This window comes from Mycobacterium neglectum, assembly GCF_002591975.1.
Classification (GTDB): domain Bacteria; phylum Actinomycetota; class Actinomycetes; order Mycobacteriales; family Mycobacteriaceae; genus Mycobacterium; species Mycobacterium neglectum.
Map to the genome: position 1 here is coordinate 1 of NZ_NVQE01000030.1, position 55199 is coordinate 55199.

Here is a 55199-nt window from a genome sequence, read left to right on the forward strand (position 1 = left end):
CCCTCCCGGGCCGCCCCGGCGATGCTGGTCATCGCCAGCCGGATCTCCTCCGGCAGCTCAGGCAACCCGGCGGCGTCGGTCGTGTCAGCGAGGCGAACAGTAGGTACGGTCTTCATGGCGGTCCCTTACTCCTTCTTCGAGGTGTACTTGGTCGTTCACCCGAAGACCTACCATCTGGCGGGCATCAGGTGAGGGACCGCCACCTCAAATTCCACGAAGACCGGGACAACCTCTCTCTTGGTGTCACAGGTGCGAGTTCCCCGTCGCCAACGCGCTACACCACCTTGTTGTGAGGATGAGCTCTGATGCGCGCGATAGCCCAAGCCGACGTTTCATTCGTGGCCACGGACGTCGGTCTGTGGATGTCGCTGCCGGCTTTCGGGCCTGCCCTCTTAGTGGCCGGTGTCGTCATCTACGTAGCGCGCCGGGATCGGCGTAAGAATTCTGATCCAATTGACGGCGTCGAGCTTGCAGCCCAGGAAAGGAACGATCCGGAGTGCCCGCCAAGATGCGCTGTGTGGGTGTCATGGCGTAGATGCACGTTAGCTTGGGTATGGACCCCCGCTGCCAGCGACACAAACTTGGGAGAACTGTGGTGTTGAAGACCCGCGTCGGCCGGACAGTACTAACGTTCGCCGCAGCCGCTGTGCTGATCGCTGTTGCAGTTTTTGTTCTGGTCAACCGAACCGCGTCCGAAAAGCCGGTCGAGGTGCCCGCAGACGCGGGTACTGCCCAGGTGGTTCGCGACAACAGCCACAGGATGAACGACAATCCGGACGCAGAGGTCACGTTCGTCGAATTCCTGGACTTCGAATGTGAGGGTTGTCTAGCCGCATATCCCATCGTCGAGCAATTGCGGGCAGACTACGGCGACCGGGTCGAATTCGTGTTGCGTTATTTCCCTCTCCCGGGGCATTTCAATGCTGAACGGGCAGCGCGCGCGGTTGAGGCGGCCGCGCAGCAAGGACAGCTCGAACCGATGTATCACAAGATGTATGAGACGCAGACCCAATGGGGCGAACAAAGAACACCGGCCGACGACGTATTCCGTGGCTTCGCCTCCGAATTGGGTCTCGACATGGCCGCGTTCGACGCGGCGTACAACGATCCCGCGACATCGGAACGTATCCGACTCGATGTCAACGACGGCCAACAGCTCGGTGTTCAAGGCACACCAACGTTCTTCATCAATGGTGAGCAAGTACGGCTCCGAAATTCCGATGACCTGCGCAACGCAATCGAGAAGGCGTTGCGGTAACTGTCGTCGGCTCAGTGCGAGGCAGTCCCAACTGTGGTGTGCGGCACCGATGAGCCTTGAGGGGTATCGAGGGCCAATGTCTTGGTTCGACCGGCACGCACCCCGTTCGCGATGACGACGATCTCGGCTACTTCGTGGACTAACACGACAGCAGCCAGACCGAGCACGCCGACCAACGCCAGGGGCACTAACGCGGCGATTATCGCCAGCGATAGCCCGACGTTTTGCAGCATGATCCGGCGAGCTCGGCGGGCATGGCGGAACGTCTCCGGGAGGTGCCGGAGGTCTTCACCCATCAACGCTACGTCGGCGGTCTCGATGGCCACGTCGGTGCCCATCGCGCCCATCGCGATACCGAGATCGGCGGTGGCCAGGGCGGGGGCGTCATTGACGCCGTCACCCACCATGGCGGTGGGGCGCTGGGCGCGAAGCTGTTCGATCAGCCGGGCTTTGTCTTCCGGGCGCAGCTCGGCGTGCACAGCGTCGATGCCGACGCCTTTGGCCAACGCTTGCGCTGTGGCTCTGTTGTCCCCGGTAAGCATCGAGATGTGGTAGCCGTCACGACGCAGCTGGGCGACGACCTCGGCAGCCTCGGGCCGCAGTTCGTCGCGGACGGCGATCGCGCCGATCACCTTGCTGTCGACTTCTACGAGGACCGCAGTGGCGCCGGCCTGCTGCATTCGCATCACGTCATCGTTCAACGGCCCAGCGTCGAGCCAGCCGGGGCGGCCCAGGCGAATGGCGTGTCCGTCGCGACGGCCGGTGAGTCCGGCGCCGGTGACCGCCTCAACGTCGGTGGCCGGGGTGATTGTGTCGGCGGCGGCCAGGATGGCCGCAGCTAGAGGATGCTCGCTGCGCGCCTCCACGGCGGCCGCTAGGTCCAGGACCTGTTCTCGGGTGGCGCCGTTGGTGGTGGCGACGTCGATGACGACGGGCCGATTGGCGGTCAGGGTTCCGGTCTTGTCGAGCGCGACTCCGCGCACCGCGCCCAGAGCCTCCAGCGCGGCACCGCCCTTCACCAGAGCGCCGAGTCGGCTGGCGGCACCGATCGCGGCGACGACCGTGACCGGTACCGCGATCGCCAAAGCGCATGGCGACGCGGCCACCAGCACGACAAGGGCACGCTCAATCCATGTGGTGGGATCGCCGAAGACGCTGCCTACCACCGCGATCAGTGTCGCAGCGATCATGATCCCTGGAACCAGTGGGCGCGCGATGTGGTCGGCCAGCCGCTGGGAGGCGCCCTTCCGAGATTGTTCAGCCTCGACGATCCTCACAATGCGGGCTAACGAGTTGTCCTCGGCGGTGCTGGTGACCTCGATCTCCAACACACCGGCACCATTGATCGACCCGGCGAACACCTCGTCGCCGGGTCCTGCTTCGACCGGAACTGACTCACCGGTGATCGTCGACGTGTCCAACGCCGTGCGTCCTTCGCGGATGACCCCATCAGTGGCGATCCGCTCACCGGATTTGACCAGCATGCGGTCACCAACCTGCAATTCGCTTGGGGCGACAATCATTTCGGTTCCATCGCGCAGCACAGTGGCCTCATCGGGTACCAGTGAGAGAAGTGCCCGCAGTCCGCGGCGGGTGCGGGCAATCGAGTATTCCTCCAGGCCCTCACTGATGGAGAATAAGAATGCCAGCATCGCGGCTTCGCCGACTTCGCCGAGGATCACCGCGCCGACGGCGGCGATGGTCATTAGCGTTCCGACGCCGATCTTGCCCGCGGTGAGCCGTTTGAGCGCGGAGGGGACGAAGGTGTACGCCCCCACAGCCAGCGCTACGGCCTCCAGTGTGAGCACCACCGGCCGCGCCGCGTCGGTCCAGCCGGCGATGAGTGCAGCCAACAAGAAGGCTCCAGAAACCGCTGCCAGACGCAGTTCGCTTATCTCCCAGAGCCGTTCGGGCTCACGGTCATCGCCGTGCTCGGTGTCGTTTGGTTTATCGTGGCCGCAGCATACGTCACTCATCGGGCTGATGCCTTTGCGCTGTCAGTCGCTGCGCGGGGGCGGGTTCCATAATTGGGGCACAGCGCCACCTTGTTGCCGGTTGCGCTCAGCAGCGTCTCAGCCGATGACAGTAAATCCATAAGCTCTGGGCGAGCCAATGAGTAGAACATCTGTCGCCCCTCTGGACGACCTGCAACTAGGCCGCAGTCGCGCAGGCATGCCAGGTGCGCTGACACAGTGGACTGCGCAGCGCCCACCAGGCTAGTCAGATCGACCACTCGGGCTTCGCCTTCCGTGAGTCGATGAAGAATCGCCAGTCGCGTCGGATCGGACAGGCTGTGAAACAACGCCACCGCCGGTGCGAGATCTGAGCTAGGTCGTGTTGAGGGTCCACGGGTTGTCATCGCCATACAACGATGATAGCGTACCCAGTACATTAATCGTCAAATGGCGATCATATCGTTCAGGGGCGTTGATTTGTGGAGGTGTCGGAATGATGGAGTTCCAGCTGGACGCCTCGTTGGACCACGACCACACGATCACGAACGACTATGCAGCGGTCGCCTTTGTCGACTTGTCCGGATTCACCGCACTAACTGAGGTCCACGGCGATCGTCACGCGGCCCAACTGGCCGAAGCGTTCGCCGATCTCACTAGGGTCGCCCTCGGCGAAAGCGACCGGCTTATCAAGACGATTGGCGACGCCGTACTGGTTACCTCGCCGACTCCGCGCTCCGTCCTCGAACTCATCGGCCGCATCACCGATGCCACCCGCCGCGCAGACGGATTCCCGGTGCTGCGCGCCGGAATTCACTACGGACCAATCGTTGCGTTGCGCGACGACGTCTACGGCAACACAGTGAACATCGCATCACGGCTGGCCGCTTCGGCTGGCCCTGCACAAGTCTTGGCTGCCCGGCCGGTCGCCGACTCGCCAGCAGCGCAGGCCTTGTCGTCACCAGCCTCGGCTTGGTGAGCCTGCGCAATCTCGGCGAACCACTGGCCGTGTTCAGCATTGACCTCGGGCTTGGTTGCCCATGCAGCCATGTCGATCCGGTCTGCCGAATGCACCTGAGCGACGACAGCATCACATCCACGGTCAGCCATGAAGGCTTCCGGTATCGGTTCTGCTCCTCCGCGTGTGCACAACGCTTCAAGGTCCAGCCTGACCGATTCCTCCACACCGCAGCATGTTCTGGCGATGTACCCTCCTTCGGCCCGCTCAGCGGAATCCATGCGGGACGCAGTCAGTGATGGCCATCGCGGTGTTCGCGCTATTCGCGGCCAATATCCTGGTGGTCGGTGCGGGACGTAGACGCATCCAGTTGCGCCGTACCGGTGACAGCGGCAATCGGCGCACCTGGCGACCGGACGGCTCATTGGAGTGGTGGGCACTCGCCGGTACAGATCTCGGCTACATCACCGTTGGTCTGGCCGCACCACTGGCTGCGCTCGTAGGCTTGGCCGTCCTCCCACCTCTGGACAACGTCATCCTGCGCGGAACTGGTGTCGTGCTCGCGGTGCTCGGCCTGGTTCTCACCCTTACCGCTCAGCTGTCGCTGGGCGCATCGTGGCGCATCGGTATTGATGCGGCAGAACGCTCCGACCTTGTCACCGCTGGTGTCTACCGGGTGGCGCGCAACCCGATCTTTGCCGCGGTGATCATCACGTTCGCGGGTATGGCGATCATGCTGCCCAACCTCGTGGCGGTCGCCGGCGTGCTGATCATCGTGATCGGCATCAAAGTGCAGGTGCGTCTCGCGGAAGAGCCCTATCTACGTCGTGTTCACGGTGCGGCCTACCTCGCCTTTGCGTCTCGCGTCGGCCGCTTCATACCGGGGGTAGGTCGACTCCAATCTCAGCGTGATTATCGATATGGCCACGCGGAGCAACGCTGTCCGAGGAAGGAGCCCTCATGAGCCGCCTGCAACCACATGCGCGATCCATTGACCTTCGCGAGATGGGCGCGGCGAAAGCCGCTGGTTTGTCCGAAGAACGCTGGCGCCATCTGGAGCGTGCACACATTGTATCTCAGTCAGACCCCTGGTTGCACACTCGCAACCACGCCGCGATGCTGGCTCTCGCACTACGCCAGCATGACCGTCGCGAAGCCCTCGGCCAAGTCCTCCGCCTTATCGTCGCCGCACCCGGGTCGTTGAGCGGCCGCTACCCACACGGAAATACGGGTCGCGTAGCTACCGGGCTGATGACCCCGATGCCGATGCCGCCCGACCTGGCCTCGGAACTATCGAAGTAACAGGCTCGCACGGCGCAGGTATACCAGCGGGACATGCGAAAGTTTCCGCGCGTGCCGTGGTATTTGCCATGGGCTTGAGCGCGCTAACGTTCCTGTTGGGCTACACCGCGTTGGGCGCTCTGACGATTCACGGCGGGATTCGTTGGTGGATTGGTGTTGTGGCTGGTGCTGCCCGCCCGCGGAGAATGGCGCGACATCAGCGCCCCTTACTGAATCGCCTTGATCTTGTTCGCGCTGCACCGCGTGGAGGAGAAGCAGATGGGCTTCTTTGCCTACCTCTCCGATGTCACCGGTATCCGCACACCGGAAGTCACCGCTGTACCTATCATCGCGCTGGTAGGGCTCTCGGTTGATGCGTGGTTATTAATGCCGGTCTTGATGGCGCGATCCCAGCCGTTCGGTCGTTATTTGGCGTGGACGTTCTTCGCGTCGATGGGCATCACGGAGTTGGCGCATTTTCTTGTCTTCCCGTGGCTTAACGAATCAGTTGTCGCCTACGTACCGGGCATGTGGTCCGTACTGGCGCTCGCGCCCGTCGCGTGGTGGGGTATGGCCCGACTGGCCTCCGGCCGCGCGCCTTCGAAATCCGCGGCGCGACACGCATAACGATCCGCGCTCGAAAGGCATTACGGGTGGCGCCTTGTGCTACAAACGACCAACGTAGGCGGACCGTAGATGACTCGCGCGGATAACCCGACGAAAGTGGAGCAGAGCAATGTATGCACGTGCCCTGGCTGCCCTTTCGCTCATCGTCGCGCTACTCGTCGGGGTTGGGGAAGCTCTGCCTGCAGCGCGCGCTGCGTGCGGCGCTTCGGATTCGCAATGTGATTTGCGTCAGCGCATCTCGGCCGCGGACCAATACTTGCAAACCCAACCCGGGACCGTCGGTTTTGTGCTGCGGGATCGTGCAACGGGCGCAAAGTACCGAAACGCGAACGCCGCAACGCCGATCTGGACAGCGTCAACGATCAAACTCGCGATGGTCGCCGACCTGTTGACTCGCGAACGGGCTGGCGCGCTACGGCTCGGCGATGAAGATCGGCGCCTCATGGTTGCGATGTTGCGAAGCTCTGACAACGCAGCCGCGGACACGCTGTGGTCGCGCCATGGCGGAACAGCTCAGGCATTCAACGCGAACTTTCCGCGCTACGGCATGCCAAATGTGCGCCCGCAGCCGGGATTCGGCGATGTCTTTCCGTACTGGGGCTTCCAGAAAGCCAGCGCCGATGACTTCGACGGACTCATGAACTATGTGTTGACCGGTCTGCCGCGAAACGATGCGGCGGCGGTGGTTGCAGAAATGCAGCGCGTCGACAGCGAGCAGCAGTGGGGCGTCTGGGGTGCGGGTTCTGCGATGACACCGGGTAATAAGAACGGATGGTCGCAGGAACAGGGTGGCTGGGTCGTCAACAGTGTCGGCTTTGCAGGACCCCAGCAGCGCTACACGCTCGCGATCATGAACTCCCTCGACGGACAGGGTGGCTATGACGAGGGTGTGCAGACGACGACGCGGCTTGCTCAGATACTCCTCGGTTAGCACTTGAGCTGCCTCGGTATCAGCTCAGTCCCGTACAGTCCCGAAATCCGCTCACCTGTTCGGTTGACGAGCTTTTCCCATACCCGAGTGCTGGCGTCACTGCTCTGCGGCCGCAAGGTTGCCGGTGACACACCTTGCCTAGCTGATCGCCTTGCGAGCGACGAGGCGCTCAACGAGGCCGAGCTTGAACCGCTGTGCTTGCCCAACCTCGAATCCAGCCGAGGGGACTTCGTTGACTGGTCGGCGCAGGAAGTGTTCGCCTCCGAGGGGGACTGTGAAAACCTCAAGTACTCGCTGCACGCCGCGCGCGATCCGTGAAGTGCTCGCGACGTGGTCGACGATGATCAGCCGCCCGCCAGGTCGCAGCACCCGAGCCATTTCACCAATGGCCTGTATGTGATCGGGGATGGCACAGACGCCGAAGGTGCATACGACCGTGTCGAACGCGTCGTCGTCGAAAGGTAGGGTGGCGTCGCGGGGCAGGTCGAGGCGTTTGACGGATGCGCATCGGCTTGCTGCAGGGTGACAGTTTGTGGCGCCTGCACATCGATCCGGGGTGGAGGACGGTTTCTATGCCGCTCGATCAAGTCCTCGACGTCAGCGTGTGTCAGCCGCCACGTTCGAGCCACGCGATACCCGGATTAACTCGCCGCGGTTCAATCGGTGTGATAGCCAACGAGCGCCGTTCGTCATATCTGGCGGCAGTACCATCGCCGCCACCTCTTCGAGCGAGAACGTCTTGATATCGAGTTTGTCGTCGGTTATGACTAACGCTCTGGCTTGCAGCTGCACCTCGGGGGACGGCGAGGCGACTAAACGGACCAAACGGCGAACGAGGTCGACGCGCGCTAACCTACCGGTAACCCTGCATATTTGGATCCGTCGTATTAGGGCGTCAGCGCATGTCTACGAGCTCGCGGCGGAGTCATCGTTCAGGGGCCGGGTAGTGGCTCAGCGCAGGTCGATCGCGGATAACTCATTGAGAACCGTGTTCGGCAACCCCTAGTTGCTATGGGACGTAGCGCGACCATGGTTGGGCCGCGAGTTGTGCATGTCGCTGGGTGCAGTTGTGGCTGTAGCCCAAGAGGTGGGCTACTACGGGAGGGGGTATCTCGGCGACGAGGTTGCCCAGTGCGGAGTTGCGCGCTGCGAGCAGGTTAATACCCAGGGTGCGCAGCGCCATCATCATGGTGTGTGGATCGAGGTGCTTGCCAGCACGGTGGCCGGGGAATAGCCATGGGTTGGTGACCATGCCCCCGGCGGTTCGAAGGTTGGGCCTGTTGTGTAGGTGGTCTTTGAGCATGTCGGCGAAGGGTTCAGGTACCGGGACAGGTTCAGCCCCAAGCGATATGCGCGTCTCGTCTGGGGTGATTACGATCGCCGCTGTGGGCAGGGCGACGATTTTCATCAGGGGTTGGGCGTAGAGCAGCAGCAGTGTGCCCGCGACACGGTAGGGCAGTGATTCCATGTCGCCGGTGAGGAGTTCTTTAACCCATGCCAGCCGCTGGTCTTGGGTGAGCAAGCGGCTGCTCCTGGCCGGTGGGGCATCGAGGCGCAGCGCGGTGTTGATTTTGCTCTTGTTGGTCCACACGACGAACGTGCGGATCTTGGTACGGGTTGTCGGTCCGGTGGCTAACCATTCGTCGATGTCTTGCTGTCGGCAGATGGCCGCGGTGCGGTGATGGGTTTCATGCAGCCAGGTAAGGAACTTGATTGTCTCGTTGACTTCTTGTTTGGCCGAATGTGTTGGGCCATGGGAGGTCTGCCCAGGCTGTGAGTTTCGGCGTAGGCGGTGCAGATGATGCCAGGTAGCGAACTGTTCGACGGGCGCTCGAACGGCTGGCTCGCAGATCGTGTCGAGTTTGGACGCCAGCCAGAACTGGAAACGCGCGAGGCGTTCATCCCGTTTCGGGAGCAAACCGTTGTGCTCGAGCAGGCTGCGCAGATGTGAGACCTGTCTGCTTTGGCCGGCCGCGTCAAGACCGTCATGGCTGAGCGGGATGTCCCCACCGGCCAGGCCGGTCAGCAGCGCCCGAACGGTGGGTGAGCGTTTCCAGGAAAGGATGCTTTCGGGTCGGTCAACCCCGCACAGGATTGTGACGATGGTGGCCATGGTCACCGGGTCGGCGGCGCCGTCGACCATCAGAGCAGTGAGGTCATCGCGGAGCGCGCAGCGAGCGCACTGCCCGCCGCGGTAAAGCTGGCCTTCGGCATGGCAGGTTGCGCATCGGTAGTTGCCGGAGATACCGGCGCATGACAGGCATACCGGTCGAGGATCCATGTGGTTGACGCGGCCGGGTAGCACGCCATCGTGCCCACAGATGGGACAGATGCCGCGGGTGCGCATCGCCGCGTAAAAGCAGCTGCTGCACAGTCGATCAGCGGGCCAGTTCACGCGTAGCTGGTTGGCCATTCGTTGGCATCTGGTGCACTGCAGGGCTCCATCGCGGACCGGTGGTCGTCCGCGCGGCGCTGATCGCCGGTTGGGATCAATCGTCATCGCGGATCACACGGGCCCGACGGGGACGCACTGATTTGTTCAGTTCGACAACGTTCGGGCGCGCAGTCGTGGTTGATGCGGCGGCTTTCTTGCGGCGGACGTCGGTCGCGGTGACGGTGAGAAGGTCTTCGACTCCGCAGCCGAAGATGTCGCACAGAGCGGCCAGTAGATGCAGTGACATCCGTTCGGGCCGTTGGTATACCACTCGATACACCTGGGGCCGGGACAGCTGGACACCGCGTTCGGCGAGCCGGGGGATCAGGTCGGTGCTGTTGTGCATACCATGGGCGGCCATGATTTCTGCCAGCCGCCACGCATAGTCGACTTGTCGCTTCATGAGCTCTCCTCCTGGCTGAATGCGAGTGCATCATCGATCGTGGCGTCCAGCACCCGGCGCAACGTGCGGATGCGGAAATCGCTGGAGACGCAGGTGTAAAGCGCTGTGGTGCTGGCGTGTTCATGGCCCAACTGGTGCTGGACGAACATTGGGTCCCACCCGTCCTCGATGAGATGAGTCGCGTAGGAGCGGCGCAGCGAGTGCAGATCCAGCCCGGCCGACAGGCCGAGGTCGTTGCAGTAGCGGCGGAATCGGCGCAGGAGGGTGTCTTCGGCGACCAGCGCTCCGCGCTCGCTGGGGAACAGGTCGATGCCGTCGTCCATGCATTGCTGTCCGTGGGCCAGCCAATCGGCGATCACCTCCGGCGTCCAATCGAACACGGTCAGTACACTGCGGCGTTTGTGCGCGGACCCACGTTTTGCCTTGCCGTAGCGGACGTGCGCCACGCCGTAGCGTCCGAACTCGCGGGCGTGTGGATTACGGGCGAAATCAACAGTCTGCAGATGTCGGAGTTCGTTGAACCGCAGCCCATACGAGTAGGCGAGCTTGAACATCACTGCGTCGCGGTAGGCCGGCAACCACCCCTTGCGCGCGGAGGCGGCGATCAACACGACTCGGTCGTCGGCGTGGTCGAAGAATTCCTGCAGCTCGCGTTTGGTGAAGGCCCGCTTTGCCGGCGACTGTTCGTTGTCTTGAACGTGTGCGGCGGTGTTCCACTCGAAGAAGACCTGGGCAGGATGGGCACCGAATCGCTGCTCGCACACACGGTCCCAGCCGTAGTCGGGATGACTGACGTAGGAGCAGAACAGCCGCAACGCGTTCTGGTATCCGCGGATCGTCGACTGCTTACGGCGCGATATCGAGCGCAGGTCGCTGAAGAATTCCTCAACCATCACCGGTGTCCACGTCCACGGAAACTCATTGGTGTACGCCATGAACCGCTCAACGAGCCGGATCCGCTGTTCGATGGTGTCGTGTGCGAGGTTGCGGCATAGTTGCTGATTGCGCCAACCCTCGAGCATCTCCTGAACCGTCTGTGCCTCAGGATGGAGCAGCGGAACCGAGTCGACAACATAGAAACGGCCACTCTTGTCGACGGGCAAAACGGCCTCCCAGCTGGTCTCGTGTAATGAGTCATTGAATCATCCAATGAATCAATACCACATCGCTGCACGTCACCGCTATACATCTGCCGCTGTTAGTTGCGCGTGTCGCGGTAGAGCGACCAGCTAGACCTTGTTACGTACTGCCATGATGACCACAACACCGCAGCCCAGCACAGATTTCACAGGAGAAGAAGGGACCTGTCAGTCGCACCAAAGAATAGGAACGTTGATTCATCTGATGCAATATGCAGAGGTTCAACATGGATAATGACGAGTATCCATGAAACGCGAATCTCAATAGGGAACGTGGGGGAGTGGCTGAATGGCCCTAGTCTGCAATATAATTCAGAGCGAGCATCATTCGCCATAAGCGGCACGGCAGCCGTGGTGGACGCGGGGCTCTGCCGCGAGCGCCATCGCCGGACTAGCCAGGCTGCCCGCGCGTTTAGTTCACCGGTCTACGTTGGCTCGACCGGCCAAGCAGCGCATCGCCCGCCGCCGCTAGGGCGTCGTCGTAGATGTGTCACACACCCGCAGTGTGATCGCGGGTCGTGACCAACCACTTGGCGGTAGCGGAAGGCCGTGGTGCCGCGGTCGAGGAGCATGGTGGCAGCTGTGTGCCGGACGTCGTGCAGCCGAATCGCGAGCACGCCAGCGGCTTTCGCCAGCCGGGCGAAATGGGCACTTCGCGGACGTGGTCACCGATGTCGATTGGAAACCCGAGGACGGGCCGACCTACCCCACAGCCAAGCGGCTTGAGGAAATGCGGGCCGACGCGGCCGACCTGGACAGCTGGCATAAGCGGCTGCTGGCCGCAGGTTGGCCGCGCCCCGCGCCGTTTCGGGAGTGCTACATGTGCTCTGTGGTCCGGAAATTGGTCGCATATGCGCCCGTCGACTGGGTCGCACCCCGGCCCAAGCCGATCAAGCTATTGAACCCCAAGCCGCCGTCACGTAAGTCGCTGCACGCACGGCTGAAAAAGCTGGAAAGCGAAGCCAAGCAGCTGCGCGAACAACTCAAGAAACTCGACGAGTGACGCCGCCGAGAACGCTCGTGTGGCGCACTTGAGCGGCCGACGGGCGGTTCTCGGCCCGATGTTTGCGATCGACGGTGACGCCAAGTGACGTAACGACCGTCGCCCCCGGTCGTAGACCGAGGGCGGTGGACCATTCGATATCGTCCGAGGTCACCACGTTGCTTTCACGGCTGAGGTGGTGATGGTGAGATCGCCGTGACCGCTTGTGTGAATAATCCTGTCAGCCCGACAAAGCAATTAGCAGGTCATAGGCGGTTTCGGGGAAATCCGGGGTCGCCTTTTTCAAACTCAGCGGGAGTATGGGTGTCCCTTCTCCTCGTACAGCTGCCCGCTGACGTCCAGGTTGAGCTGTTCGGCGGCACGATATGCCGCGCGCCCAAGAATTGATGTATAGGTGGGAAGCGACAGCGGAACCCGGGCCAGGTCGTCCACCCGCATCCGCGCTGTCATGGCTATGGCCACGGCCTGAACAATCTCGACGGCTCGTTCGCCCACGACATGGCAGCCCAGAATGGTGCACGTGGCGCCGTCGACGATCAGCTTGCAGAACCCCGTCGTGCGACCGTCGATGATGGCGCGGGTGTTCCCGTCGAAGCGAATCGTCGTCACTGCCACATCGTGCGATTCTCGGGCTTTCGCCTCGGTCAGTCCGACCTGCGCGTACTCCGGGTCGGTGAAGCTGCCGATCGGACTTACTTGGTCCGCGGAGTCCGGCGAAGATGCGTACACCCGGACCTCGAGTGTCGCCCTGGTCGTTGACCACGACCGACACCACGTCACCCGCTGGCGTGGTACAGCGCCCTTCCTGAATCGTCGATCCCTCGCGGTGAACGGGGACGTCGAAGCTGCAGTCGAATGTCGCCTCGGTTTCTTCGACGGTGAACTGGGCCGCCCCGCCGGATTGAGCAATCGAGAGCGGACGCAGTCGGAATCGGCATATGACCGCGTCGGAGAATAGCGCGGTCGGGCCAGCAAGCGGAAAAACGTTGATCACGAGCACCAGTTGACCGGGCCGCTCTGGACTGGGAAATGCGTACAGGTCACAGATGTCGCATGATGGATCCGCTAGCGCCCGCGGTCCTGAGAAATGATCCGACATCAGTCCGAGGCTCCTTCGAGCAAGGACGTCAACGGCGGATGTTCACTACGGCGTGAGGGGCCGCGACCGCCGAGCACCTCCTGACACATTATTCACCCGCAGGTCCATCTGGTTCATCAAACGTCAGAACAGCAACCAACATTCGGGTGTTAGCACGCCTGGTGACGATCAGCAGGTTGTTGGGGAATCGGCTGCGGGGACTGTCGGGCTTACTGCTTCGCCTGCGCCGCCTCGGCGCGGGTGAACGCACGAATGGTGCTCTGGCCTACCCGGTACGAGCGCCGATTCCGGCATGGGCTTACCGATAAGCCGTCCGCTGTGAGTCCAACCCCCCGAGTGTGCCAAGAGTGTGCCAAGACGCGCAGGAACGACCGGTGAAACGGTGGACGCGGTGACACGCCTGAGACCCGCCACCAGGACATATCGACACCACTGGCACTCGGTGAGATGGTGGAGACGCTTTGGTGCAGCTTTACACACCAGCGGTCGGCGGTTCGATACCGTCCGCGCCCACCCTCGCCTCTTGACCCACGCGCTGGCCGTGCTGGGATCAATGCCATGACGCAGCCAGAATCTCTGACCATGCCGATCGAAGACGCGATGCGAACTCAGCGGGCGATCCGGCGGATCAAACCCGACCCGGTCGACGACGCGCTCATACTGCACCTCCTCGAACTCGCGATGAAGGCGCCGACGGGCTCGAATGCGCAGAACTGGGAGTTCATCGTCGTCAAGGATCGCGAGGTCGTCGCGAAACTCGGCCGGCTGAATAGCACGGCCATCAAGCTCGGCGGCGCTCTCTACAAGCGCGCGCTCGGCAGCCGCATGGACGACAAGATGCTCCGCAACGAGAAGGCCGTGCGGTGGCAGGCCGAACACTTCGACGAGATCCCCGTCGTCATCGTGGCGTGCCTGAGGGGTGTTGTCCCGCCGTGGCCGCCCATCGCCGTGACCGGTGCCTACGGTTCCATTTATCCCGCCGTGCAGAACCTTTTGTTGGCCGCACGTGCCGCCGGGTTGGGCGCGGCACTGATCACCATCCCGCTGTGGAGCAAGCTGCTGGCGAGGCGCGCCCTGGGATTGCCGTGGAACGTCACGCCGTGCGCGGTCATCCCGATGGGCTGGCCGATCGGCAAGTACGGGCCCACGACGCGTCGCCCGGTCGGAGAGCTGGTCTCGCTCGACCGGTATGGCAATCGCGCGTTTATGTAAGGCTGGGCGGGTGGACTTCGAGCTGAACCGCAAGGATCTACACGACAGCCGCATCGTCAATGGCGATCCGCCGCCGCTGGCCGACGGCGAGGCGCTGCTTCGCATCGAGTCGTTCGGGCTGACCGCGAACAACATCACCTACGCCGTGTTCGGTGACGCGATGAACTACTGGGACTTCTTCCCGGCGTCGGACGCGGCCTGGGGGAAGCTGAACGTCTGGGGTTACGCCCACGTCGAGGAATCCCGGCATTCCGGTGTGCCGCAGGGCATGCGGGTCTACGGCTACCTGCCGTGCGCCAGCCACCTGGTGGTCGTTCCCCGCGTCAACGAGAAGGGGTTCTTCGACGCCGCGCCGCACCGTGCCAATCTGCCGTCGGCCTACCAGGGTTACCGCGACATCGAGACCGACCCCGTCTATTCGGCCGACCGCGAGGCCGAGCACATCCTGTTCTTCCCGCTCTTCTTCACGTCGTTCCTCATCGATGATTTCCTGGCGGACGAGAACTTCTTCGGCGCCGACACGATCGTCATCTCGAGCGCGTCGGCCAAGACGGCGATCATCGCGGCGTACCTGCTCGCCAAGCGCGACGGCATCGATGTCGTGGGCCTGACGTCGGAGGGCAACCGCGAGTTCGTCGAGGGGCTGAACATCTACGACTCGGTGTGTCTGTACGACGCGGTGTCTGAGCTTCCCGGTGATCGGGCGGTGTACGTCGACATCTCAGGTGACGGCGCGGTGCGCGTCGACGTGCACGCCCACTACGGTGATCGGCTGGCCCACAGCTCTACGGTCGGCGCGACACACTGGACCGAAATTGCCCAGGGGGCAGGCGAACTCGCGGGCCCAACGCCGACGTTCTTCTTCGCGCCCGACCGGATCACCAAGCGCGGCAACGACTGGGGGACCGCGGAGCTCGACCGCAAGGTCGCTGAGTCGTGGGCGCCGTTCGCACGGTGGGCCGCCGGCTGGCTTCGTATCGAGCGGATTTCGACCGAGGACGAGATTCAGCGGGCCTACCTCGAGCTGCTGGATGGAAAGGTCGACCCGGCATCGGGCATCGTCGTCGACCTCAGCTAGGTGGCGCGAAGAACTCCAGCGCGATGCCATCGGGATCACGGAAACTCAGGCCCGACCCGTAGCTCTCGTCGACGATTCCGCCGTGGTCGATCCCGAGGGAGTCGAGTCGTTCCACGCAACGTTCGAGCGCGGCGCGATCGGCGCATCCGAAGCCGACATGGTCCAGCCCCGCGCGGAATTCGGTGAAGCGTTCGTCGGGGACGTCGCGCTCGTGTTGATGGATGCCGAAGAGGGTCCCGTTGTCGAAGACCCACACCACATGCCGGTACCCGGCGGCGGTGTCCTCGTCGATCGCGGGGTCTGCGTCGATCAACTGCCGGTACCACGGCGCGCTTACATTGAGGTCACGCACCGTGAGCGCGACATGATTCAGGGCTGGGAACGTCATCGTGGACTCCTCGTTGTTGTCTCTGCCGTGATCATGGACCCCTTGACTGCTGTCGGCGGCATAACCGGTGATCGCGAGCCCGCCACCTTGTGAGACGCTGCCGGGGTGATTTCGTCACGTCGTCGCGGTCGCGTCGCCGGATTGGCGGCGGGATTACTCACCGACCTGGTGTTCGGCGATCCCCGCCGTGGTCATCCGGTCGCGCTGTTCGGCCGCGGCTCAGCGGCTTTCGAGCGGCTGAGCTATGCCGACACCCGCCGAGCCGGTGTGGTGCACACCGTCGCTCTGCTCGGCGCCCTCGGCGTGACGGGTGTACTCATCGAGCGGGTGGCCGGGCGCAGGGGAGCGGCGAGCGCAGTGACCACTGCGACTTCCATGGCCGCGGCGACCTTTGTATCGTTGGGCGGAACGTCGCTCACCCGCACCGGCGATCAGATGGCGACTCACCTCGCGGCGGGCGACGTCGAGGCGGCCCGTCGCCTGCTGCCGTCGTTGTGTGGACGGGACCCGTCCGTCCTCGACGCCGAGGACCTGACCCGGGCAGCACTGGAATCGGTCGCGGAGAACACGTCCGATGCGCAGGTCGCCCCGCTGTTGTGGGGCGCCGTCGGCGGGGTTCCCGCGATCCTGGTCTACCGCGGCGCCAACACTTTGGATGCGATGATCGGTCACCGCTCGCCGCGGTATGCCCGATTCGGCTGGGCTGCAGCGCGTTTCGACGATGCCGCCAACTTCGCCGCCGCGCGCGCCACGGCGGTCCTTGTCATCGTGTGCGCACCGGTCGTCGGTGGCTCACCTTTCGGAGCGTGGCATGCATGGCGGCGTGACGCGGCACGTCATCCCAGCCCGAACGCCGGTGTCGTGGAGGCCGCCTTCGCCGGCGCGCTGGGAGTGCGGTTGGGGGGCCCGACCCAGTACGCCCATCAACTCGAGATCCGGCCGACGCTCGGTGACGGCAGGGCGCCGCAGGTTTCCGATCTTGCCCGGGCCGTGCGCCTGTCACGTGCCGTGCAAGTGGCGACCGCGATCGTGGCGTTGGTCCTCAGCGCCGCCGGCCGTAGCGGTCGGCCAGCTTCGCCTCGGTCGTGACGGGCGCATCCGGCTTCGCGTCCGCGGCATCCTTGGCGGCCTTCTCCCGCCGGCGCTGCAGGATCTCGGCGCGGATGAAATAACCAAGGCCGATCGGTGCGATGATGCCGAACGCGATCCACTGAATGCCGTACGACAGGAACGGACCGGCATCGAGGTTCGGAAGCCCGATGATGCCGAGTCCGCCGGGCTGATCCTCGACCAGTTGCAGGTACGAGCCGGCCAGTGGCACCCCGGTGATCGCGGAGATCTGCTCGAGGTTGATCGAGTACACCTGCTGCGCGCCGTCCTGGCGGAACGGCTCCCTGTCCTGGATCAGACCCTCGGAATCCCGCAACCGGGCGGTGATGGTCACCGATCCCGTCGGCGGCGCGGCAATCGCGGGCACCTTCGAGCCGCCCTCGGGGCGCACATAGCCGCGGTTGACGAGCACGGTCGGACCGCCCTCGACGGCGAAAGGCACCAACACCTCGAAGGCGGGTTCGCCCTCCACAGACCGCAACCGGGCCAGCACCTGGGCATCGGGCAGGTACCTTCCGGTGGCGGTGACCTGGCGCCACTGCTCATCCGACGCCGACGAATCCTGTTGGGGCAAGAGCGTTGTCACCGGAACCGGGTCAGCGGTCACGGAGTGCGAGATCTGGTTGTTCTCCCGCGACGTCTTGCTGTTCTTTCCGAGTTGCCACGGCGCCAACACGGTGAAACACAAATAGGCGAACGCGAGCACCAGAACAAACAGGACCAGCCAGGACGGCCTGAGTAAGAAGGCCCAGCGCTTCATCAGCTCGCGATTCCACGGCCGGTGAGCTGCTCGTCGACCCACTGGTGCAGGCCGGGCAGCGACGCGTCGATCACCGTGTAGACGTCCTCGAAGTCGTCGTGGTCGCCGTAGTAAGGATCCTCGACGTCGTGGGCGTGTGCCCCCTGCCGTGGGTCAAATGACCGCAACATCCGGAGCCGGCCTGCCTCGACGCCCATCTCCGACAGGATCCGGACGTGATTCCGGCCCAGTGCGATGACGAGGTCGGCGGACAGATGGTCGTCGTTTATCTGTGCCGCCGAGTGTGACGTGGGGTAGCCGTGTTCACGGAGTACGTGGCTGGCCCTGCGGTCGGCGGGTTCGCCCGCATGCCACCCGCCGGTCCCTGCGCTCGTCACCCGTACCGCGTCCGCCAGGCCGCGCTCGCGGATCTGGTGCGCGAACATCTTCTCCGCCATCGGCGAGCGACAGATGTTGCCGGAGCAGATGAAGGTGATGTGCAGCGGCGCCTCAGACACCCAACACCTCCCTTAGCTCGTCCACGGTCGCGACGTGGGCGTGGGCGACGACCGCGTCGGGGCCGACGAAATCTGCCTGGCCGTACCCCCACCCGACCACCACGGTGTCGATGCCGTGCTCTGCTGCGCCCTCGACGTCGTGTGACCGGTCGCCGACCATCAGCACCCGCTCCGGCAGAGGCTCCAGCTGGGCCAGCGCATGCTTGACCACATCGGATTTGGTGGCGCGCATGCCGTCGACGCTGGCACCCGCGATGATCTCGAAGTGCTCGTCGAGGCCGAAGTGGGCGAGGATGCGCTGCGCTGTCGGTTCGGCCTTCGAGGTGGCCACCGCGAGCCGAGCCCCCGCGGACCGCAGATCGGTGAGCAACGCGGGAATCCCGTCGAACGGACGGTTCATCGCCCAGCCGCGGGCCAGGTAGTCCTTCCGGTACGCGGCAATCGCGGCGTCGGCCTGCTCGCCAAGGCCCAGGTCTTGCAGCGTGTGATGCATCGGCGGACCCACGATCATGCCGACCAGGTCACCGTCGGGAACGGCGGCGCCGATCGAGCCCAATGCATGGCGGAAACTGGCCACGATGCCCTCTGCCGAGTCGGTCAGGGTGCCGTCGAGGTCGAAGATCACCAATTGTGGGCAGGCTGTCACAAACTCATTGTCCCCGACGGCCCACTAGTGTCGTGATGTGGCAAGCCAATCCCGTCCGGGAGCGCGCTATCACGGCGACCAGGCCGCAGGTCCGGGCATGCTGGACTTCGCCGTCAACGTCCGCGCGGACCAGCCGCCGTCCTGGCTGGTCGATCGGCTCACCGCGCGGATGGCCGACCTCGGCTCCTACCCCAGCGAGGCCGACGAGCAGCGGGCGCGGGCTGCCGTCGCCGCCAGACATTCGCGCAGCGTCGACGAGGTTGCCCTGCTCGCCGGTGGGGCCGAGGGGTTCGCACTGCTGGCCGGCCTGCGGCCGCGGTCCGCGGCACTGATCGCGCCGTCCTTCACCGAACCCGAGGCCGCGCTGGCCGCCGCCGGCGTGGCGTTCGGACACGTCGTGCTCCCGCCGCCCTACCACCTGAGCGATGGCGCCGTACCCGACGATGCCGACCTCGTCGTCGTCGGGAATCCGACCAACCCGACGTCGGTGCTGCACCCCCGCGAGCAGATCACTGCGCTGCGCAGGCCCGGCCGCATCGTCGTCGTCGACGAGGCGTTCGCGGATGCGATACCCGGCGAGGCGGAGTCACTGGCGGCCGAAGCGCTGCCCGACGTGGTGGTGCTACGCAGCCTCACGAAGACATGGGCGCTGGCCGGCCTGCGCGTCGGCTATGCGCTCGGGCCCGCCGAACTGCTCGACCGGATGACCGCGCGGCGCCCGCATTGGCCGCTGGGCACTTTGCAGCTCGAGGCGATCGCCGCCTGCAGCGCCGCCGAAGCCGTTGCCGAGGCCGAGCGCGGGGCACAACGTCTGCGCCTCCTGCGCGCCGAGATGGCCGATGGGCTGACTAGCATCGGCGTAGATGTTGTCGACGGATGCGCGCCCTTTGTCCTCTTCGCCGTCGAGGACGCGGAACTGATGCGAAAACACCTCGACGGCAAGGGCATAGCACTGAGACGTTGTGACACCTTCGTCGGGCTGGAAGGCCAGTTCCTGCGAGCGGCGGTGCGGCGCGAATGGCCGATGCTCGTCGAGGCGATGGCCGAGGTGACGCGGTGAGCGCCCGGAGCCGCTCGGCCGGCGACATCCGACCACGGCTGTCGGACGTCATCGACGTTCTCGAGACGGCCTATCCGCCCAGCCTGGCGCTGGACTGGGATTCGGTGGGACTGGTCTGTGGTGACCCTTCGGAGATCGTCGAGACGGTGACGGTCGCCGTCGACGCCACCGCTGCCGTCGTCGCCGAGGTGCCACCCGGCGGACTTCTGCTCGCCCATCATCCGCTGCTGCTGCGCGGGGTCGACACCGTCGCCGCCGATACCGCCAAGGGCGCGCTGCTGCATCAGATGATCCGCACCGGGAGGGCCCTGTTCACCGCGCACACCAACGCCGACGCGGCGTCGCCGGGAGTATCGGACGCCCTGGCCGACGCACTGGGTCTCACCGTCGAAGAGGTCCTCGCTCCGATCCCGACCGGAACGGGTCTGGACAAGTGGGTGGTCTTCGTCCCCACCGAAAATCCCGAAAACGTCGACGCGGTAAGGGAAGCGATGTTCGGCGCGGGCGCCGGGCAGATCGGTGATTACTCACACTGCAGTTGGAGCGCCACCGGAATCGGCCAGTTCCTGCCGCACGACGGTGCCACGCCTGCCATCGGCGCCGTCGGGACCGTCGAACAGGTGCCCGAGGAGCGGGTCGAGATGATCGCGCCATCGAAGGCGCGCGGTCATGTGCTGGCTTCGATGCGCACCGCCCATCCCTACGAGGAGCCCGCCTTCGACGTCTTCGAACTCGCGCCCCTGCCCGGCGACGTCGGACTGGGCCGCATCGGCGCCCTGACGAGACCGGAGACGTTGTCGGCCTTCGTATCACGGGTGCATGATGCGCTGCCCGGCACGTCGTGGGGTATCCGTGCGTCCGGCGATCCCGAGGCCATGGTGTCCCGGGTGGCGGTGTGCGGCGGAGCGGGTGATTCGCTGCTCGACGCCGTCGGGGGCGCCGGGGTGCAGGCCTACGTGACCGCCGACCTACGGCACCATCCCGCTGACGAGCACCGGCGTGCATCCGAGGTGGCCCTCGTCGACGTCGCACACTGGGCGAGCGAATACCCGTGGTGCACGCAGGCGGCCGATGTCTTACGAAGTCATTTCGGTGACGCTTTACCCGTGCGGGTGTCAGCGGTTCGTACTGACCCCTGGAATGTCGAGAGAACGAGGCATGAAAGCTGAAGTAATCCAACAACGTTCGTTGCTCGAACTGGCTGAACTCGATGCTGAGCGGGGCCGGATCGAGCACCGGGCGGGCCACCTCGTCGAGTTACAGCGGCTCGATGACATCCAGGCGACGCATCGCGAGGCGAACGATCGGCTGGCTGCACTTCAGATCGCGCTGGAAGACCTCGACGAGCAGGTGCGCAAGTTCGAATCCGAGATCGACGGCGTCCGTCAGCGCGAGGACCGCGATCGCGGGCTGCTGGACTCGGGAGCCACGGACGCCAAGCAGCTCACCGACTTACAGCACGAGTTGGAGACGCTGCAGCGCAGGCAGTCGTCGCTGGAGGACTCGCTGCTCGAAGTGATGGAGCATCGCGAGGAGCTGCAGAACCAGCAGGCCGCCGAGCTCACGAAGATCGATGAGTTGCAGAAGGAGCTGGGGGAGGCTCAGCGCGCGTGCGATGAGGCGCGCAGTGAACTCGACCACCTACGTCGACAATCGCTGTCGAGGCGCGACGAACTAGTGGCCGGCCTGGACGCCGATCTGGTTGCGCTGTATGAGCGTCAGCGGACCCGCGGTGGCGCGGGCGCCGGTCTGCTGCAGGGCGGCCGCTGCGGCGCCTGCCGGATCGAGATCGACCGTGGCGAACTGGCCAGGATCTCCGCCGCCGCCGAGGACGACGTGCTTCGGTGCCCTGAGTGTGGTGCAATCCTGTTGCGAGTCAAGGGAACCGGCGCGTGAAAGTTATCGTCGAGGCCGACGGGGGATCGCGCGGCAATCCGGGCCCGGCAGGCTACGGCGCCGTGGTGTGGACGGCGGACCACACCACCGTTCTCGCCGAGCGCAAGCAGGCCATCGGTCGCGCCACCAACAACGTCGCCGAGTACAGCGGGTTGATCGCCGGCTTGGAGGAGGCCGGGAAACTGGGCGCCTCCGAGGTCGACGTGAACATGGACTCCAAGCTGGTGGTGGAGCAGATGTCGGGGCGCTGGAAGGTCAAGCATCCGGACATGGTGCCGCTGCATCAGCAGGCCACCGCGTTGTCGACGCGATTCGATCGCGTCGCCTACACCTGGGTTCCGCGGGTGAAGAACGGCCACGCCGACCGGTTGGCCAACGAGGCGATGGATGCGGCCGCCGAACTGGAGACAGCGGCCGAAGTCAAGCCCGAACAGCGCCCGAACCCCGCCGGCTGGACCGGCGCGCGGGGTGCGCCAACCCAGTTCCAGCTGCTGCGGCATGGACAGACCGAATTGTCGGTGGAGCGTAGGTATTCGGGCCGCGGTAACCCAGCGCTGACCGAGCTCGGCCGTCGCCAGGCCGAAGCGGCCGCACAGTTCGTGGCAGGCAGGGGCGGCATCGCGGCCGTCATCGCGTCGCCGCTGCAGCGCGCGTACGACACCGCCGAGGCGGCAGCCAAAGCACTCGGCCTCGATGTCTCCGTCGACGCCGATCTGATCGAGACGGACTTCGGAGGCTGGGAGGGGCTGACGTTCGGCGAAGCGGCCGAACGGGATCCGGAACTGCACAAGCGCTGGCTGCGCGACACCAGCGTGGCGCCGCCGGACGGGGAGAGCTTCGACACCGCAGCAGAGCGTGTCGGCAGGGCCCGGGCGCGGATCATCTCCGAACACCCGGGTGAGACAGTGCTGCTGGTGTCGCATGTGACGCCCATCAAGACACTGCTGCGCATGGCGCTCGATGCGGGCCCGAGCATCCTCTACCGAATGCATTTGGACCTGGCGTCGCTGTCGATCGCCGAGTTCTATCCCGACGGTGCCGCCTCGGTTCGGCTGGTCAATCAAACGGCCTATCTGGGGTAGGTAGGGCTCGATGAGTTTCTGAGCCGCCGTCGGTCGGTACCAGCATGACCGACGAAACCATGAAATCGACCCGCACTATAGCTGCGCCGGTCGGAACCGTATTCGATGTGCTGGCCGACCCGACCACCCATCAGGCGATCGACGGCACCGGTTGGGTGCGGGAATCGCTCGACGGCAAGCGGCTGACCGACGTCGGCCAGGTCTTCCGGATGGCGATGTACCACGAGAACTTCGGGGGCATGCATTACGAGATTGCCAACCGGGTCGAGGTCTTCGCACCGCCGCACGCGATTGCGTGGCTGCCGGGCCAGGGCACTGACGATGCCAACCTCGACTTCGGCGGCTGGATCTGGCGCTACGACCTCGAGTCGGTTGACGACGACCGGACGGAGGTCACGCTGACGTATGACTGGTCGGCGGTGCCGCAGGCCATTCGCGAGAACATCGGGTTCCCCCCGTTCGACCGGCAGCATCTGGACAACTCACTCAAGCACCTCGCCGAGCTGGCACTAGCCGTGCAGATGTAGCCGTTCGCCGTGCACGCCGAATATCGTGATCGCCTCCGCCGGGCCATCGACCACGCCGAACCAGTGCGGTGTCCACGTCGAGAACTCAACGGCCTCACCGGGTTTGACGGTGAAGTCTCGGTCTCCGAGGATAAGTCGAACCTGCCCCGACAGGATGTACATCCACTCCTGGCCCTCGTGGACCGGTAGTTCGGCAGGCGGCGTACGGCGGCGGGCACTGATCCGGATTTTGTACGCGTGCAGGCCGCCTGCCGCCGCCTGGCGCGTCAGTGGCCAGTAGGTGATTCCATGGCTGGTGTGCGAGCTTGCCCGTACGCGTGGGTCTTCCGCCTCGGGCGCGCGAAGCAGTTCATCGGTGCTCACCGAGAGCGCGGAAGCGAGGCGGGGGAGATGGTCGAGTGCAAGCCGCCGCTTACCGGACTCGAGACGGCTCAGTGTCGACACGTCGATGCTCGATCGCCCCGCAACCTCTTCGAGGGTGAGGCCACGCTGCATCCGTAAGTCGCGGAGGCGACGCCGCACCCGGACGTCAACGCTGTCCTCCTCATTTGCCTGCATGGCAAGAAAGCTTGGCACTTTTGATTCGCGCCTGCAAGGTGGAGGCATGGACATCACGTGGGATTGCATCATCGTCGGAGGCGGTGCGGCCGGGCTGAGCGCAGGACTGGTGCTCGGGCGGGCGCGACGGCGAACTCTGCTGGTCGACGCCGGGGCGCAGAGCAATCTCGCTGCGCACGGCATCGGTGGCTTACTCGGGCACGACGGCCGCAACCCGGCCGAGCTCTACGACATGGGGCGCCGCGAGCTGTCGGTGTATCCGAGCGTGGAGGTACGTGCCGGCGAGGTCGTGTCCGGTCAACGGTCGGACGGCGGGTTCGTCCTGGAACTCGCCGACGGCAGGCGTGAGCGCACGCGACGGGTGCTGCTCGCCACCGGCATGGACTACCGCCCGCCGGCGCTGCCCGGACTTGACCGACTGTGGGGCGGATCGGCGTTCCATTGCCCGTTCTGTCACGGCTGGGAGATGCGGGACCAGCCGTTGGCCGTCCTGGCGCACGGTCAGCGTGCGGTGCATTCGGCGCTGCTGCTGCGCGGCTGGAGTGACGACATCGTCGTGCTGACGGACGGACCCGACGACATGGAGGACGACGACCGCACCCGGCTGGCCGCGGCGGGGATCGCCGTCGACCAGCGGAGCGTGGCCGAACTCGCCTCCGACAACGGCCAACTGACCGCCGTGGTGTTCACCGACGGAACCCGGCTGGCGCGCGCCGGTGTACTCGTGGCGACCACACTTCATCAGCGGTCGTCGTTAGCCGATCAGCTCGGAGCCGAGGCCGCCGAACCGACGCCGGTCGCCGAGAACCCGATCGCGGTGGACGGCTTCTATCGGACGACGGTAGCGGGAGTTTTTGCCGCAGGCGACCTGAGCGTGCAGATGCCACAGGTGGCCACGGCGATCGCGAGCGGTTCGCACGCGGCCGCCGCGGTGGTGCAGAGTCTGATGGCCGACGAGTATGGTCTGGCCGTTCCTGAAGGGAGACATCGTGTCGACGCCTGATGCCAAAGAACATTGGGAGCAGCACTACGGCGAACGTGACCGGGTGTGGAGCGGACGGGTCAATGTCCGCCTCGCCGAGGTGGTCCCCGGACTGCCGATCGGGCGGGCGCTCGACCTCGGCTGCGGCGAGGGAGCGGACTCGGTGTGGTTGGCAGACCGCGGCTGGCATGTCGTCGCAGTGGACATCTCGGATACCGCTCTACAGCGCGCCCGCTCGGCAGCCGAGGCGCGCGGCGTGCTGGACCGGATCGACTTCCAGCAACACGACCTGTCGGAGACCTTTCCGGACGGCGAATTCGACCTGGTGAGTGCCCACTTCTTCCATTCCACTCTGCCGCTGGACCGCACCCGCGTATTCGTCCGGGCAGCTGAGGCGCTGAAACCGGGCGGCACGCTGCTCATCGTGGACCACAGCGAGCCTCCGCCGGGGGACTCGAAGCTGGACCACCACCGCCACATGTTCCTGAGTCCGGAGGAGGTTGTCGCGGCGCTGAGTCTTCCGGAAGCGGAATGGGAGCCGCCACAGACGAAAGTGGTCGAGCGAGAGGTGACCTGGCCCGACAGGGAGCCCTTCATCTGGCATGACAACGTGATCGTGCTGCGGCGTCGCAGTTCCGCCTAGGGCCCGCCGGCTTTCCACTCGAGGTAGCGGTCCGGCAGGCACCGCGCGCAGGGCCGGTAGCCAGCCGCGACTGCGGTCGATTCGTCGGCGAAGAAGACGCGATGCCTGACGTAGCCGCCGTTGTCGATCGCCCGCTGCGCTGAGGGGCAGTCCAGGCGCCCGTAGATCCGGGCGACGCGGTGGCCGCCGAGAGTGCCCGGGCGTGACGATGCACACTGCGCGCCGTTTGGACCAATCAGCCTGAAGCGCTGCATCTCTCACGCCGCGTCATGAAACACCAGGCCGAGCGTGAACCGCCGGCCGGATCGGACCGTGGACACGCCGTGGCGGACCGGCGACGCCGACCACCCGCGCGTCGATCGCACTGGCCGCTCCCGGGTGGTGAATGCGAAGCCGTGCCCGCGTGGCAGCAGCGTGGATGTGCCACGCGACTGGGCCCGGGGCCGTTGTTCGACGAGCAGGAATTCACCGCCGGTATGGTCGACGCCCGGCTCGCTGAGGTTGATGACGACCTGCAGCGGAAACACCAACTCGCCGTAGAGATCTCGATGGAGCGCATTCCAATCACCTGCACCGTACTTGAGCAGTATCGCGGTCGACCTCTCTTGGCCGGCGGCGTGACACATGTCGAGCCACTCGTCGAGGGTGTCCGGCCATGGCGACTGCCTGCCGAGCTTGGCCCACCAGTCGCGTGCAATGGGTAGCAGCCGGGGATAGAGCGACTGCTTGAGCGCCTCGATCGGCTCGGGATAGGGCTGATGGAAGTATCGGTACTCGCCGTCGCCGAAGCGGTATCGACGCATATCGATGGTCGCGCGGAACATGCGGTCGTCGGGGTACAGACGCTGGATCGCATCGGCCTCGTCATCGGTGAGCAGCCTCGGCAGCATTGCACCTCCGAAGTCGTTGAGCTCAGCGGTGATTGCGTCCCAGTCGCCGGCGTCGACACGCGTCCGCCACGTGGTCTCAGGCATCAGAACAGCCTCGCCGCCTTCACCTCGGCGGGTTCTTCGAGTTCGAGCAGGAACTGCTTGCGTTTCAGTCCGCCCGCATAGCCGGTGAGTTGACCATTGCTTCCGACGACGCGGTGGCACGGAACGACGATGCACAGCGGGTTGCGGCCGACGGCCTGGCCGACCTGGAGCGCTGTCGTTCCGTCGGCCAGTGCGGCAGCGAGTTCTCTGTAGGTGACCGTGCCGCCGTAGGGGATGGCGGACAGCATTTTCCAGATCCGCAGTTGCCGCTGGTCGCCGTGGGGGCTGATCGGCAGGTCGAAGTCGTGGCGCTCGCGGGCGAGGTAGTCCGCCAGCTGGGCGCTCGCTTCGGTGAAGACGGTGTCCGAATGCGCGTCGACCCGAGGGCCGAACGTGGACTGCTCCGGCCGACGCCAGTGATGCCGGAAGTAGAGGCCGGTGAGCGCGTTGGCGTCGGCGACCAGGGTGAGTTCGCCCAGGCGGCTGTCGATGACGCAGTGTCGGGTGTTCATACCTTGTAGACGACGGCAGTTGGCGAGACGTGAGATGAGCGCGGGTTATCCACAATCGGGGATTCATCCACAGGTCGCGGTTGAACTGGTGCTTTACCCACAGCGTCGCGAGTACTGTCGAAAATATGTTCGAATCGGATGAAGGCTTGCTTAACGCGATGCGCGATGCGCAGCGCGACGAGCGGGCTTCAGCCGCGAGCAAAGTGATCGCGGCGGGCCGGTTCTTCCTGCGGCGACGAGCTGCTCTGGGTGGCACCCACGACAACTGGTGTGTCGATGATTGGGACGTCATTGCAGCCGAGGTCGCCGCGGAACTCGGGGTCAGCCGTGGGCGGGCGTCGTCGTGGATGGATTACGGACAAGTCCTCGTCGAGCGCCTGCCTCTGCTGGCTGAGGTGTTCGCGGCCGGGTGCATCGACTTCCGCGTTATCAGGATCGCCGCGTTTCGCACCGCGCTGCTCACCGACGAGCAGGCGATCGCCGCGATCGACGAGATGCTGGCCCACACGACGCCGGGCTGGAACACGTTCTCCGACAAGCGGGTGGCCCAGTTGGTCGACTGGATGGTGCTCGATCTGGATCCCGACGCGCTGCGGGTGGCCAAGCAGCGCGACGACGACCGCCATATCGAGGTGACCGCCGACCACTCCGGGACAGCCGAGATCTGGGGCAGGGTGCGCGTGACCGACGGCGCAGCGTTCGACATGAAGCTCGACGAGCTTGCGGCCACCGTGTGCCGCGATGATCCGCGCACCAAACGGCAACGCCGTGCCGATGCGTTGACGGCGCTGGTTGGCGGCGACGCCGCGATGCGGTGCGTGTGCGAATCCGAGCAATGCCCCGCCGCCGGGAACGGCTCCCACTCGTCGGCGGTGGTCGTTCATGTGCTCGCCGAGACTGCGACTGTCGAAGGCCGCGGTACGAGGGCCGGGTTTGTGCCGGGTTATGGTCCGCTGCCGCCGGAAACAGTGCGCGAAGTCGCCAAGGCCGCGCGTCAGAAGGCTGTTCACGTCCCGAAGGATGCGTCGGCTGAACCGCAGTACCGGCCGTCGGCTGCGCTTGCGCAGTTCGTCCGCAGTCGAGACCTGACGTGTCGCTGGATGGGCTGCGACAAGCCGGCGTGGCAGACCGATATCGACCACACCGCGCCCTATCCACTGGGGCCCACGCATCCGTCGAACAACAGCTGCTTCTGCCGGTTTCATCACCTGCTCAAGACGTTTCACTGCGGTCTGGGTGGATGGCAGGTCAGCCAACGGCCCGACGGCACGATGGTCTTCACCACACCGAGCGGTCGGGTGCACACCACAGAGCCGTTGGGAGCGATGCTCTTTCCGCAACTCGCCGTGCCCACCGGGAACCTCGAGCCGGCCGACGAGCCGCTGCCCGGTCCGGACCGCGGTGTGGCGATGCCGAAACGAAAACGCACCCGCGTTCAGGACCGCGCTGACCGAATCGCGTGGGAACGCGGCGTCAACCGGGCCCGCTATGCGGCTAACCCACCGCCCTTCTAGGTTGATGTATCCGCCGTCGACTGAGGTTTCCACGGCGTGAGGCGCGGAGTCCATCCAGGCACATTGCGGCGATACTCCTCGTACTGCTCGCCGTAGGTGCGCACCAGCGTGGGCTCTTCGTACCAGTGCACGAACGATGCGGTGGCGATCCACCCGATCACCGCATAGACCATGAGCGCCAGGCTGTCGAAGAGCAGCGCCTGCCCGAGAATCGCGGTCAACAGCCCGACATACATGGGGTTGCGAACAAATCGATTGAATCCCGTGACGACGAGCCGCTCGGTCGGCGCAACGGGCATCGGCGTTCCACCCGCCTTGGCGAACTGGATGAACGCGTGGATCGGTGGGATCAGGCCCGCGACGACGAACAGCGCTCCCAGCGCCAAACGTAGCGGCGGGCTGGACTCGGGGATCTCCCATCGGGTGATCAGCCACGGGCCCAGCCCGACGAACGTGCCGGGTGCCACGACGAAGAAGGCCGCAGAGCCGAGCGCCGCGGAGGTGGTTCGCACTTAGACAGTATTGGCGGGCGGCGGCGCCAATTGGGTGAGTCGCACACTATTTCCCGAAGGATCACGAAATCCGGAGTCGATGCCGTACGGCATCTGATGTGGTGGTTCGGTGAATTCGACGCCGCGCGCCGTCATGTCGTCGTAGTCGGACTGGATGTCTTCGGTCGTGAGGAAGACCGTGCCGGCGAAGCCCTTGGCGGTGAGTTCTTGTACCTGTTTGCGTGTCACCGCATCCATCACAGGTTCGCCGGGAATCGCCATCAACACGATCGACACGTCATCCTGACCCGGCGGACCGACCGTCAACCACCGGAACGTGTTGTCCAGATCGGGGAGCGAAACATCTTGCCGCACTTCCATTCCGACGTTCTCGGTCCAGAACTTCAGTGCGACGTCCTGGTCGTGTACCCATAGGTGGGCGCTTGCAACTTTGATCATGCGCACGACGCTACGGTCGGCTGCTGCCGCCCGTCTTCTCCCCACGTGCTGTCTTGCGGACGCGACTGTCGGCGGGCGGTCGGGTGTCGCGCGCCAGGATGCAACTCGGCACGCGTGCGTAGATCGCGGCCGGCGGCATGCTCGCCCGGTAGGTCGCGGGCGGCATGCCGTACACCCGCGAGAAGGTGGTGGTGAACGAACCCACGCTCTGCAGGCCGACCATCACGCAGATGTCGGCCACCGAGCGGTCGGTGTGACGGAGCAGCGATGCGGCGCGCTCCAAACGCCTCGTCTGCAGATACGCCCGTGGCGATTCGCCGAACGTCCGCGTGAACATCCGGCTGAAATGTGCCCGCGACAGCCCGGCCGCGGCGGCGAGGTCGTCGACGGTGATGGGCTCCGCGTAGCGCGCGTCGACCAGATCCTTGGCCCGCAGGAGATAACGGGCCGGCGGCACCTGGGACATGGGCTAAGTTTATTGCGCGGATGAGTTGGCCGGGCGGCCGCGGATCATCACCAGATGATTCGAGGAAAGTCCGGACTTCGCAGAGCAGGGTGATTGCTAACGGCAATCCGAGGTGACTCGCGGGAAAGTGCCACAGAAAACAGACCGCCACCATCGTGCCTTCGGGCACGGCGGTGGTAAGGGTGAAACGGTGCGGTAAGAGCGCACCAGCATTCCGGGTGACCGGAGTGGCTAGGCAAACCCCACCCGAAGCAAGGCCAAGAAGGCCGCACCTGGTGCGGCCGCGCAGGCGTTTGAGGGCTGCTCGCCCGAGCCAGCGGGTAGGCCGCTCGAGGCACCCGGCAACGGTGTGTCCAGATGGATGGTCGCCGCCTCACCGCCGCGATTACTCGCGGCGGTGCGGAACAGAATCCGGCTTACAGGCCAACTCATCCCATCTTTACGGTTCCTCACAGCCGACGCCTGTATACAAGAATTCAAGATCGTAGACAGGATGTAGTCCATGGCATTCGAAAGTTCGGCCGCACGCATTTCCTCCCAGTTGAGGACCGAGATCCTGCACGGCGACGTCGCGCCCGGCTCCAAGCTCGCCCAGGTCGGCCTCGCCGAGCGCTTCGGCGTCAGCCGGATCCCCGTGCGCGACGCGCTGGCGATCCTGGCCGGCGAAGGTCTGGTACAGCCGCTGTCCAACGCCACCGCGATCGTCACCCGCATGTCGGTCGAAGAACTGCAGGAGCTGTACGAGCTCCGGCTATCGATCGAGCCGAGGACCACCGGGATCGCCGTACCCAACGTCGGTCGCGCCGACGTCCTCTACATGCGAAAGCAGCTGGCGGTCATGTCCGAGCCCATCGACGCGCGGACGTGGTTGGCGGCGAACACCGAGTTCCACGCAGCGGTCTACCGCCGGGCCAACCGCCCGCGCACGATCGAATTGATCGAGCAGTTGCGCCGCCTGACCGACCGGTACGTGTTCTTGCATCTCGAGGTGATCGGCCAGACCGGGCACATCGGGTCCGAGCACGGCGACATTCTGGCCGCCGTCGAAGCCGGCGATGCGGCCACCACCGCGCGCCTCACCAGCGAGCATCTCGCCAAGGCGCATGACCACATCCTCGATTACCTCGTCGACCATCCGTCTGTGCTGGACCCACACGCGGTGTTCTCGCCATGACCGGCCGCACGCCAATTCGACAGGCCATGGCGCTGCTGTCGACTCCGCACCGCGCGGTCATCTACCGGGCGTATTACCTCGATCGCAGCACGGCGCAGATCGCCGCCGAATACCGAATCACCGAATGCGCAGTGCGCGCCGAACTGCACGACGCAATGAAAGCGTTGCAGCGCATCGTTGCTTCGACCGGTCCGGCCGGGCGATCAGAGTTCCTTGCGCACTGACTTGTCCAGCTTCTTGAGCGCGGACTCGAGCTGGTCGCGGGACCGCTGCGCCAGGTCGTCCTCGAGCTGATAGAGCAGTCCGTAGGTGAAGGTGTCCTCACCGAAGGCGTGCGCTTCCTCGGCCTGCCTGCTCAGGTGGGTTCGGCTCACCACGCTGTCCTGGTGATCGCCCAACAATGACTGGATCGTCTTGGCGCGAGATGACACATCGTCGGCACCTGTCGCGGCGGCAGTGTATCGAAGCCTCTTGGCGCCCTTGCGGATTCGGTGCAGCGCCTCATCCTTGCCCGCTTCCTCGGCTCCCGCCGCCGCCTTCGCGGCCTTGCGGATCTTCTTGTATGCCGACTCGATGGTCACCGGACCGCGTTCCTCCTCTCCGGGCAGGGCAGGCGGCGGTTCGATGGTGACGAGTCCATCCAGCGCGTCCAACAGCCGGAAGTAGCGCTCCGAACGCATGGCGATCAGCGAGCGTCTATGGCCCGACGCATAACGGCGCTTGGCCCCGTCGACCAGCCGTTCCCAGACGGGGCCGCGAACCAGTTCGACGGGCAGAGCCTCGAGCGCTTTCTCGTACCGTTCGGCGAGCACCTCCGCGTCGCGGGCGACCCCCAGCACGGCGGCCAGCTGCCGCAACTCATCGAGGACCCACGCGTCGTCGGAGATTCCGAACGCGTCTTCCGACGACTGCAGCAGACTGCGGATCTTGCGGGTCGTCACCCGCATCTGGTGCACCGAGTCATACGCGTCGACGCGAACGGCGCGGTCCCACACGAGCAGTTCCTCGACCTGCTCGGCGACCGCTCGGTGGATGGGGTCGTCCGGTGGTTCAGGTGCTTCCGGCGTCGATTCCTCGTCGAGCACCCTGGCCAGCTTGGAACCGTGGCCGGCGGGCACTGCGCCGGCGTCGAGAAGCCGATTGGCGAGCCGCTCCAGCAGGTCGCGATCGCCGCCCTGCGCCAGCTCGAGTTCCCATTCGCGCCACTGTTGCTCCGCGCCGTCCGGCCCGGCCTGGGCGGTGACCTGGTCATCGCAGAATTCGGCAAGGGGGGTGCCGTCCGCCGCGCACAAAACGTCGACGGTGCGGCTGGTCGAAATGCGCGCAACCGGCGACAGCGGGCGGTCCCGGACGATGGCCAACACGATGTCGCGCAGGGCCTCCGGCACTTCCTCGTCGGCGGAGTCGGCAGAGTCGCCAGCGGAGCCAAGGGGCTCGCGTACCTCGGTACGCGCATCGGGTCCGGCGGGCAGCTTCAAATGCCACCCGGCGTCGGACCCGCCGGTGCGCCTGCGCAACGTCACCTTGCGGGCCGCCAGATCACGGCCGGGGGTGTCGAAGTAGACGGCGTCAAGCTGTTGTGAAGGGGAGCGCTCCACCCGGGATACCGCCGACAATCCATCGAACGACGGCGAAACCGTCGATTCGACGATGTCGAACTTCCGCTCGACCTCCAAGTACTGCGAACTGGATTTGCCCATGGTGCGGGCAAGACTGCCATATGCAGGTGAACGAGCTGGCCGGGGGAGCGCTCGAACCGCTGGGAGGCGGCGATAAAGTCCAGGGGTGACCGACTACGACACGATCAAGTTCGAGCCGTCCGGTGCCATCACCCGGATCACCCTGAACCGGCCCGACGCAGCAAACGGGATGAACGACACCATGACTCGGGAGCTCGCAGACGCCGCGCGGCGCTGCGACACGGCGGCGACGAAGGTCGTCGTGCTCACCGGGTCGGGCCGCTTCTTCTGCGCCGGAGGCGATCTGAAGTCATTCGCACCTGCCCCCGACCGTGGACTGCACATCAAGGGCGTTGCCAACGAGCTGCATCGCGCGATCTCGAGCTTCTCGCGGATGGACGCCGTGCTCATCACCGCGGTCAACGGCACCGCGGCCGGAGCGGGCTTCTCGATCGCGGTGACGGGCGATCTGGTGCTCGCCGCGGAGTCGGCGTCGTTCACGATGGCCTACACCAAAGTGGGGCTCTCGCCGGACGGTAGTTCGTCCTATTTCCTGCCGCGGCTCATCGGCATCACCAAGACCAAGGAGCTGATGCTGACCAACCGGACCCTCTCGGCGCAGGAGGCCTCGCAGTGGGGCCTCGTCACGGAGGTCGTGGCTGACGATCAGCTGGCCGCACGTGCAGATGCATTGGCCGAGAAGATGGCGGCCACCTGTGCCGGATCCAACGGCAGCGTGAAGGCACTGATGATGTCGACGTTCAGCAGCGGTCTCGAGGAGCAGATGGAATTCGAGAGCCGGTTGATCGCCGACCGCGCCAACTCCGCCGACGGCCGCGAAGGCGTCGATGCCTTCATGGCCAAGCGGAAGCCCGAGTTCTCCTAGAGCCAGCTCAGAACGAGTGCTCTTCGGCGGGGAATGTCCCGCTGGCCACCTCGTTGGCGTACTGCGTTGCAGCGCGGCTCAATTCAGCGCCGACATCACCGAACCGCTTGACGAACTTGGCGGTCTTGCCGCTCGTCATGCCGGCCATGTCCTGCCACACCAACACCTGCGCATCGCAGCTGGGGCCGGCACCGATGCCGACGGTCGGGATGGTCAGCTTGCCGGTGATCTGAGTGGCCAATTCTGCGGGCACCATCTCGAGCACCACAGCGATCGCGCCGGCTTCCTGCACGGCGATCGCGTCGTGGACGGTCTGCTCGGCGGCGTCGCCGCGGCCCTGGACCCGGAAGCCGCCCAGTCCGTTGACGCTCTGCGGAGTGAACCCGATATGGGCCATCACCGGGATGCCGGCCTGGGTCAACGTCGCGATCTGATCGGCGACGCGCTCACCGCCCTCCAGCTTGACCGCGTGCGCGCCGGTCTCCTTCATGAACCGGGTCGCGGTTTCGAGCGCCTGCTGGGGCCCCGCCTCGTAACTGCCGAACGGCAGGTCGGCGACCACCAGAGCGTGCGGCGCACCGCGGACGACGCCGCGAACCAGCGGGATGAGTTCGTCGACGCTCACCGGCACCGTGGTGTCGTAGCCGTAGACCACATTGGCCGCCGAATCGCCGACGAGCAGCACGGGAATGCCGGCATCGTCGAAAACGCGGGCGCTGGAGTAGTCGTAGGCCGTCAGCATGGCCCACTTGTGGCCCTCGGCCTTCCACTTCTGCAGGTGAAGGGTGCGTGTTTTCGTCCGCGGTGCGGACAATTCGGCGGAGGTGCGCGGCTTTTCTTCGGCAGCACCGTAGACAGTCTGCTCAGACATCGTTGTCCCTCATGGGTTGGTCTGGTCGATCCTCGTGGCCCATCCGGGTCCCCGGGTTCGTCTGACCTCTCCAGTCTGCCACTTCGAGCGCCGAAAGTTAAAAGGCGCGTTGAGTGGATTTCCTCACAGTTGGCCCTGCCCCGCCTAACATCGGCGGGATGCAACGGTTAAGCGGGCTCGACGCCAGTTTCCTGTACCTCGAAACCGCCCAGCAGCCGCTGCACGTGTGCTCGATCCTCGAACTCGACACCTCGACCATGCCGGGCGGGTACACGTTCGATCGCTTCCGCGACGCATTCGACCTGCGGATCAAGGCGATGCCGCAGTTCCGCGAGAAGCTCGCCGACAGCCGGTTCAATCTGGACCATCCAGTGTGGGTGGAGGACAAGGATTTCGATGTCGACCGGCACCTGCACCGCATCGGCCTGCCGTCGCCGGGTGGCAGGCGCGAGTTGGCCGAGATCTGCGGGCACATCGCGTCGTTGTCGCTGGACCGCAGCCGGCCGCTGTGGGAGAAGTGGGTGATTGAGAACGTCGAAGGCACCGACCCACAGGCGGGCGGGCGCATCGTCGTGATGACCAAGGTCCATCACTCCGGTGTCGACGGTGTATCGGGGGCCAACCTGATGTCGCAGCTGTGCAGCACCGAAGCCGATGCCCCGCCGCCGGACCCGGTGGACGGCCCAGGTGATGCGAGCGAGCTGGAGATCGCGGTATCCGGCGCCGTCAAGTTCGCCACCCGCCCGCTGAAGCTGATCAATGCGCTGCCGTCGACCCTGTCGACTGTCGTGGATACCGCTCGGCGGGCGCGCGGTGGCACCGCCATGACCGCGCCGTTCGCCGCGCCGAAGACCGCATGGAACAACAACGTCACCGGCCACCGCAACGTGGCGTTCGCGCAACTCGACCTCGAGGACATCAAGACCGTGAAGAACCACTTCGGGGTCAAAGTCAACGACGTGGTGATGGCGCTGGTCTCCGGTGTGCTCCGCAAGTTCCTCAGTGACCGCGGCGAACTGCCGGAGAACTCGCTGGTCGCCATGGTGCCAGTGTCGGTTCACGACAAGTCGGACCGGCCCGGCCGCAACCAGGTCTCGGGCATGTTCTCCAAGTTGGAAACGAACATCGACGACCCGGCCGAGCGGTTGAAGTCCATCTCCGAATCGAATTCGGTTGCCAAACAACATAGTTCGGCGATCGGTGCGACCCTGCTGCAGGATTGGACACAGTTTGCGGCGCCTGCGGTCTTCGGTGTCGCGATGCGCGTCTACGCCGCGAGTCGGTTGAGTGGGGCCAGGCCGGTGCACAACCTCGTCATCTCCAACGTCCCCGGCCCACAGGTTCCGCTCTACTACCTGGGCTGCGAGGTGGACGCGATGTATCCGCTGGGGCCCATCTTCCACGGCTCCGGACTCAACATCACCGTGATGTCACTGGCCGGAAAGCTGAACGTCGGAATCGTGTCCTGCCCAGAGTTGCTGCCCGATCTATGGGACATGGCCGACGATTTCAAGGCCGCACTGGTCGAGCTGCTGAGCGCCACCAAATGAGCCACGCGATAGCCGCCTAGCCAGGGCCGATGTGTGGTCATGGCAGCATGTGGTCCCATGACCCTGAAGATCGGCGTCCAAGTGACGGCCTTGATGCTGTTGGTCGCCGGTTGCACCAATTTGGTGGAGGGCCGCGGCGTGGTCGCCGTACCCCCGCCGGGATCGCCGATCGTGTGGGGAGAGTGCGAGAACAGCGCCTCCGACGGTGAGCCTGCGCCCCTCGGTGCCGAGTGCGGGATGCTGTCGGTGCCCGTTGACTATGCCAAGCCCGACGGCGACGTCGCGAGGCTTGCGATGATCCGGTTCAAGGCGACCGGCGACAAGATCGGCTCCTTGATCGTCAACCCGGGCGGTCCGGGAGAGTCCGGTGTTCAGGCGGCGACGAGCATGCTGGGGATGTTGCCCGACTCGGTCCGTCAACGGTTCGATCTGGTGGGCTTTGATCCTCGTGGCGTGGCGAACTCCACGCCCGCGGTGTGGTGCAACTCCGACGCGGACAATGATCGGCTGCGGGCCGACCCGCAGGTCGACTACAGCCCCGAGGGTGTCGAGTACATCGAGAAGGAAACCAAGGAGTTCGTACAGCGCTGCGTGGACAAGATGGGCGACGAGTTCCTGGCCAACGTCGGAACCGCCAGCGTCGTCAAGGATCTCGACGCGATGCGCGCGGCCCTCGGCGACGAGAAGCTGAACTATCTGGGCTATTCGTACGGCACCCGGATCGGGGGGTTGTACGCGGAGGCCTATCCGGACAAGGTGCGGGCCATGATCCTCGACGGGGCCGTCGACCCCAACGCCGACCCGACCGAGGCCAACATCCGCCAGGCCAAGGCATTCCAGACCGCGTTCGACGACTACGCCGCCGACTGCGCCGCCAACGACCCGGAATGCCCGCTGGGCACCGATCCGGCGAAGGCGGTCGACATCTACCGCAGCATGGTCGACCCGCTGGTCGAAAATCCGCTCAAGACCAGGGATCCGCGCGGGCTGAGTTACTCCGACGCGGTGGTCGGCACGATCCTGCCGCTGTACTCGCCGAACCTGTGGCGCCACCTCACGCAGGCTCTCACCGAAATCAAGAATGGTGAGGGCGACACGATGCTGGCCCTGGCGGATCTCTACATGGGCCGCGACGAGGCGGGCCACTACAACAATTCGACCGACGTCCGGGTCGCGGTCAACTGTGTCGACAAGCCGGCGGTGACCGACCGCGCCAAGGTCGTCGAGGAAGACCGCCGGGCACGCGAGGCGGCGCCGTTCATGAGCTACGGCGAGTTCACCGGATACGCGCCACTGGCCACCTGCGCGTTCTGGCCGGTGCCGCCGACGACCGAGCCGCACGAGATCAAGGTCGACGGGCTGCCGCCGATCCTGGTGATATCGACGACCAACGACCCCGCCACACCGTACGAGGCGGGCGTCGACCTGGCCCGCCAGCTCGGCGGCACCCTGGTCACCTTCGTCGGGACCCAGCACACCGTCGGCTTCCAGGGTGAGGGCTGCGTCGACGACATCGCGGCCGCCTACCTGGTCGACCTCACAGTCCCACCCGAGGGCACCCGATGCGACTGACCATCGAAACGGTCACCGCTTCGGACCTTCCGGAACTGATGCCGATGATGCGCGGCTACTGCGAGTTCTATCGCGTGGATCCACCCGATGACCGCCTGCTGGCGCTGGCCAACGCGCTGATCGAGAACCCCGGCGAAGGGGTGCAACTGATCGCGCGCGGCGACGGAACGCCGTTGGGATTCGCGACGATCTACTGGAGCTGGCAGACCTTGTACGCCGCTCGGGTGGGCGTGCTCAACGACCTGTACGTGGAGTCGGCGGCCCGCGGCACGGGCACCGGGCGGGCCCTGATCGACCGCGGTCTTGCGCTGTGCCGCGCTCGCGGCGCCGAGAAGCTGGTTTGGGAGACGGCGCCTGACAACGCGACGGCGCAACGGCTCTACGACGGTATCGGCGCGGCGAAATCGAGCTGGCTGAGCTACGAACTCGACGCCTGAGCGCGGCCGGTTCGCGCCGCTGCGCGCTGATTGCAGCCGCCGTGTAACACAGAATTAACAGCCGGTGCATACGCTGCGGATATGGATCGGCAGAAGGAATTTGTGCTGCGCACGCTGGAAGAACGCGATATCCGCTTCGTCCGGTTGTGGTTCACCGACGTGCTCGGCTACCTCAAATCCGTCGCCATCGCACCCGCCGAACTGGAGGGCGCGTTCGAGGAGGGTATCGGCTTCGACGGGTCAGCCATCGAGGGCTTTGCCCGCGTCTCGGAGGCCGACATGGTCGCGCGGCCAGATCCGTCGACGTTCCAGGTGCTGCCGTGGACCTCGAGCGCGGGCGACCACCACTCGGCACGGATGTTCTGCGACATCACGATGCCGGACGGTTCGCCGTCATGGGCTGACTCCCGTCACGTCCTGCGCCGCCAGCTGTCCAAGGCCAGCGACCTCGGCTTCTCCTGCTACGTACACCCCGAGATCGAGTTCTTCCTTCTCAAGCCTGGGGAGTACGACGGTTCGATCCCGGTCCCGGCGGACAACGGCGGCTATTTCGACCAGGCCGTCCACGACGCCGCGCCCAACTTCCGCCGTCACGCGATCGACGCGCTCGAGCAGATGGGCATCTCGGTCGAGTTCAGCCACCACGAGGGTGCCCCGGGCCAGCAGGAGATCGACCTGCGCTACGCCGACGCGCTGTCGATGGCCGACAACGTCATGACCTTCCGCTACGTCGTCAAGGAGGTCGCACTCGCCGACGGCGTGCGGGCGTCGTTCATGCCCAAGCCGTTCTCCGAGCATCCCGGATCGGCGATGCACACCCACATGAGCCTGTTCGAGGGTGACACCAACGCCTTCCACAGCGCCGATGACGTCTTGCAGCTCTCCGACGTCGCCAAGTCGTTCATCGCGGGCATCCTCGAGCATGCCAACGAGATCAGCGCCGTCACGAACCAGTGGGTGAACTCCTACAAGCGCCTGGTCCACGGTGGTGAGGCGCCGACCGCTGCGTCCTGGGGCGCAGCCAACCGTTCGGCGCTGGTGCGGGTGCCGATGTACACGCCGCGAAAGGCGTCGTCGCGACGCGTCGAGGTGCGCAGTCCCGACTCGGCGTGCAATCCGTATCTGACCTTCGCCGTGCTGCTGGCTGCGGGACTGCGCGGCATCGAGAAGAACTACGTTCTTGGTCCGCAGGCCGAGGACAACGTATGGAACCTCACCCCCGAGGAACGCCGCGCGATGGGCTACAAGGAGCTGCCCGGCAGCCTCGGTGTGGCGCTGACCGAGATGGAGAACTCCGAACTCGTGGCGGAAGCGTTGGGGGAGCACGTCTTCGACTACTTCCTGCGCAACAAGCGAGCCGAGTGGGAGAACTACCGCAGCAGCGTCACGCCGTTTGAGCTCAAGGCCTACTTGTCTCTGTAAGTGTCTCTGTAGCGGTCGCTGTAGTCGGACCCCGACCGCCCGTGCGCTAACGTCGAGCCGTGGCCAAACCCGCGACGCAGCGACCGAAGCTGCCCAGCGTGGGACGGCTCGGGTTGGTCGAACCCACCGCGCCCACCGATCTGGATCGGCTTGGGTGGAACACCGAGGCTCACGTCGAGTTGTTGTGGTCCCTTTCGCGCGCCCCCGACGCCGACACCGCGCTGGCTGCGATGGTGCGGCTGGTCGATGTGTTGGGCGACGGCTGGGGTGAGCTCGACCGGCAACTGATCACCGACCGCGGCCTGCGGGGCCGGCTGTTCGGTGTGCTGGGCTCGTCGCTGGCACTCGGTGACCACCTGGTCGCCCACCCGCAGAGCTGGCACTTGCTTGCGGGAAGTGTGTCGTTGCCGTCGGCCGACGAACTGCACGCCACGTTTGGTGACGTCGCCGAAAAGACAACGGGCGCAACGGATGCATTGCTACCGCTGCAAAGCCTTTACCGTGACCGGCTTTTGGTGCTCGCGGGTCTGGACCTGGCGTCGACCGTCGAGAACGAACCCGTCCTGCCGTTCACGACCGTCGGTGAACATCTGTCCGACCTCGCCGATGCCGCGCTCGGTGCCGCGATGACTGTTGCCCACAAGTCGGTGGGAAGCGCCGAGGCGCCACGACTGGCCGTCATCGCGATGGGCAAGTGCGGCGCGCGCGAGCTGAACTACGTCAGCGACGTCGACGTGATCTTTGTCGCCGAGGGTTCGCCGGACAATCTCGCGATCGCGACCCGGGTGGCGGGCGAGATGATGCGGTTCGCGGGGGACGCGTTCTTCGAAGTCGACGCTGCGTTGCGGCCCGAGGGCAAGCGGGGTCAGCTCGTCCGCACGCTGGACTCCCATGTGGCCTACTACCAGCGCTGGGCCAAGACGTGGGAGTTCCAGGCGTTGATGAAGGCACGGCCCGCGGTCGGTGACGCCGAGCTCGGCAAGCAGTACATCGAGGCGCTGATGCCGATGGTGTGGACGGCATGCGAGCGGGAGGATTTCGTTCCCGAGGTGCAGGCGTTGCGCAGGCGCGTCGTCGAGAACGTGCCCGCGGGCATGCGGACACGCGAGATCAAGCTCGGTACCGGCGGGCTGCGCGACGTCGAGTTCGCGGTCCAGCTGCTGCAGTTGGTGCACGGCCGCAACGACGAATCGCTCCATGTGGCGTCGACCGTCGACGCGCTGGCTGCCCTCGGCGATGGCGGCTACATCGGACGCGACGACACCGCGAACCTGACCGCGTCCTATGAGTTTCTGCGGCTGCTCGAACACCGATTGCAGCTGCAGCGGCTCAAGCGCACGCACATACTTCCCGACGATGACGACGACGAGGCGCTGCGCTGGCTGGCGCGTGCCGCCCATATGCGTCCCGACGGCACCCACGACGCCCTCGGCGTGCTGCGCGAAGAGCTGAAGCGACAGACCAAGCGGGTGTCGCGGCTGCACGCCAAGCTCTTCTATCAGCCGCTGCTGGAATCGGTTGGCGCATTCGGGATTCCGGAGGGCCTCAGTGCTGAGGCGGCCGAACGTCAGCTGGCCGCGCTGGGTTACGAAGGCCCGCAGAGCGCGTTGACACACCTGCGGGCATTGACGGGCGAGGGCGGCCGACGCGGGCAGGTGCAGCGGGTGCTGCTGCCCACGCTGCTGGACTGGCTCTCGGATACACCGGACCCCGACGCGGGTCTGCTGTCGTACCGGCGCATCAGCGAGGCGCTGTCGGATGCGCGGTGGTATCTGTCGACGCTGCGCGACGAGGGAGCGGTGGCCAAGCGGCTGATGCGGGTGCTGGGTGTTTCCGCGTACGTGCCCGAGTTGCTGATGAGGGCTCCGGAGGTCATCCAGCTCTACGCCGACGGCCCCAGCGGCCCCAAGCTGCTCGAAGTCGAGCCCGACGGGGTTGCGCGCGCACTGGTCGCGTCGGCGGGGCGGCACGCTGACCCGCTGCGGGCGATCGCCGCGGCGCGCACGTTGCGAAGGCGGGAACTGGCCCGGATCGCATCTGCCGACCTGCTGGGCATGCTCGAGGTCACTGATGTGTGCTACGCGCTGACGTCCGTGTGGGTGGCGGTGTTGCAGGCCGCGCTCGAAGCGATCATCCGGGACAACATCGGCGACGACGGCGCGCCCGCGCGCATCGCGGTGATCGGGATGGGTCGTCTCGGGGGCGCCGAACTGGGCTACGGGTCCGACGCCGACGTGATGTTCGTCTGTGAACCCGTAGAAGGCCGGGCGGGTGTCGACGAGGCCGCCGCGGTGAAGTGGTCGGTATCGGTGGCGGAGAAGGTACGTGCGCTGCTGGGCACGCCGTCCGCGGATCCGCCGTTGGAGGTCGACGCCAACCTTCGTCCCGAAGGCCGCAACGGTCCGTTGGTGAGAACGCTCGCCTCATATGAGGCGTACTACGAGAAGTACGCCCAGACGTGGGAGGTGCAGGCGCTGCTGCGTGCGCACCGGGTGGCAGGCGATCCGGACTTGGGGGAGCGCTTCCTGTTGATGATCGACAAGACGCGCTACCCAGCCGGTGGAGTCTCTCAGCAGGCGGTGCAGGAGATCCGGCGCATCAAGGCCCGCGTCGACGCCGAGCGGCTGCCGCGTGGCGCCGACCCGAACACCCACACCAAGCTCGGCCGCGGCGGACTGGCCGACATCGAGTGGACGGTGCAGCTTTTACAGCTACGACATGCGGATAAAGTTCCTGCGCTGCACTGCACTTCGACGTTGAATGCGTTGAACGCGATCGGTGCCGCCGAGCTGATCGCGGAGGGCGACGTCGAGTTGCTTCGGCAGGCCTGGCTGACCGCGACCCGGGCGCGAAATGCGCTGGTGCTGGTGCGCGGCAAGCCCACCGATCAACTACCGGGGCCGGGCCGTCAGCTCAACGCGGTGGCGTTGGCCGCCGGCTGGGGTAGCGACGATGGTGGCGAGTTCCTGGACAACTACCTACGTGTGACTCGTAGGGCAAAAGCGGTGGTACGAAAGGTTTTCGGAGAATAAGCATGGTGAGTGAATGAGCATGGATTTCGGGTTCGACGTCATCAGTGACGCGGAGTACGAGCGGCAGCGTGCGCTCTACGGGCCGCTGACGGAATCATTGCGCAGGCTGATCGAGGCCGGCCTGCACACCGAAGTCGACGAGGACACTGTTCGCGATGCTCAGGACAGGATCGCCGCGCTGACCGAGCTACTCGAAAGCAAGCAGCGTTCCGTCACGACGACGCTGCGCCATGAGGCCACCGGGCGGCCGCTGGCATGGGCGAATCCCGCTGTGGGACTGCGCAATGCGATCGCACCGCCGATGATCATCCATCACGAGGACGACGGGCAGTGCTGGAGCGAATTCACATTGTCCGGCGCCTACGAGGGGCCGCCCGGATGGGTGCACGGCGGCATCTGCGCCCTGGTGCTCGACCACCTGCTCGGCGAGGCGGCCAGTGAAGGGCTGACGCAGCCGAAGTTCACCGGCACCATCTCGCTGCGATACCTGCGTGGTACGCCGCTGGGGCCGTTGCGCGCGGAGGCCTTCGTGGAGCGGTCCGAGGGCGTGAAGACGTTCGCCCGAGGGTATTTGAAGGACGCCGAGGGTCCGACAGTCGAGGCTGAAGGTGTGTTCATCCGGCCCGCGTGGGCGCGTGACGCCGGATGAAAGTTTATGTGAGCGCCGCTTTTCTCGATACGAATGAAGTAGTCGATATCGCCAAGGCTGCAGATGAACTCGGTTATGACGGCCTGGGCATCCCTGACCATGTGATCAACCTCGAAACGCTGAAGACACCGTATCCCTACACGAAGGACGGTAAGCGGCGGTGGGAGGCCTTCACCGATTGGCCGGATCCCTGGGTGCTGATCGGTGCCCTCGCAACGGTGACGACGCGGTTGCGCTTCGTCACCACGGTATACCTGCCTGCGATGCGCGACCCGTACTCGGCGGCGAAATCCATTGGCACCGCAGCGGTGTTGGCCGGCGGGCGGCTGGAACTCGGTATCGGTGTGGGCTGGTGCGAGGAAGAGTTCACCCTGATGGGGCAGCGGTTCGATCGGCGCGGTAAACGCACCGACGAAATGCTCGAGCTGATGAAGGAACTCTGGAAGCCGGGCTGGACGGAGTTCGACGGCGAGTTCTACCAGACGCCGCGGCTGGAGATGGAGCCGACGCCACCGCACATCCCGATTTATGTCGGCGGGCTCTCCGACATCGCGCTGCGTCGCGCCGCGCGCCACGACGGGTGGATCGGTGACCTGATCAACACCGACCAGGCGATCGAACGCGTCGACAAGCTACGCGTGCTGCGCGCCGAGAAGGGCCTGTCGATGGACGACTTCATTGTCATCACACCGCTGACCGACGCGTTCACCCCCGATCATTACGAGCGGGCGCAAGCGGGTGGCATCGACGGGATCATCACGATGCCGTGGATGTTCTATTCGGGACCGCAGGCCACACTCGACGAGAAGATCGACGGCATGCGCAAGTTCCGCAAGGACATGGCGCTGGACTAACGACGTCGGAACCGGCTCAGCAGGCCGCCCCGCGCCCGTGGCGCGGCTTGACCGGTGACCAGGGGGCGGCCGGCCGTCGTGCCCGTTCGGGCCACGCCCGCGCGTCGTCGGGTATCGGCCGCCCAGGCGCCTGCGCCCGTCGTGGCGAGCAGCAGGAACGCGAAACAGAACATGACGGCCAACTCTCCGCCGTTGGCGATCGGCCAGAACGGCGCCGTCGCGTCGCCCTTGAGGATGGGCCAGTGCGCATAGAAGTACGCGAACGCCATCTCGCCTGCGGCGACGAACGCCGCAATGCGGGTGAACAATCCGAGCGTGATCAGGATGCCCAGAACCAGTTCTATGAGCCCGGCCCACCAGAACGGAAACGAACCGGTCGGGATCGGCGTCGGCGCCGGGATCGGCCAGTCGAACAGCTTCTGGGTGCCGTGCATCAGGAACAGCAGACCGAAGACGATGCGGAAGACGCTCAGGACGGGAGAGTGGTAGCCCGCGAGGCGGGCGTCCAGATTGGTCGTCATGCCCTTAAACCCTACGCGTAAGCGCACAGGATTTTCACAGCCAAATGACGAAGGGCCGGATGGCGCGAATGCCACCCGGCCCTTCGGTCAGAGCTGTATCAGACGTCGCGTCGGCGAGCCGACTAAACGTCGCGTCGGCGAGCCGACTAAACGTCGTAGTAGAGGGCGATCTCGTACGGGTGCGGCCGGATCTGCACAGGCAGGATCTCGTTCTCACGCTTGTAGGAGATCCAGGTCTCGATCAGGTCCTCGGTGAAAACGCCGCCCTCGGTGAGGTATTCGTGATCCTCCTCGAGCTTGTCGATAACCGCGGACAACGAGGTCGGAGCCTGCGGGATGCTGGCGGCCTCGTCCGGCGGCAACTCATAGAGGTCCTTGTCGACCGGGCTCTGTGGCTCGATCTTCTTCTTGATGCCGTCCAGGCCGGCCATCATCATCGCCGCGAACGCCAGGTACGGGTTGCCCGAGCTGTCCGGGCAACGGAACTCGAGGCGCTTGGCCTTCGGGTTGTTGCCGGTAATGGGAATGCGAACGCACGCACTCCTATTGCGCTGGCTGTACACCAGGTTGATCGGGGCCTCGTAGCCCGGCACCAGACGCTTGTACGAGTTCACCGTCGGGTTGGTGAACGCCAGCAGCGACGGCGCGTGATGCAGGATGCCGCCAATGTAGTGGCGGGCGGTGTCCGAAAGGCCCGCGTAGCCGGACTCGTCGTGGAACAGCGGCTGGCCCTCTTTCCACAGCGACTGGTGGGCGTGCATTCCGGAGCCGTTGTCGCCGAACAGCGGCTTGGGCATGAACGTCACGGTCTTGCCGGCCTGCCATGCCGTGTTCTTGATGATGTACTTGAACAGCAGCAGGTCGTCGGCCGCGTGCAGCAGCGTATTGAACTTGTAGTTGATCTCCGCCTGTCCTGCGGTGCCCACCTCGTGGTGACCGCGCTCCAGGATGAAGCCCGCGTTCTGGAGATTGGTGCACATCTGGTCGCGCAGGTCGACGTAGTGGTCATACGGTGCGACGGGGAAGTATCCGCCCTTGGGGCGCACCTTGTAACCACGGTTGGGCGACCCGTCGGCCTCGAACGGCTCGCCCGAGTTCCACCAGCCGGACTCGGAGTCGATCTCGTAGAACGTGCCGTTCATCTTCGAGTCGAAGCTCACCGAGTCGAAAATGTAGAACTCGGCCTCGGCACCGAAGAAGCAGGTGTCGGCGATGCCGGTGCTCGTGAGGTAGTTCTCGGCCTTGCGGGCCACGTTGCGCGGGTCTCGCGAGTAGGCCTCGCGGGTGAACGGATCGTGCACGAAGAAGTTGAGGTTCACCGTCTTGGCCGAGCGGAACGGATCGATGCGCGCAGTCTCGGGGTCGGGCAACAGCATCATGTCGGATTCGTGGATCGACTGGAAGCCGCGCACCGACGAACCGTCGAAAGCCAAACCGTCCTCGAAGACACTCTCGTCGAACGCGGATGCCGGGATCGAGAAGTGCTGAACCACCCCGGGCAGATCGCAGAATCGGATGTCGACGTACTCGACTTCCTCGTCCTTGATCAACTTGATGACGTCGTCAGCCGTCTTTTCTGCCACTGAGAACTCTCCTTATATCTGGTAACCCGCGCGTTGACGCTATGGACAGGATGTTGCACCGTCATCAACCTCATGTTGCGCCGAAGTTACGCAATGCCGCAGCGCATATCCTGACAGTATGGCCCGCGCATTGGGGTCCTGGCTGTCGGGGTCCGAACCGGGCAGCGAATCAGGACTCAACGAATATCCCGGTCAGCGCCTTGGTTTGCCCGAATCCGGCCCCGGCTCGATCGCCGGTTTCGGTAGGCGCATCGGCGCGTTACTGATCGACTGGTTCATCGCCTACGGACTAGTCGGGCTACTTGTCGCGCTCGGGCTGATGAACCAGCAGACCTTCTTGTACAGCCCGATGGGTTCCACCTCCATCGCGGTGGTCTGGGTCGTGCTCGGCATCATTTCGGTGCGACTCTTCGGCTTCACACCGGGTCAGTTGGCACTCGGCGTGCGGGTGGCGTCGGTGGACAACCGGATTCACGTCGGGCTCGGCCGCGCGACCGTGCGGGGCATTCTGGTGTTCTTCGTCATCCCGGCACTGTTCACCGACAGCGATCTGCGCGGCTACCAGGACCGCTTCACGAACACCGCCGTCGTCAGGCGTTGACTCCTCAGCCCTCGTGGCGGACTTGGCCGTTCATCATGGTCATCGTGACCTTCACCTGGTGAATGTCGTGCGGATCGATCTCCAGGATGTTCTTGTCGAGGACGATCACGTCGGCGAGCTTGCCGACCTCCAGCGAGCCCACCTTGTCCTCCAAGCGGATCTGGTAGGCGGCACCGAGGGTGTTGGCGTGCACCGCCTCGGCGACTGACAGCCGCTGGTCGGCGGGCGCCAGCACGTCGGCGTCGGGCTTCCCGATGAGCTGACGCGTCACTCCGATCTGGATCGAATCCAGCGGTTTGTAGGTCGAGAAGTAGCCCGCGGCCGGCCAGTCGGTCCCCAGCGAGATGCGGCCACCGGAGCGCAGTACGTCCTGCGTGCGGTAGAAGAGGTCCTGTCGGGGCTGCCCGTAGCGCGCAGCCATATTCGTCACGGTGTCGGGGTCGGCCGACATCCAGTTCGCGGAGAACTGGGCGACGACGCCGAGTTCTCCGAACCGCTGGCTGTCGGGATCCTGGACGTAGACCAGATGCGCAACGGTGTGTCTGCGGTCGCGGGGTGGGTTCGCCGCGATGGCGCGCTCGATGGAATCCAGAGCCGTTCGTGCGGTGCGTTCGCCACACGCGTGGACGTGCACGTCGAATCCGGCGGCGTCGACGTCACCGACCAACTGATGCCACTGATCTTCGGTGAACGGGGATGCGCCGGTGGAGTCGGGTTTGTCGGCATAGGGCTCGATCAGCCAGGCGGTGTACCCGCCCTGCGTGCCGTCGCCGATCACCTTCACCGCGCCGACCCCGACCAGTTCGGTCGAGATCCGGTTGCGGATATCGGTCAGCTTGGCAACCGCATCGTCGACGGGTGCCTCTTTCACGCTGTAGGAGGCGACCACGCGGAACGGCAACGCCCCCTTGGCCTCCGCATCGGCGTACAGCTCGATCAAGGCGCCCTGGTCATCACCGATGGGGGGCACGCCCGCGTCGAACACCGATGTGATGCCGGCCGCCGAAGCCTTCGGCAACCACGCTTCCATCAGGGAACCCATCGTCTCCGGTGAGATCGGTTCGATGGCATTGACCAGTCCGAGGACAGCATTGACTTCGAGCACGTACCCGGTGGGCTCGCCGTTCTCGTCGCGCACGTAGTAGCTGAATCCGGGGATCGGGTCCTCGGATTCGCGGGTGATGCCCGCCTTTTCGAGGGCCCTGCTGTTGGCCCACAGGCTGTGCCCGTCGATGGCGAAGAAGAAACCGGGACGGTCCGGCAGCACCTTGTCCAGGTCGGCGCGGGTGGGTCCCTCGGGGCCGAACATGTCCACGCGCCAACCGAATCCGCGGATCGGACCGTCGGGATTCTCTTTGGCGTACTTGTCGATCGCGGCCAGCGCATCGGCTCCCGTCGGTACCTGCAGATCGACACCCGTGGTCAGAAACGCCCCGAGGAACGGATGGATGTGGCCCTCGACGAACCCGGGCATGAGCAGTCGGCCCTTGAGGTCGATGACCTTGGTGTCCGGTCCGGCCAGCGCCATCGCGCCTGCCTCGTCGCCGACATAGCTGATCGCGTTGCCCGTGACGGCGACGGCCTGCGCCCACGGTGCCGCGGTCGAGACCGTATAGATCGGGCCGTTGCGGAACACGAAGTCGGCAGGCAAAGGTTCGGGGCCGGGCTGTACCGAACACGAGCCCGCCGCTGTCACCGCCACCGTGACGGCTGCGGCCGTCAGCAAGGTGCGACGTGTCAGATGCGTGCTACCAGTACGACCGAACGCAGCGAAGTGCGGCGCCCACTCGCACGCACTACACAACTGGTTCCCCCCGGATGTCTGCGGCTACTTCCGTCGGACCGTGCGCTGGACGCCGCGCATCTTGGCCTGCGCGGGGAGTGGCCCCTTGGGCATCGCGGCGGGGCCGATCTTGGTGCCCAGCGCGGCCAGGCGCGACTCCAAAGAGTCCATCTGCTTGACGGTGATGTTGGCGGGCAGCTTGTTGAGGTGGCGTTCGAGCTTGGCCAGCGGAACCTCGTCCTCGGCGTTGCCGATGACGATGTCGTAGATCGGCACGTCGCCGACCAGTCGGGCGGTGCGCTTCTTCTCCTGCGCCAGCAGCGGCTTGACCCGGCTCGCCGAGCCTTCACCCACAAAGATCACGCCGGGGCGTCCGATCACCCGGTGCACCGCGTCGAAATGGCCGGTGGCCGCAACGCCGGGAGTCACCCGCCACTTGCCGCGAAGGTTATCCAGCGCCCACGCGGCCGCACCGGTCTGGCCCTCGGCCTTGCGGTAGACCGATTTCTGCGCACGACGCCCGAAGATGATGAAGGCGACGAGTGCTCCCAGCACGACTCCCAGCGGAATCATCATGTACGTGGTGAACCCACCTGCGAAGATGCCGAGCACCACCGAAGCCGCCACGATCAGCACGAACGCGCCGATCATGTAGGGCAGCAGCCGCTTGTCCTCTTTGCGCTGAATCTGGAACGCCTGCCACAGCTGACTGCGGCGCTGCTTGGACGCCGCCTTGCGGGCTGCCTTGGCCTCGGCCTTGGCCGCCTTGTTGGCAGCGGGTTTGCGGGATTTCGCCATTGGTTCAGGATACGGAGTGCGATGTCGCCGCCGCGGCGGCTCCGGTGTCGGCTTCCGACGGTCGGGTCGCGACCGCCTGCGCATACAGCCGGCCCGCCCGATACGACGACCGCACCAGCGGGCCGGCGAGCACGCCCGCGAAGCCGACCTCGGTCGCGAACCGCTCGTGCTCGACGAACTCCTCGGGCTTGACCCAGCGCTCCACCGGGTGATGCCGCACCGACGGCCGCAGGTACTGGGTAATGGTGACGAGGTCGCAACCCGCCTCGTGAAGATCGGTCAGTGCCGTCCGGACCTCGTCGGGAGTCTCACCCATGCCGAGGATGAGGTTGGACTTGGTGACCAGGCCGTCGGCGCGCGCCGCGGTCAGTACCGAAAGGCTGCGCTCGTAGCGGAAGCCCGGCCGGATCCGCTTGAAGATGCGGGGTACCGTTTCGACGTTGTGCGCCAACACTTCTGGACGGGCGGCGAACACCTGCGCCAGGAGGTCCGGTTCGGCGTTGAAATCGGGGATCAGTAACTCCACCCCGGTGTTCGGGTTGAGTTCCTTGATCGCGCGCACGGTCTCTGCATACAGCCAGGCGCCGCCGTCGGGAAGGTCGTCGCGGGCCACGCCGGTGACCGTCGAATAGCGCAACCCCATCGCCTGCACGCTTTCGGCGACGCGGCGCGGTTCGTCGCGATCGAGTTCGGCCGGCTTGCCGGTGTCGATCTGGCAGAAGTCGCAGCGGCGGGTGCACTGTTCACCGCCGATGAGGAAGGTGGCCTCGCGGTCTTCCCAGCATTCGAAGATGTTCGGGCAGCCCGCCTCTTCGCACACGGTGTGCAGGCCCTCGCGCTTCACCAGCGCCTTGAGCTCCTTGTACTCCGGCCCCATCTTCGCGCGCGTCTTGATCCATGGCGGCTTACGCTCGATCGGCGTCTCGGCATTGCGCACCTCGAGACGCAGGAGCTTTCGGCCTTCCGGAGCTACTGTCACTGCGTCAATGCTACCGACAGGCGGCCGTCTAGGGCATCACCGACGGCCGCAGCCACCGGTTCGAGGACATCTGTGACGCCGACCTGCCTGCCCAACTCGGCGGTCAACGACGTGACGCCGGCATCGGAGATGCCGCACGGCACGATCGCCGAGAACGCGGAGAGGTCGCAGTCGCAGTTCAGTGCGAACCCGTGCAGCGTCGTCGCCCGCGACACCCGGATGCCCACGGCGGCCACCTTGCGGGCCGGGCGCCCACCTTGCCTGGGCACCCACACCCCGGAGCGGCCCTCGATCCGGCCGGTCTCCAGGCCGAGGCTTGCGCACACCTTGATCAGCGATTCCTCAAGGCGCCGAACAAAATTCACCACATCCAGCGGCTCAGCCAGACCGACGACGGGATATCCGACCAACTGTCCGGGGCCGTGCCAGGTGATCTTGCCGCCACGATCGGTATCGATTACCGGAACGTCGGACACGCCGGGCCTTTCACTGGGCAGTGTGCGCTTGCCTGCGGTGTAGACCGACGGATGCTCGAGCAGCAGCAGTGTGTCGGGTCCACCGGCGATGCGTGCATCGGCCAGGTCGCGCTGCAGTTGCCAGGCCTGTCGATAGTCGACGGTGCCCAGTCGCTGTACCTCGATGGATGCGGTCGTCGACCGAATGGACGCTGGCGCCATGACTTTGACGGTACGCGCTAGCCGGCCTTGGGCGCGGTGGCGAATGCCAGCGCCTCGCCGATCGTGTTGTGGTGGAACTCGAATCCGGAACGCTCCAATGCGGCGGGAATGGCGCGCTGGCCGCCGAGCAGGCCCTCGTCGGCGAACTCGCCGAACGCGGCCCGCAAGGCAAAGCCCGGCACCATCATTGGTGTGGGGCGATTCACCGCGCGGCCCATGGCGGCGGTGAATTCGGCGTTGGTGACCGGCGCCGGTCCGGTCAGATTCACCGGACCCGACAATCCGTCGTGGGTGATCGCGAACAATATGGCGCGCACCTCGTCCTCGAGGCTGATCCAGGGCATGTACTGGCGTCCGTTACCGAGGCGGGCGCCCAGGCCCAGCGAGAACAGCGTCTTGAGTCGGCCGAGCACTCCGCCGGCCTCCGTCAGCACCAGGCCCGAGCGCAGCGTCGCCACCCTGGCGCCGTCATTCTCGGCCGGTGCCACCGCGGCCTCCCAGTCCTGACACAACTGGGCCAGGAATCCGGCGCCTGCCGGTGCGGTCTCGTCGACGGTGCGGCTACCGGTGTCGCCGTAGTAACCGACGGCGCTGGCATTGATCAGCACGGGCACGCCGGCCTCAGCGACGGCTGAAGACAACACCTCAGTCGGACCGATGCGGCTGTCGCGCAGACTCTGCTTGAACGCACCCGACCATCGCTTGTCGGCGACGTTGACGCCGCACAGATTCACCACGGCGTCGACCCCCGACAACGTGCTCGGGTCGAACTCGCCGGTGTCCGGGTTCCAGAACACCTCGTCGGCGTTGGACGGTGCGCGGCGCACGATCCGCAGTACCCGGCGATCGGTCGCCCGCAGGGCGTACACCAACGCGGAACCGATCAGGCCGGAAGATCCGGCGATAGCAATGACGGTGTCGGACACGACAGGCGGCAGTCCTTCCCGGTCGACCTACAGACCCAGATCGGCCTCGAATGCGCCGTCTTCGAGGCGACGCTTGATGGTGGTCACGAAACGCCCGGCGTCCGCACCGTCGACCAGCCGGTGGTCATAGGTGAGCGGCAGGTAGCAGACGGACCGCACACCGATCGACTCGTTCCCCGAGGCGTCGACGATCACCCGCGGCCGCTTCACGATCGCGCCGGTGCCCAGCATCGCCGCCTGCGGCGGGACCAGGATCGGAGTATCGAAGAGTGCGCCCTGGCTGCCGATGTTGGTGATGGTGAATGTGCCGCCGGACAGTTCGTCGGGCTTCAGGTTGCCCGAGCGTGCCCGCTCGGCGATGTCAGCGATCGCGCGTGCCAGCCCGGCCAGCGACAGGTCCCCGGCGTTCTTGACCACCGGTGAGAGCAGGCCCTGCTCGGTGTCCACCGCGAAGCCCAGATGCTCGGCGTCGTAGTAGGTGATCTCCTTGGACTCTTCGTTGTAACTGGCGTTGACGTTCGGATGCGTCTTCAGCGCGTCGATGACTGCGCGGGCGATGAACGGCAGGTACGTCAGGTTGACGCCTTCCCGCTCGGCGAAGTCGTTCTTCGCGCGTGCCCGCAGCGCCACGATCTTGGTCATGTCGACCTCGTGGGTCTGCGTCAACTGCGCTGTGGCCTGTAGGGATTCGCGTGTCTTCTTCGCGGTGATCTGACGGATCCGGTTGGCCTTCTGCGTGGTGCCACGCAGATGCGCAAGGGCGGCGGCAGGTGCGGGCGCCTCCTTGGGTGCGGGTGCCTCCGGCGCCTTGGCGGCCGGGGCCTTCTTGGCTTCCGAGGCTGCGACGACGTCCTGCTTGCGGATCCGCCCGCCGACACCGGTTCCCTTCACCGACGCGAGGTCGACGTTGTTCTCCGCAGCCAGCTTCCGAACCAGCGGAGTGACATACGGCGAGCCGTCACCTGACGGCGCCTCCGCAGCGGGCTCCTGCTTGGGCTCGGACTTGGGCTCGGGCTTCGGCTCCTGCTTGGGCTCGGGCTTGGGCTCGGACTTGGGCTCCTGCTTGGGTTCGGGCTTGGGCTCCGGCTCGGGTTCCTTCTCGGGTTCGGGCTCGGGCTCGGGTTCCTTCTCGGGCTCGGGCTCGGGCTCGGGTTCTGACTCGGCTGCGGCATCCGCGTCGCCGATCTTGGCCAACTCGCCCCCGACCTCGACGGTGTCGTCCTCTTCGGCGGTGATCGAGACCAGCGTTCCGGCGACCGGCGAGGGGATCTCGGTGTCGACCTTGTCCGTGGACACCTCGACCAGCGGCTCGTCGACCTCGACGGTGTCGCCGACCTTCTTCAGCCACCGGGTCACCGTGCCCTCGGTCACCGACTCGCCGAGCTCCGGCATGTTCACCGATGTCGCCTTGCCCGACGACTTGGCTGCCGGCTTGGCCTCGGGTTCCGGTTCCGGTTCCGGCTCGGGCTCGGGCTCGGGCTCTGCCTCCTGCTCTTCGGCGGCGGGCTCCGCCTGCGCTGCAGGCTCGTCGTCAGACTTCTCGTCGGGTCCGGAGTCGTCGCTGCTGGATTCGCCCGCCTCGCCGATGACCCCGAGCTCGCCGCCCACCTCGACGGTGTCGTCCTCCTGGGCGACGATCTTCTGCAGCACACCGGCCGCGGGTGAGGGGATCTCCGTGTCGACCTTGTCGGTGGATACCTCGAGCAGCGGTTCGTCGACCTCGACCGTGTCTCCCTCCTGCTTGAGCCAGCGGGTGACAGTCCCCTCGGTAACGCTCTCTCCGAGTGCGGGCATCTGAACGGAGATGGCCATGCTTTTGGGCTCCCTCGAACGGTCTGTCGCAGGTGGTCGATTTGTCTGTTCCCATCCTGTCACGTCCGTACCAAGCTTTCGTCGCAGAGTCGGTGAGCCGATGCTCTGGCACTATCGAAGGAGGTAGACGAAGGGAGTGCGACCCGAGGTGGGTTTGTTCGACAGATTCTCGCGCGGTGCGCGCAAGGGCAAAAGCGGCGGAAATGACCCAGCCGCGGATTTGAAATACCTCCGGCAGTGGGTGGCTGACCACCATGGGGTGGAAGCCTTCGTCGAGCCGAAAACAGCCGTCACCGAGGTCACGGTCGTCCTGGTGGCCGCCGACGGCGAGTGGACGAGGCGGCGTGCCGGGGGAGATGCCGGAGCTCGCCGGCTGTCGGATCGGCTCGACATTCCGGTCTACGACGTCCAGAAGGTCGGGTACCCGCAGCGGATGCGCGACTACGACGCTCGACGCCGGATCGAGCGCAAACGGGCCGCCCGTGAGGAGCTCGAAGGCTGATACGGTACCAGCGGTCCCACTAACTCGCGGGAGGTGCCATGACAGCGACGGCGCAGGCTATCGAGCGATTCGTCGACAGCAGCGGCGGAGTTCAGATCGCGGTCTACGAAGAAGGCAACCCCGACGGGCCCACGATCGTCCTGGTCCACGGCTGGCCCGATTCCCATGTGCTGTGGGATGGCGTCGCCCCGTTTTTGGCGGACCGGTTCCGCATACTGCGCTACGACAACCGCGGAGTCGGGAACTCATCGGCCCCGAAAACGACCTCCGAATATCGGATGTCCTGCTACGCCGACGATTTCGCCGCGGTGATCAACTCCGTGGCGCCCGGTGAGAGAGTGCATGTGCTGGCTCACGACTGGGGATCGGCGGGCATGTGGGAGTACCTCACCCGGCCCGATGCGCAAGACCACGTGGCGTCGTTCACGTCGTTGTCCGGCCCCAGTGCCGATCACACCAACCGCTTCGTCCTGGGCAGTCTCAAGCAGCCGTACCGTCCGCGCCGGTTCGCCCAGGCCCTCGGCCAGTTGGGGCGGCTGACGTACATGGGCGTGTTGTCCATACCCGGGTTCGCGCCGATGATCGTCCGCAACGTCCTGGCCGACCGCGTCACGATGATGCTGAAGAACCGCGACGGCATACCCGACGAGCAGGTCCACCATTCGCAGACCTACAAGACCGACGCCGCCCGCAGCTCGAAGGTTTACGGCGCCAACTACTTCCGCTCATACCTGCCCCCCAAGCGCGATCCGTACATCGACGTGCCGGTGCAGGTCATCGTGAACACGAACGATCCGTTCGTGCGGCCCTACGTCTACGCCGACACCCACAAATGGGTGTCGCGGCTGTGGCGCCGCGACATCCACGCGGGCCACTGGTCGCCGATGTCGCATCCCGCGACGATCGCGCGCTCGGTACACCAACTGACCGACCTCCTCGAGGGCAAGCCGG

At 65.5% G+C, this 55199-nt stretch carries 60 protein-coding genes, 1 other RNA gene and 2 pseudogenes (1 of these 63 running past the window's edge); 34 read left to right on the plus strand and 29 right to left on the minus strand.

The window, feature by feature from the left end:
- Positions 1–553: 553 nt before the first annotated feature.
- Positions 554–1258, plus strand: coding sequence for a DsbA family protein (locus CSQ99_RS21105; RefSeq protein ID WP_099040956.1), 705 nt, complete (start codon positions 554–556; stop codon positions 1256–1258).
- A gap of 11 nt (positions 1259–1269) precedes the next feature.
- Here the strand turns inward: CSQ99_RS21105 and CSQ99_RS21110 are convergent, their stop codons facing one another.
- Together CSQ99_RS21110 and CSQ99_RS21115 are read right to left on the minus strand one after the other, a co-directional pair.
- Complete coding sequence (locus CSQ99_RS21110; RefSeq protein ID WP_099040957.1) at positions 1270–3234, minus strand: heavy metal translocating P-type ATPase; 1965 nt, start codon at positions 3232–3234, stop codon at positions 1270–1272.
- Positions 3231–3623, minus strand: coding sequence for an ArsR/SmtB family transcription factor (locus CSQ99_RS21115; protein ID WP_099040958.1), 393 nt, complete (start codon positions 3621–3623; stop codon positions 3231–3233). The genes CSQ99_RS21110 and CSQ99_RS21115 overlap by 4 nt, the downstream gene beginning before the upstream one ends.
- 83 nt (positions 3624–3706) lie before the next feature.
- Between CSQ99_RS21115 and CSQ99_RS21120 the strand changes: the two genes are divergently transcribed.
- The 7 genes from CSQ99_RS21120 to CSQ99_RS31505 all read left to right on the plus strand — a co-directional run bounded on the left by CSQ99_RS21120 (position 3707) and on the right by CSQ99_RS31505 (position 7325).
- Complete coding sequence (locus CSQ99_RS21120) at positions 3707–4189, plus strand: adenylate/guanylate cyclase domain-containing protein (protein WP_099040959.1); 483 nt, start codon at positions 3707–3709, stop codon at positions 4187–4189.
- 29 nt (positions 4190–4218) lie between these two features.
- The gene (locus CSQ99_RS31920; RefSeq protein ID WP_425437847.1) at positions 4219–4467 is read left to right on the plus strand and encodes a YHS domain-containing protein; all 249 of its coding nucleotides are present in this window, start codon (positions 4219–4221) and stop codon (positions 4465–4467) included.
- Positions 4467–5132 carry a methyltransferase family protein gene (locus CSQ99_RS21130; protein WP_099041024.1) on the plus strand — a complete coding sequence of 222 codons (666 nt, stop codon included), beginning with the start codon at positions 4467–4469 and terminating at the stop codon, positions 5130–5132. Before CSQ99_RS31920 ends, CSQ99_RS21130 begins: the two co-directional genes overlap by 1 nt.
- A complete protein-coding gene (locus CSQ99_RS21135; protein WP_099040961.1) occupies positions 5129–5470 on the plus strand; it encodes a DUF3703 domain-containing protein in 342 nt (113 codons plus the stop codon). Before CSQ99_RS21130 ends, CSQ99_RS21135 begins: the two co-directional genes overlap by 4 nt.
- 219 nt (positions 5471–5689) lie before the next feature.
- Positions 5690–6076 carry a hypothetical protein gene (locus CSQ99_RS21140; RefSeq protein WP_245909022.1) on the plus strand — a complete coding sequence of 129 codons (387 nt, stop codon included), beginning with the start codon at positions 5690–5692 and terminating at the stop codon, positions 6074–6076.
- A 109-nt stretch (positions 6077–6185) separates the two neighbouring features.
- Positions 6186–7007, plus strand: a complete 822-nt coding sequence (locus tag CSQ99_RS21145; protein ID WP_099040962.1) for a serine hydrolase — start codon at positions 6186–6188, stop codon at positions 7005–7007.
- A gap of 63 nt (positions 7008–7070) precedes the next feature.
- A complete protein-coding gene (locus CSQ99_RS31505; protein WP_245909023.1) occupies positions 7071–7325 on the plus strand; it encodes a hypothetical protein in 255 nt (84 codons plus the stop codon).
- A 60-nt stretch (positions 7326–7385) separates the two neighbouring features.
- Here CSQ99_RS31505 and CSQ99_RS31510 read toward each other — a convergent pair.
- The 4 genes and pseudogenes from CSQ99_RS31510 to CSQ99_RS21165 all read right to left on the minus strand — a co-directional run.
- Positions 7386–7490 (minus strand): annotated as a pseudogene (locus tag CSQ99_RS31510) (hypothetical protein); the annotation flags it as partial.
- A 526-nt stretch (positions 7491–8016) separates the two neighbouring features.
- A complete protein-coding gene (locus tag CSQ99_RS21155; protein ID WP_099040964.1) occupies positions 8017–9420 on the minus strand; it encodes a recombinase XerD in 1404 nt (467 codons plus the stop codon).
- A gap of 76 nt (positions 9421–9496) precedes the next feature.
- Positions 9497–9844 carry a helix-turn-helix domain-containing protein gene (locus tag CSQ99_RS21160; RefSeq protein WP_099040965.1) on the minus strand — a complete coding sequence of 116 codons (348 nt, stop codon included), beginning with the start codon at positions 9842–9844 and terminating at the stop codon, positions 9497–9499.
- Positions 9841–10947 (minus strand): tyrosine-type recombinase/integrase, encoded by a 1107-nt coding sequence (locus CSQ99_RS21165; protein WP_176561134.1) that lies wholly within the window; start codon positions 10945–10947, stop codon positions 9841–9843. Before CSQ99_RS21165 ends, CSQ99_RS21160 begins: the two co-directional genes overlap by 4 nt.
- Before the next feature lie 697 nt (positions 10948–11644).
- On the opposite strand from CSQ99_RS21165, the gene CSQ99_RS21170 reads away from it, so the two are divergent.
- Positions 11645–11986, plus strand: a complete 342-nt coding sequence (locus CSQ99_RS21170; protein WP_099040966.1) for a hypothetical protein — start codon at positions 11645–11647, stop codon at positions 11984–11986.
- Positions 11987–12274: 288 nt separating this feature from the next.
- Here the strand turns inward: CSQ99_RS21170 and CSQ99_RS31040 are convergent, their stop codons facing one another.
- Both CSQ99_RS31040 and CSQ99_RS31925 read right to left on the minus strand, forming a co-directional pair.
- Complete coding sequence (locus CSQ99_RS31040; protein WP_176561135.1) at positions 12275–12715, minus strand: hypothetical protein; 441 nt, start codon at positions 12713–12715, stop codon at positions 12275–12277.
- Between the two features lie 148 nt (positions 12716–12863).
- Positions 12864–13085 (minus strand): annotated as a pseudogene (locus tag CSQ99_RS31925) (DUF4331 family protein); the annotation flags it as partial.
- Positions 13086–13643: 558 nt separating this feature from the next.
- On the opposite strand from CSQ99_RS31925, the gene CSQ99_RS21185 reads away from it, so the two are divergent.
- Together CSQ99_RS21185 and CSQ99_RS21190 are read left to right on the plus strand one after the other, a co-directional pair.
- Entirely contained in the window at positions 13644–14297 is a 654-nt protein-coding gene (locus tag CSQ99_RS21185) for a nitroreductase family protein (RefSeq protein WP_245909024.1), read from the plus strand.
- 10 nt (positions 14298–14307) lie between these two features.
- On the plus strand, positions 14308–15375 hold the full coding sequence (locus tag CSQ99_RS21190; RefSeq protein ID WP_099040968.1) for a DUF2855 family protein: 1068 nt from the start codon (positions 14308–14310) through the stop codon (positions 15373–15375).
- On the opposite strand, the gene CSQ99_RS21195 is transcribed toward CSQ99_RS21190, so the two are convergent.
- Positions 15368–15763, minus strand: coding sequence for a VOC family protein (locus CSQ99_RS21195; RefSeq protein WP_099040969.1), 396 nt, complete (start codon positions 15761–15763; stop codon positions 15368–15370). The two genes, CSQ99_RS21190 and CSQ99_RS21195, sit on opposite strands and share 8 nt — an antisense overlap.
- A 105-nt stretch (positions 15764–15868) precedes the next feature.
- Here CSQ99_RS21195 and CSQ99_RS21200 point away from each other — a divergent pair, with 105 nt between their 5' ends.
- Positions 15869–16852 (plus strand): cobalamin biosynthesis protein, encoded by a 984-nt coding sequence (locus tag CSQ99_RS21200; RefSeq protein ID WP_099040970.1) that lies wholly within the window; start codon positions 15869–15871, stop codon positions 16850–16852.
- Here CSQ99_RS21200 and CSQ99_RS21205 read toward each other — a convergent pair.
- The 3 genes from CSQ99_RS21205 to CSQ99_RS21215 are packed head-to-tail and all read right to left on the minus strand — an operon-like array spanning position 16806 to position 18776.
- A complete protein-coding gene (locus CSQ99_RS21205) occupies positions 16806–17633 on the minus strand; it encodes an SURF1 family cytochrome oxidase biogenesis protein (protein WP_099040971.1) in 828 nt (275 codons plus the stop codon). The genes CSQ99_RS21200 and CSQ99_RS21205 overlap by 47 nt on opposite strands.
- Entirely contained in the window at positions 17633–18130 is a 498-nt protein-coding gene (locus CSQ99_RS21210; protein ID WP_099040972.1) for a low molecular weight protein-tyrosine-phosphatase, read from the minus strand. Before CSQ99_RS21210 ends, CSQ99_RS21205 begins: the two co-directional genes overlap by 1 nt.
- Complete coding sequence (locus tag CSQ99_RS21215; protein WP_099040973.1) at positions 18123–18776, minus strand: HAD-IA family hydrolase; 654 nt, start codon at positions 18774–18776, stop codon at positions 18123–18125. The genes CSQ99_RS21210 and CSQ99_RS21215 overlap by 8 nt, the downstream gene beginning before the upstream one ends.
- 37 nt (positions 18777–18813) lie before the next feature.
- Between CSQ99_RS21215 and cobC the strand changes: the two genes are divergently transcribed.
- Genes cobC through CSQ99_RS21240 form a run of 5 tightly spaced genes read left to right on the plus strand, consistent with a single transcriptional unit; the run spans position 18814 to position 23341 of the window.
- Complete coding sequence (gene cobC / locus CSQ99_RS21220; protein WP_099040974.1) at positions 18814–19836, plus strand: Rv2231c family histidinol phosphate aminotransferase CobC; 1023 nt, start codon at positions 18814–18816, stop codon at positions 19834–19836.
- A 26-nt stretch (positions 19837–19862) separates the two neighbouring features.
- Positions 19863–21005, plus strand: a complete 1143-nt coding sequence (locus tag CSQ99_RS21225; protein ID WP_099041027.1) for a Nif3-like dinuclear metal center hexameric protein — start codon at positions 19863–19865, stop codon at positions 21003–21005.
- Positions 20995–21732: a zinc ribbon domain-containing protein gene (locus CSQ99_RS21230; protein ID WP_099040975.1), complete on the plus strand. Its 738-nt coding sequence runs from the start codon at positions 20995–20997 to the stop codon at positions 21730–21732. The genes CSQ99_RS21225 and CSQ99_RS21230 overlap by 11 nt, the downstream gene beginning before the upstream one ends.
- On the plus strand, positions 21729–22814 hold the full coding sequence (locus CSQ99_RS21235) for a bifunctional RNase H/acid phosphatase (protein ID WP_099040976.1): 1086 nt from the start codon (positions 21729–21731) through the stop codon (positions 22812–22814). The genes CSQ99_RS21230 and CSQ99_RS21235 overlap by 4 nt, the downstream gene beginning before the upstream one ends.
- 44 nt (positions 22815–22858) lie before the next feature.
- Positions 22859–23341 (plus strand): SRPBCC family protein, encoded by a 483-nt coding sequence (locus tag CSQ99_RS21240; RefSeq protein ID WP_099040977.1) that lies wholly within the window; start codon positions 22859–22861, stop codon positions 23339–23341.
- Here the strand turns inward: CSQ99_RS21240 and CSQ99_RS21245 are convergent.
- Positions 23324–23899 carry a helix-turn-helix domain-containing protein gene (locus CSQ99_RS21245; RefSeq protein WP_099040978.1) on the minus strand — a complete coding sequence of 192 codons (576 nt, stop codon included), beginning with the start codon at positions 23897–23899 and terminating at the stop codon, positions 23324–23326. The two genes, CSQ99_RS21240 and CSQ99_RS21245, sit on opposite strands and share 18 nt — an antisense overlap.
- A gap of 46 nt (positions 23900–23945) precedes the next feature.
- Here CSQ99_RS21245 and CSQ99_RS21250 point away from each other — a divergent pair, with 46 nt between their 5' ends.
- Together CSQ99_RS21250 and CSQ99_RS21255 are read left to right on the plus strand one after the other, a co-directional pair.
- On the plus strand, positions 23946–24902 hold the full coding sequence (locus tag CSQ99_RS21250; RefSeq protein WP_099040979.1) for an NAD(P)/FAD-dependent oxidoreductase: 957 nt from the start codon (positions 23946–23948) through the stop codon (positions 24900–24902).
- A complete protein-coding gene (locus tag CSQ99_RS21255; protein WP_099040980.1) occupies positions 24859–25524 on the plus strand; it encodes a class I SAM-dependent methyltransferase in 666 nt (221 codons plus the stop codon). The genes CSQ99_RS21250 and CSQ99_RS21255 overlap by 44 nt, the downstream gene beginning before the upstream one ends.
- Here the strand turns inward: CSQ99_RS21255 and CSQ99_RS21260 are convergent.
- Genes CSQ99_RS21260 through CSQ99_RS21270 form a run of 3 tightly spaced genes read right to left on the minus strand, consistent with a single transcriptional unit; the run spans position 25521 to position 27010 of the window.
- Positions 25521–25778 carry an Ada metal-binding domain-containing protein gene (locus CSQ99_RS21260; RefSeq protein ID WP_099040981.1) on the minus strand — a complete coding sequence of 86 codons (258 nt, stop codon included), beginning with the start codon at positions 25776–25778 and terminating at the stop codon, positions 25521–25523. The genes CSQ99_RS21255 and CSQ99_RS21260 overlap by 4 nt on opposite strands.
- A 3-nt stretch (positions 25779–25781) precedes the next feature.
- Complete coding sequence (locus tag CSQ99_RS21265; RefSeq protein ID WP_099040982.1) at positions 25782–26498, minus strand: 2OG-Fe(II) oxygenase; 717 nt, start codon at positions 26496–26498, stop codon at positions 25782–25784.
- Positions 26498–27010 carry a methylated-DNA--[protein]-cysteine S-methyltransferase gene (locus CSQ99_RS21270; RefSeq protein ID WP_099040983.1) on the minus strand — a complete coding sequence of 171 codons (513 nt, stop codon included), beginning with the start codon at positions 27008–27010 and terminating at the stop codon, positions 26498–26500. The genes CSQ99_RS21265 and CSQ99_RS21270 overlap by 1 nt, the downstream gene beginning before the upstream one ends.
- A gap of 125 nt (positions 27011–27135) precedes the next feature.
- Here CSQ99_RS21270 and CSQ99_RS21275 point away from each other — a divergent pair, with 125 nt between their 5' ends.
- Positions 27136–28524 carry a DUF222 domain-containing protein gene (locus tag CSQ99_RS21275; RefSeq protein WP_099040984.1) on the plus strand — a complete coding sequence of 463 codons (1389 nt, stop codon included), beginning with the start codon at positions 27136–27138 and terminating at the stop codon, positions 28522–28524.
- On the opposite strand, the gene CSQ99_RS21280 is transcribed toward CSQ99_RS21275, so the two are convergent.
- The 3 genes from CSQ99_RS21280 to CSQ99_RS21290 are packed head-to-tail and all read right to left on the minus strand — an operon-like array spanning position 28521 to position 29940.
- The gene (locus tag CSQ99_RS21280) at positions 28521–29036 is read right to left on the minus strand and encodes a methyltransferase family protein (RefSeq protein ID WP_099040985.1); all 516 of its coding nucleotides are present in this window, start codon (positions 29034–29036) and stop codon (positions 28521–28523) included. The genes CSQ99_RS21275 and CSQ99_RS21280 overlap by 4 nt on opposite strands.
- The gene (locus CSQ99_RS21285) at positions 29037–29474 is read right to left on the minus strand and encodes a VOC family protein (RefSeq protein WP_099040986.1); all 438 of its coding nucleotides are present in this window, start codon (positions 29472–29474) and stop codon (positions 29037–29039) included.
- A gap of 10 nt (positions 29475–29484) precedes the next feature.
- Complete coding sequence (locus CSQ99_RS21290; protein ID WP_099040987.1) at positions 29485–29940, minus strand: helix-turn-helix transcriptional regulator; 456 nt, start codon at positions 29938–29940, stop codon at positions 29485–29487.
- Positions 29941–29961: 21 nt separating this feature from the next.
- Between CSQ99_RS21290 and rnpB the strand changes: the two genes are divergently transcribed.
- From rnpB to CSQ99_RS21305, 3 genes are all read left to right on the plus strand, one after another.
- Positions 29962–30375, plus strand: an RNA gene (rnpB, locus tag CSQ99_RS21295) — RNase P RNA component class A.
- Positions 30376–30442: 67 nt separating this feature from the next.
- The gene (locus CSQ99_RS21300) at positions 30443–31114 is read left to right on the plus strand and encodes a GntR family transcriptional regulator (protein WP_099040988.1); all 672 of its coding nucleotides are present in this window, start codon (positions 30443–30445) and stop codon (positions 31112–31114) included.
- Positions 31111–31338 (plus strand): sigma factor-like helix-turn-helix DNA-binding protein, encoded by a 228-nt coding sequence (locus CSQ99_RS21305; protein WP_099040989.1) that lies wholly within the window; start codon positions 31111–31113, stop codon positions 31336–31338. The genes CSQ99_RS21300 and CSQ99_RS21305 overlap by 4 nt, the downstream gene beginning before the upstream one ends.
- Here the strand turns inward: CSQ99_RS21305 and CSQ99_RS21310 are convergent.
- On the minus strand, positions 31318–32814 hold the full coding sequence (locus tag CSQ99_RS21310) for a CYTH and CHAD domain-containing protein (protein WP_099040990.1): 1497 nt from the start codon (positions 32812–32814) through the stop codon (positions 31318–31320). The genes CSQ99_RS21305 and CSQ99_RS21310 overlap by 21 nt on opposite strands.
- 85 nt (positions 32815–32899) lie before the next feature.
- Between CSQ99_RS21310 and CSQ99_RS21315 the strand changes: the two genes are divergently transcribed.
- On the plus strand, positions 32900–33679 hold the full coding sequence (locus CSQ99_RS21315; protein ID WP_099040991.1) for an enoyl-CoA hydratase/isomerase family protein: 780 nt from the start codon (positions 32900–32902) through the stop codon (positions 33677–33679).
- A 7-nt stretch (positions 33680–33686) separates the two neighbouring features.
- Here CSQ99_RS21315 and panB read toward each other — a convergent pair whose 3' ends face one another.
- A complete protein-coding gene (panB, locus tag CSQ99_RS21320) occupies positions 33687–34550 on the minus strand; it encodes a 3-methyl-2-oxobutanoate hydroxymethyltransferase (protein WP_099040992.1) in 864 nt (287 codons plus the stop codon).
- Between the two features lie 158 nt (positions 34551–34708).
- Between panB and CSQ99_RS21325 the strand changes: the two genes are divergently transcribed.
- From CSQ99_RS21325 to CSQ99_RS21355, 7 genes are all read left to right on the plus strand, one after another.
- Positions 34709–36100: a WS/DGAT/MGAT family O-acyltransferase gene (locus CSQ99_RS21325; RefSeq protein ID WP_099040993.1), complete on the plus strand. Its 1392-nt coding sequence runs from the start codon at positions 34709–34711 to the stop codon at positions 36098–36100.
- A gap of 57 nt (positions 36101–36157) precedes the next feature.
- Positions 36158–37672, plus strand: coding sequence for an alpha/beta hydrolase (locus tag CSQ99_RS21330; RefSeq protein ID WP_218014607.1), 1515 nt, complete (start codon positions 36158–36160; stop codon positions 37670–37672).
- A complete protein-coding gene (locus tag CSQ99_RS21335; protein WP_099040994.1) occupies positions 37663–38109 on the plus strand; it encodes a GNAT family N-acetyltransferase in 447 nt (148 codons plus the stop codon). The genes CSQ99_RS21330 and CSQ99_RS21335 overlap by 10 nt, the downstream gene beginning before the upstream one ends.
- An 81-nt stretch (positions 38110–38190) precedes the next feature.
- Positions 38191–39531, plus strand: a complete 1341-nt coding sequence (gene glnA / locus CSQ99_RS21340) for a type I glutamate--ammonia ligase (protein ID WP_099040995.1) — start codon at positions 38191–38193, stop codon at positions 39529–39531.
- A 59-nt stretch (positions 39532–39590) separates the two neighbouring features.
- Entirely contained in the window at positions 39591–42563 is a 2973-nt protein-coding gene (locus CSQ99_RS21345; protein ID WP_099040996.1) for a bifunctional [glutamine synthetase] adenylyltransferase/[glutamine synthetase]-adenylyl-L-tyrosine phosphorylase, read from the plus strand.
- 13 nt (positions 42564–42576) lie between these two features.
- Complete coding sequence (locus CSQ99_RS21350; RefSeq protein ID WP_099040997.1) at positions 42577–43212, plus strand: PaaI family thioesterase; 636 nt, start codon at positions 42577–42579, stop codon at positions 43210–43212.
- Entirely contained in the window at positions 43209–44066 is an 858-nt protein-coding gene (locus CSQ99_RS21355; RefSeq protein WP_099040998.1) for a TIGR03619 family F420-dependent LLM class oxidoreductase, read from the plus strand. The genes CSQ99_RS21350 and CSQ99_RS21355 overlap by 4 nt, the downstream gene beginning before the upstream one ends.
- On the opposite strand, the gene CSQ99_RS21360 is transcribed toward CSQ99_RS21355, so the two are convergent.
- Both CSQ99_RS21360 and glnA (CSQ99_RS21365) read right to left on the minus strand, forming a co-directional pair.
- Positions 44063–44587, minus strand: coding sequence for a DoxX family protein (locus CSQ99_RS21360; protein WP_099040999.1), 525 nt, complete (start codon positions 44585–44587; stop codon positions 44063–44065). The genes CSQ99_RS21355 and CSQ99_RS21360 overlap by 4 nt on opposite strands.
- A 146-nt stretch (positions 44588–44733) precedes the next feature.
- On the minus strand, positions 44734–46170 hold the full coding sequence (glnA, locus tag CSQ99_RS21365; protein ID WP_099041000.1) for a type I glutamate--ammonia ligase: 1437 nt from the start codon (positions 46168–46170) through the stop codon (positions 44734–44736).
- A 118-nt stretch (positions 46171–46288) separates the two neighbouring features.
- Here glnA (CSQ99_RS21365) and CSQ99_RS21370 point away from each other — a divergent pair, with 118 nt between their 5' ends.
- Positions 46289–46771 carry an RDD family protein gene (locus CSQ99_RS21370; RefSeq protein WP_099041001.1) on the plus strand — a complete coding sequence of 161 codons (483 nt, stop codon included), beginning with the start codon at positions 46289–46291 and terminating at the stop codon, positions 46769–46771.
- 4 nt (positions 46772–46775) lie between these two features.
- On the opposite strand, the gene CSQ99_RS21375 is transcribed toward CSQ99_RS21370, so the two are convergent.
- From CSQ99_RS21375 to sucB, 6 genes are read right to left on the minus strand one after another with little or no spacing between them, the layout of a single operon-like run.
- The gene (locus CSQ99_RS21375; protein ID WP_176561136.1) at positions 46776–48575 is read right to left on the minus strand and encodes an amidohydrolase; all 1800 of its coding nucleotides are present in this window, start codon (positions 48573–48575) and stop codon (positions 46776–46778) included.
- Between the two features lie 24 nt (positions 48576–48599).
- A complete protein-coding gene (locus CSQ99_RS21380; protein WP_099041003.1) occupies positions 48600–49352 on the minus strand; it encodes a DUF4191 domain-containing protein in 753 nt (250 codons plus the stop codon).
- A 4-nt stretch (positions 49353–49356) separates the two neighbouring features.
- Entirely contained in the window at positions 49357–50331 is a 975-nt protein-coding gene (gene lipA / locus CSQ99_RS21385; RefSeq protein ID WP_099041004.1) for a lipoyl synthase, read from the minus strand.
- Entirely contained in the window at positions 50328–51008 is a 681-nt protein-coding gene (gene lipB / locus CSQ99_RS21390) for a lipoyl(octanoyl) transferase LipB (protein ID WP_099041005.1), read from the minus strand. Before lipB ends, lipA begins: the two co-directional genes overlap by 4 nt.
- A 17-nt stretch (positions 51009–51025) precedes the next feature.
- Positions 51026–51934 (minus strand): TIGR01777 family oxidoreductase, encoded by a 909-nt coding sequence (locus CSQ99_RS21395; protein ID WP_099041006.1) that lies wholly within the window; start codon positions 51932–51934, stop codon positions 51026–51028.
- Positions 51935–51961: 27 nt separating this feature from the next.
- The gene (gene sucB, locus CSQ99_RS21400) at positions 51962–53746 is read right to left on the minus strand and encodes a 2-oxoglutarate dehydrogenase, E2 component, dihydrolipoamide succinyltransferase (RefSeq protein ID WP_099041007.1); all 1785 of its coding nucleotides are present in this window, start codon (positions 53744–53746) and stop codon (positions 51962–51964) included.
- 148 nt (positions 53747–53894) lie between these two features.
- Between sucB and CSQ99_RS21405 the strand changes: the two genes are divergently transcribed.
- Together CSQ99_RS21405 and CSQ99_RS21410 are read left to right on the plus strand one after the other, a co-directional pair.
- Positions 53895–54248: an oxidoreductase gene (locus CSQ99_RS21405; RefSeq protein ID WP_099041029.1), complete on the plus strand. Its 354-nt coding sequence runs from the start codon at positions 53895–53897 to the stop codon at positions 54246–54248.
- Between the two features lie 38 nt (positions 54249–54286).
- Positions 54287–55199 carry the 5' portion of an SDR family oxidoreductase gene (locus CSQ99_RS21410; RefSeq protein WP_099041008.1) on the plus strand. It continues 863 nt past the right edge of the window, so only the first 913 of its 1776 coding nucleotides appear in the window; it begins with the start codon at positions 54287–54289; the stop codon falls past the right edge of the window.

What these genes read in the sequence shown, in the direction of transcription:
- CSQ99_RS21305 (WP_099040989.1), top strand. Translation starts at nt 31,111, where the DNA reads ATGACCGGCCGCACGCCAATTCGACAGGCCATGGCGCTGCTGTCGACT.
- CSQ99_RS21355 (WP_099040998.1), top strand. Translation starts at nt 43,209, where the DNA reads ATGAAAGTTTATGTGAGCGCCGCTTTTCTCGATACGAATGAAGTAGTC.
- CSQ99_RS21350 (WP_099040997.1), top strand. Translation starts at nt 42,577, where the DNA reads ATGAGCATGGATTTCGGGTTCGACGTCATCAGTGACGCGGAGTACGAG.
- CSQ99_RS21330 (WP_218014607.1), top strand. Translation starts at nt 36,158, where the DNA reads ATGACCCTGAAGATCGGCGTCCAAGTGACGGCCTTGATGCTGTTGGTC.
- CSQ99_RS21300 (WP_099040988.1), top strand. Translation starts at nt 30,443, where the DNA reads ATGGCATTCGAAAGTTCGGCCGCACGCATTTCCTCCCAGTTGAGGACC.
- CSQ99_RS21105 (WP_099040956.1), top strand. Translation starts at nt 554, where the DNA reads ATGGACCCCCGCTGCCAGCGACACAAACTTGGGAGAACTGTGGTGTTG.
- CSQ99_RS21255 (WP_099040980.1), top strand. Translation starts at nt 24,859, where the DNA reads ATGGTCTGGCCGTTCCTGAAGGGAGACATCGTGTCGACGCCTGATGCC.
- CSQ99_RS21240 (WP_099040977.1), top strand. Translation starts at nt 22,859, where the DNA reads ATGACCGACGAAACCATGAAATCGACCCGCACTATAGCTGCGCCGGTC.
- CSQ99_RS21120 (WP_099040959.1), top strand. Translation starts at nt 3,707, where the DNA reads ATGATGGAGTTCCAGCTGGACGCCTCGTTGGACCACGACCACACGATC.
- CSQ99_RS21155 (WP_099040964.1), bottom strand. Translation starts at nt 9,420, where the DNA reads ATGGCCAACCAGCTACGCGTGAACTGGCCCGCTGATCGACTGTGCAGC.
- CSQ99_RS21205 (WP_099040971.1), bottom strand. Translation starts at nt 17,633, where the DNA reads ATGAAGCGCTGGGCCTTCTTACTCAGGCCGTCCTGGCTGGTCCTGTTT.
- CSQ99_RS21265 (WP_099040982.1), bottom strand. Translation starts at nt 26,498, where the DNA reads ATGCCTGAGACCACGTGGCGGACGCGTGTCGACGCCGGCGACTGGGAC.
- CSQ99_RS21335 (WP_099040994.1), top strand. Translation starts at nt 37,663, where the DNA reads ATGCGACTGACCATCGAAACGGTCACCGCTTCGGACCTTCCGGAACTG.
- panB (WP_099040992.1), bottom strand. Translation starts at nt 34,550, where the DNA reads ATGTCTGAGCAGACTGTCTACGGTGCTGCCGAAGAAAAGCCGCGCACC.
- CSQ99_RS21260 (WP_099040981.1), bottom strand. Translation starts at nt 25,778, where the DNA reads ATGCAGCGCTTCAGGCTGATTGGTCCAAACGGCGCGCAGTGTGCATCG.
- CSQ99_RS21370 (WP_099041001.1), top strand. Translation starts at nt 46,289, where the DNA reads ATGGCCCGCGCATTGGGGTCCTGGCTGTCGGGGTCCGAACCGGGCAGC.
- CSQ99_RS21115 (WP_099040958.1), bottom strand. Translation starts at nt 3,623, where the DNA reads ATGGCGATGACAACCCGTGGACCCTCAACACGACCTAGCTCAGATCTC.
- sucB (WP_099041007.1), bottom strand. Translation starts at nt 53,746, where the DNA reads ATGGCCATCTCCGTTCAGATGCCCGCACTCGGAGAGAGCGTTACCGAG.
- CSQ99_RS21285 (WP_099040986.1), bottom strand. Translation starts at nt 29,474, where the DNA reads ATGATCAAAGTTGCAAGCGCCCACCTATGGGTACACGACCAGGACGTC.
- CSQ99_RS21195 (WP_099040969.1), bottom strand. Translation starts at nt 15,763, where the DNA reads ATGACGTTCCCAGCCCTGAATCATGTCGCGCTCACGGTGCGTGACCTC.
- CSQ99_RS21145 (WP_099040962.1), top strand. Translation starts at nt 6,186, where the DNA reads ATGTATGCACGTGCCCTGGCTGCCCTTTCGCTCATCGTCGCGCTACTC.
- CSQ99_RS21290 (WP_099040987.1), bottom strand. Translation starts at nt 29,940, where the DNA reads ATGTCCCAGGTGCCGCCGGCCCGTTATCTCCTGCGGGCCAAGGATCTG.
- CSQ99_RS21270 (WP_099040983.1), bottom strand. Translation starts at nt 27,010, where the DNA reads ATGAACACCCGACACTGCGTCATCGACAGCCGCCTGGGCGAACTCACC.
- CSQ99_RS21275 (WP_099040984.1), top strand. Translation starts at nt 27,136, where the DNA reads ATGTTCGAATCGGATGAAGGCTTGCTTAACGCGATGCGCGATGCGCAG.
- lipB (WP_099041005.1), bottom strand. Translation starts at nt 51,008, where the DNA reads ATGGCGCCAGCGTCCATTCGGTCGACGACCGCATCCATCGAGGTACAG.
- CSQ99_RS21130 (WP_099041024.1), top strand. Translation starts at nt 4,467, where the DNA reads ATGGCCATCGCGGTGTTCGCGCTATTCGCGGCCAATATCCTGGTGGTC.
- CSQ99_RS21110 (WP_099040957.1), bottom strand. Translation starts at nt 3,234, where the DNA reads ATGAGTGACGTATGCTGCGGCCACGATAAACCAAACGACACCGAGCAC.
- CSQ99_RS21360 (WP_099040999.1), bottom strand. Translation starts at nt 44,587, where the DNA reads ATGACGACCAATCTGGACGCCCGCCTCGCGGGCTACCACTCTCCCGTC.
- CSQ99_RS21185 (WP_245909024.1), top strand. Translation starts at nt 13,644, where the DNA reads ATGACGCAGCCAGAATCTCTGACCATGCCGATCGAAGACGCGATGCGA.
- CSQ99_RS21230 (WP_099040975.1), top strand. Translation starts at nt 20,995, where the DNA reads ATGAAAGCTGAAGTAATCCAACAACGTTCGTTGCTCGAACTGGCTGAA.
- CSQ99_RS21135 (WP_099040961.1), top strand. Translation starts at nt 5,129, where the DNA reads ATGAGCCGCCTGCAACCACATGCGCGATCCATTGACCTTCGCGAGATG.
- glnA (WP_099040995.1), top strand. Translation starts at nt 38,191, where the DNA reads ATGGATCGGCAGAAGGAATTTGTGCTGCGCACGCTGGAAGAACGCGAT.
- CSQ99_RS21325 (WP_099040993.1), top strand. Translation starts at nt 34,709, where the DNA reads ATGCAACGGTTAAGCGGGCTCGACGCCAGTTTCCTGTACCTCGAAACC.
- CSQ99_RS21160 (WP_099040965.1), bottom strand. Translation starts at nt 9,844, where the DNA reads ATGAAGCGACAAGTCGACTATGCGTGGCGGCTGGCAGAAATCATGGCC.
- CSQ99_RS21245 (WP_099040978.1), bottom strand. Translation starts at nt 23,899, where the DNA reads ATGCAGGCAAATGAGGAGGACAGCGTTGACGTCCGGGTGCGGCGTCGC.
- CSQ99_RS21250 (WP_099040979.1), top strand. Translation starts at nt 23,946, where the DNA reads ATGGACATCACGTGGGATTGCATCATCGTCGGAGGCGGTGCGGCCGGG.
- CSQ99_RS21310 (WP_099040990.1), bottom strand. Translation starts at nt 32,814, where the DNA reads ATGGGCAAATCCAGTTCGCAGTACTTGGAGGTCGAGCGGAAGTTCGAC.
- CSQ99_RS21380 (WP_099041003.1), bottom strand. Translation starts at nt 49,352, where the DNA reads ATGGCGAAATCCCGCAAACCCGCTGCCAACAAGGCGGCCAAGGCCGAG.